This is a genomic window from Arenibacter palladensis (assembly GCF_900129275.1).
Lineage (GTDB): Bacteria > Bacteroidota > Bacteroidia > Flavobacteriales > Flavobacteriaceae > Arenibacter > Arenibacter palladensis.
This window is the reverse complement of the sequence record NZ_FQUX01000002.1, coordinates 868,865-918,300: the sequence shown is the minus strand read 5'-3', so window position 1 is coordinate 918,300 and position 49,436 is coordinate 868,865. Positions and strand designations below refer to the sequence as shown.

The following is a 49,436-nucleotide window of genomic DNA, read 5'->3' as shown; positions in this document are numbered from 1 at the left end:
GTATTGTTCTTCCGTATATCAAGAGGAGCTCCGGCGCAGCCATATCACCCCATCGATGACCGATGGATATGACTGCTACCAGAATGCACTGGCCGAGCGGATCAATGGGATATTGAAAGGGGAATTCTTAATATATAAATGTAACAACGGTAAAGATTTAAAGCAACTCATTGTAGATTCCATCAATACATACAACAACAGAAGACCACATTTGAGCCTTAATTATAAAACACCTAATTTTATACATAACAAAAAACCTGTGAAGTTAAATTCACAGGTCTAATATATATTCTTTAAAAACCGTCAACCTATTTTAGGACGACTCAGTTTGGTAATTCTATCCTTCAAAGTCCATATCTTCTCCGCCGCCATTTCTGCCTTCCCTATTCCTATCATTTCTGTTTTGAGGTTGGTTAAACCTGTATTGAAAAGACAAGGTAATTTGTCTTTGCCTAAATTGAAATTCGCTGTAAGTAGCTACATTTTCTGTTCTGGTGTCCGTTATACGTTTTCTAGAATTAAATATGTCGCTTACATTTAACGTCAGGGAGCCCTTATCTTTTAAAACATCCTTGCTTAACCCTAGATCCGAACTCAACATACCCTTGTTGGTGTTTTGCGCATCTTCGGAAGGACCCATATAAAAGAAATTGGTCTGAAAATCGATTTTTCCCGGTAAAGGTATTTTAGCACTAAAGCGTGTAAACCAAGAGAAGTTGTTGGCATCAAAATTTTGAACAATTACTTCATTCTGACTGTTGGTGTAGGTATAGTCCCCCTGTAAATCCCTGTGGAAAGCATTTAGGTTCCATGTCAGCCTCCAATTCCTTTTTGGGGTATAGGTAGTAGTAAACTCCATACCTAAACGGTCTTCAGTAGCTAAATTTATTGGGCTCCGCACCTGTACAGGAACTACAATGGGATTCTGTGGGTCGTCCGGATTTTCGATGGTTACAAAGTCGCCCGTTTCCCTGGAGACAAATTGAAATACTCCGGTAGATCTGTTAAAGTATCCAGAGGTAGTAAAAGTAAACTTATCCCACCTTTTCAAATATCCCAAATCATATGAATCGGTAAAAGTAGGGTCCAAATCCGCATTTCCTTGAAATAGATTGGTGTTACTGGATCTGGAAGGGAACGGGTTGATAAACCTAGAACGGGGTCTTCTAAGTCTTTTACTGTAGCTCAAGGTAACTTGTTCCTTTTCGGAGAACTCATAACCCAAGAAGATAGATGGAAACCAATTTACATAATCCTTATTGGTGAGTTCGTTGGAATTCACCAGCTCTATCCCAATATCGGAAGCCTCCATCCTTAACCCACCTAGAATACTGAATTTGTTAAATTTGGATCCCAATTGCGCATAGGCCGCATTGACGTATTCCTTGTAATTTAATTCATTGCTGAAGTTGGAATCACTATTGAAATCCCCATTGGGTTGCTGGATACCAAAATCAAAATCGGTATTGTTATTGTTGAAGGTACCGCGATACCCAAGTTCAAATTGGGACTGGTTATCCTTTCCAAATGGAAGTACATAATCCATTTGCACCAATTGGGATACCTGTGTTTGGTCATCTATGGTCCTTTCGGTATCCAAAGCAATATTATCCCCTAATATAACTTCTTCGATGATCGAATTTTCATTGTCAATTCCCTTTGAGTACTGGTAGTCGAACGTAAGTATATGTCCTTCCCTTTCAAATTTCTTCTGGTAATTCAAAGAGTATTGAACCTCCTCCTCAAATTCATCCTCTGTGGTAAAACGGTTTCTTTGGATGGTTGGGGTTCTATTGGCATCAAAATTGGAAAAATCCACATTAACAGTGTTGTCACCATTGGATTTGCTAAATACAAAAGAATTGGTAATGCTGCTACTCTCATCCAAAAAAAGTTCAAAACCAACATTGGTATTGAAGCTTTTGTCTTTTCTTTGATAATCCCTTATTTCATTCTGATAACTTAAGGTATTGCCATTACTGTCAAAGTTCTCTTGGTCGAACAACGCATTTCCTGGGCCGCTACGATAACGGTAGGTAGTGTTGGTGAAGATATTGAAGTTATCGCGTCTTAAATTTAGACTTAAGGAACCTCCATAAGTTTCTGGATGCCCTGTATAAACATTGACAGATCCATTTACTCCAGCCGTCTTGCTCTGCTTTAATATAATATTCAGAATACCTGCGGTACCTTCGGCATCATACCTGGCGGAAGGATTGGTAATTACCTCTACCTTTTCTATGGCATCCGCGGGCAACTGTTGCAAGGCCTCCGGACTCAGGCCGGACAAGGCCGATGGTTTGCCGTTGATAAGGATTCTAACACTTTCGTTTCCCCTAAGACTAATATTGCCTTCTACATCCACGGAAACCGACGGTACGTTGCTTAGTACATCGGTTACCGAACCACCTTTTACAGTTAGATCCGAACCAACGTTATATACTTTTTTATCCAGCCGCAATTCCACTGTGGTACGCTCACCGACCACTTCTACTTCTGCCAATTGGGCAACGTCCAAGGAAAGGCGAATTACACCGAGATCAGTTGAAGATCTTAAACTTTGATTATTTAATTTATAAGATTTATAGGAGATGTACTCTACACTTACATTATAGTTTCCCGGGGCTGTTTCAACTTCAAATTTTCCAGAGGCATCAGTGATGCCACCCGTTACTTTTTCGGGATTTCTAACACTTTGGAGTACCAAAGTGGCATATTCCAAGGGTTGATCTGTTTCTTGGTCCAAAACGGTCCCAGTTATTTTTATTGGTTCTTGTGGGCCTTGGGCTCCTTGAGCATAACCTACTAGAGAGAGTAGAAATAATGTAACTGGGATTAGTTTGTTCATGTGCTATGTTTTGGATTTGTTTTTCTTCTTTTTCTTCTTTTTTTCCTTAACCTTTTTAAAACCGTTTTTCTGCAGTTCTACAAAGGCCTCATATTTATCCGCAGGTAACCCTGCCATAAGTTCTTCGTCTTGCTTTTGAGTGATTTTCTCATAACTCTCCCTCATTTTATCTGGAGGTAAGTCCAGTATCTGCAACTCAATTCTTTCTTGGAGGTACTTTTTTAAGGTGGTACTTAAAACAGCTTCTTCAAACGGATTTAAACCTAATTTCTCTGTTATTCCGGGCATTTCCTGATCCACAATTTGATCTGCCGTTAATTTTTCCGGCTCCTTGGGAGTTTCCTGTACTTGCGGAATACTGTTTCTTTGTCTGCCGTACCCTCCATATCCTCCGTATCCATATCCGTACCCATTTCCGTACCCATATTGGGCACTTAAAAAGGGAAAGGATAATAAGATAAATACAACACTAAAAAATAATTTCTTGTCAGTTTTCATAACTTCACTGGTTAATGGGATTCCAAAATTAATAGATGGTTTAACCGTTAATGGTTAAATGTTTGTTAAATTGAGTAATTCAAGAACTGTGCCGTTCCATGGCTCTTAGTTTTGATTTTCTGTGAAGTAATTAATGTAATGATAAATGCTTCCTTTACCAAGCATTTTAACATGGAGACTAATTTAACAGGTCCTTTATTTTTTCAGGAGGTCGTCCAACCACCCCTTTCTTGTCCTTGATGACGATGGGCCGTTCTATAAGTTTGGGAAACGCTACCATGGCCGCTATAACTTCATCGTCCGTCATGGATTTTCCCTTGAATTTTTCTTTCCAAATGGCTTCATTGATTCGCACCAATTCCATAGGTGATATGCCCAAAATTTTTATAATAGCTGCAAGTTCATTTTTGCTAGGCACATTTTCAAGATATTTAATGATCTCAAAGTCGTTTCCAGAATTCTCTAGAATGGCCAATCCTTCCCTGGACTTTCCACATCTGGGGTTGTGATATATTTTAATCATATTTATTTAGTTTTAAGTTTTGGGGCCAAAAGTAGATGGGTAATTATTGGTCATGATGAAAACCTTTAGACCGTATACCCGAAACTTTCTGCCCTAAGTACTTATTAATTCAACAGCTTCTGTTAGAAATTCAATGATCAACTTTCTTCCTTTTGCCCCATCATCATAAGATAGGCCTTTAAGAACTGATCTATATTGCCATCCATGACCGCTTCTACATTGCCCGTTTCCTCACCGGTACGCACATCTTTTACCAGTTTATAGGGGTGCATTACATAATTCCTGATCTGTGAGCCCCATTCAATTTTCATTTTGGAGGACTCAATTTCCTGTCTGGCTTCCATTTTCTTGCGCAATTCTATTTCGTACAATTGCGATTTCAACATTTTTAAGGCGGTGGCCCTATTGTCATGCTGCGATCTTGAATCTGAACAGGAAATCTGAATTCCAGAGGGTTTATGGGTCAGTTGCACCTTGGTTTCTACTTTATTGACATTCTGTCCCCCGGCTCCACTGGATCTGGCAGTGGTAATCTCAACATCGGCTGGATTAATATCAATTTCTATACTGTCGTCTACCAAAGGGTATACGTAAACGGATGCAAAGGAGGTATGGCGCTTGGCATTACTGTCAAAAGGGGAAATACGTACCAACCTGTGTACTCCGTTCTCTCCTTTTAGCCATCCAAAGCTATAATCGCCCTCAATTTCCAAGGTTACGGTTTTTATACCTGCAACATCCCCTTCCTGATAATTGAGCTCTTTTACCTTGTATCCATTTTTTTCGCTCCACATCATGTACATCCTCATGAGCATGGATGCCCAATCACAGCTTTCGGTACCTCCGGCACCTGCCGTTATTTGGAGTATGGCCGTAAGTTCATCCCCCTCAGCAGAGAGCATGTTTTTGAATTCTAATTTCTCCAGGGCCTCTATGGTCTTATCGTAATGGCCTTCAACATCGGCTTCGGACATTTCACCCTCTTTCTGAAATTCCAAAAAAATCTCAAGGTCTGCCACTAAACTTTTAGCGGCATTAAAGTCATCTACCCATTGCTTTTTGGACTGGATTAACTTCATCTGCTCCTGTGCTTCCTGTGGATGGTTCCAAAAGTCTGGGGCCAAGGTTTTCTCTTCCTCGTTCTCTATTTCTATAAGCTTGGCATCTATGTCAAAGATACCTCCTTAACGCACCAAGGCGATCAATGAGACTCTTATAATGGTCCGTGGTTATCATATCCTAATTATTTTCATCCAAAAATAGGATTCTTTTTTTTGATTTTGGACCAAATGGGGAATGTTATTTACTGTTGTGCCTGTACCTCCACGGAATGGGAGGTTTTGTTAGCTCCATGGGAATATACTACCCCTTTTAAAGGGGAGCAATCATTAAAGTCCTTTCCGTGTGCCACTTTAATGTGGTTGTCATCGACCAATAAATTGTTGGTAGGGTCAAAGCCTACCCAGCCAACCTGAGGCACGTAGGTCTCGGCCCAAGCGTGCATCTGCGAGTCTCCAAAGTACCCATTTCCCTGATGCAAATATCCGGAAACATAGCGGGCGGGAATCTTATTGGCCCTTGCCAAGGCACAGAATAAATGCGCAAAATCCTGACATACACCTTCCGGATTTTCAAGTATTTCTTTCAAGAGTGTATTCACGTGGGTTACACCGGTGTTGAATTTAATGAACTGGTAGACCCAGGTATTTAATTTTTGAAGATTATCGAATATACTTAAGGCAGGATCAAAAACAAAAAGATTTATTGAAGCTTGTGGCAAGGTTGTAAACTTTGTCTGACCTAAAAAAGGCTCAAAATCTACCTTGAAATACAAACTTTGAACAAGCTCATAATTGCTTGCGATATCAAAGATTGGAACTTGTCCAAAAGGATTGAAGCTTTTTTTCTTTAGTTTAAAAGTGGCACTAAAATTTAATTTTTGAAATTTTTCCAAGGTATTGATCCGTACGGTCCGAAAACCATAACCATTTTCCGAAAACTCATTTTTGGCACCCAATGAATTCTTAATGTCTACACGCATCAATTCTTGAGTGTCATTATTTTCGGGTACAATTAGAAATTGCCAGGAGGCATTTTCTACCGGATTTTCGTACTCGTTTTCGGCCTTATAGGTAATTGAATATTCAAAAGACATTTCATGTGGTTCTTGATGCAAATGTAGGTCAATGGTTTAAAATCAATAGTTAAAAAACTCATTTTCCATTTTAAGGCTGATCTGCACCAGATTATCTAGAATTTTTTCAATAAATTCTTGAATGTCCTCTTCAATTTCCTCGGCATATTTAAATTCATACTCCCCTTTAACTTTGCTTATCAAAAAGGCGGTGGAATTTTTGTTGGGAGTTTTGGACTCATCCAATACCCTAATATGTTTATGGACCTGGTTGATACTGTTGATGACCGATCTTGGACAATCCGGGTTCAATATTAAAAATTCCAGGGTAGAGATGCTCGTAGGGGTCTTTTTGTAATACCTGCGCATCATATCATAAGATTCCACACATTTGAGCAAAGTGATCCATTCAAAGCTATGGCCTATTTTGTCGCCATAACTGCCTTTGGCCCTTACGGCATCATTGTATTTGGCGTTGATGATCCGAATTACCTGTGTAGCCCTTTCCAAATTTATGCCAAGCATGATAATGGCGTACACTTCATCGTGCAAAAGGGTGCCCCGGATCTTGCCTCTTAAAATGGCGGTCATTTCAGTGACATTTACGGTAAAATCGTATAAACCCTTTTTGGTAAAATCCTCAACTGAATAATTGATTACAAAATGATAGAATTTATTTATGGATTCGTATAGTTCCGTAGAAATAAGGTCCCTGGCACTATTGGCATTCTCTCGCGCACTTTTTACATTGTTGATCACCGAATAGGGTAGGTCCGGGTTTAGGCCAATATTGTAAAGAATATCCTCTTCCTTAAGAATTACGGAATCGTCCACTATAGGTTCCCCTACAAAGAACATCATGGAACGCAGTACAAATTGTCTGGATTGGGAAAGTTCGTTAGGCGCATCCAGAGACGAGAAATAATTTACGTTCAGGTATCTGGCAACATGCTCGGCGCGTTCAATATAACGCCCCATCCAAAAAAGGTTATTGGCAACTCTTGCTAACATAAGATTGTTTTATTTTTTTAATACCCAGGTGTCTTTGGAGCCCCCTCCTTGTGAGGAATTTACTATGAGGTTTCCTCTTTTTAACGCTACCCTTGAGAGTCCTCCCTTAAGGACAAATTCCTTTTCATGACCCAAAAGTGTAAAGGTTCTTAGGTCTACGTGTCTTTGTTCAAAGGATTCACTGTCGTCTATATAGGTAGGATGCACGGACAAGGACATAATGGGTTGTGCAATATATTTCCTTGGGTTTTGTTTTATCTCTTCCTGGACTACCTTAATTTCATCCTTAGTGAGTCGGTTGCCAATGGAAATGCCATAGCCACCTGCTTCGTCCACGGGTTTTATCACTAGTTCATGTATGTGTTCCAATACATATTTAAGCTCATCGGGCCTACTACAGTGATAGGTGTGGACATTGTTTAGTATAGGGGTCTCGTCCAAATAGTATTTAATGATCTGTGGCATATAAGTATATATGGCCTTATCATCCGCTACACCGGTTCCAGGTGCATTTGCTAAGCAAACGTTGCCCTTTCTATAGGCCGCGAACAGGCCGGGTACACCTAGTGCCGACTCGGGTTTGAACTCTAATGGGTCCATGAATAGGTCATCAACACGGCGATAAATGACATCAACTTTTATTGGGCCGCGGATGGTCTTCATATATACAAAGTCGTTCTCAACGAATAGATCACGGCCTTCCACCAATTCCACACCCATGGCTTTGGCAAGATAGGAATGCTCATAAAAGGCAGAGTTGTACATTCCAGGGGTAAGGACCACGCAATTTGGAACATCCACCCCTTTTGGTTTTACACTTTCCAGAATCTCTAAGAGGTTTTCGGCGTAATTGGTTACCGAATGGGTTTTGTAGTGGTTAAAAACACCGAAAAGGGCCCTCTTTAAGGCAGTGCGATTGCAAATAACATAGCTTACACCAGAGGGACATCTAATATTATCTTCAAGTACATAATAATTGCCGTCTGAGTGTTTGATGATATCTGTGCCTGAAATATGATTGTAAATGCCTCCCGGTGGATCTACCCCTATCATTTGATGTAAATAGTTGGCAGAGGAAGTTATGAGGTCTAATGGGACGATCCCGTCCTTGATAATCTTTTTGTCGTGATAAATGTCCCATAGAAACAGGTTCAAGGCCTTACTTCGCTGAATGGCCCCTTTTTCAATGATTTCCCATTCATCTTCGTCTATAATTCTAGGAAAAAGATCAAAGGGAAATATCTTTTCCTGGGTCACTTTATTGTCATAGACCTGAAAAGTTATCCCTTGGTTGAAAAATGAGGCTTTTGCCTTATTGTTCAACTGTACATATTCCTGAATGGAATGATTCCCGTACAAATCCAATAATTTTTGATATACATTTTTAGCGACTCCATTGGAATCAAAAACTTCATCAAAAAGTTGGGCATTGTTGTGGTACGATGAAAATATAGTTTTTACGTCCGAGTTCATACGCCTATTTTCTTTGAAGATAACGTATTTATGAAACTTTTGAAATAATAAATTTAATTTGCCAAGAGAATTATCTATAGTTGAAAAATTAAAGGGAAATATTATTGAAAATTATTTATTCTCAGTGAAAATTTTCCTTCTTGGGAATGTTATTATCCTTTTGTATAAATTTGGCAACTCGGTTAAAAAAACCGTTTAATATTTAAAATAATTCTTATTCTATATGCAGATAAACCTTATTAGCGATACCGTCACAAAACCTACTTCTGGAATGTTGGATGCAATGATGCGGGCTAAAGTTGGCGATGATGTTTTTAAAAATGATCCTACTGTAAACAAGTTGGAAGAAATGATGGCAGAGTTGTTCGGAATGGAAGCGGCCTTATTTTTTCCAAGTGGCACCATGGCAAATCAAACCGCCATTAAATTACATACCCAACTAGGGGAACAATTAATTTGTGATAAATACGCCCATGTTTATAATTATGAAGGGGGAGGGGTGAGTTTCAATAGTGGTGTCTCCTGTAGGTTGGTGGACGGTCATAGGGGAATGATGACTGCAGCTCAAGTAAAGGAAGTAATAAACCCACCAGATTTTTATCATAGCCCATTAACTTCTTTGGTTTGTATAGAAAATACAACCAATAAGGGAGGCGGGGCATGTTGGGATCTTGAAGAATTGAAGTCCATACGAAAGGTTTGTGACGAGCATCATCTGAAATATCATTTGGATGGAGCGCGACTTTGGAATGCACTGATTGCCAAAAATCAATCGGCCATGGATTATGGGGCATTGTTCCATACCATAAGTGTGTGTTTAAGCAAGGGGTTGGGATGTCCTGTGGGTTCTGTTTTGTTGGGAAATAAGGAGCATATTGATAAAGCCCTAAGAGTAAGAAAGGTGCTCGGAGGTGGGATGCGACAGGCAGGTTACCTTGCTGCAGCCGGAATTTACGCCTTGGAAAACAATAGGGAAAGATTGGTGGAAGACCATAGGAAGGCCAAGGAAATAAGTGTTTTGCTAAACGGATTGCCCTATATTAGAAAGGTAGAGCCCACGGAAACCAATATTGTGATTTTCGAAATTGATGAAAGTCATATGTCCCCTGATGATTTTTTGGACAAACTGAACAAAAGGGATATTCACATCATTGGGATGGGCCAGAATAAATTGCGTATCGTTACCCATTTGGATTATACCGATGAAATGCACGAGGCTTTTATGGGGATTCTTGCAAAATTATAGATCAATGGTATCGGGCAATAAGGAAATGCTTGTTTTAAGATTTTTTATGCCATTTTCCATTCCAGCTTCGGAACTATAAAGCATGGATTTGCCCAAAATTTTACCTTCATTATTCTTAAGGGTGAAAAGAAATTTACCATTATAGTCTGTCTTGCGTTCAAAAACCGAAGATTGCCCAATCAAGGCCTTAAGATTGGCAATGGTCTTGTCAATCTCTTCCTTGGAATTAAAGGGGATACTGTTCAGAAGGGTCTGTCCACTTTCCGACTGCAGACTAAAGGTGTATGATGTGTCCGATTCCTTTTTTATTTTTAGCATAGCCTACGGCAACTTTTTTTAAAGTTACACAAAAAAAAGTGAATCTTTAATTTTATCAATCTTATCTCGGCAATTTTTATTTTCCTTATAAATAGACCTCTATTTGGCTTGGAAACCTTTGTTGTAGACCTTTCTTTGGGGTAGTTGGCACTTAGCTGGCCAAGGAGTGGTATGTAATCAAAAGCTTATATTTTGGTTACCTAAAATAGGATGATTGCCACGGGATGGGAAAGTCATTTAAAAAGGCGCCCAAATAGCCTTTATATTTAGCCTTTGGACGCCCTTCCTATATATTTTAGAAATTATTTTGCATCTTCAGGTAGCCCGTAGGTATCTACCACGTAATCCAGGTCCTTATCGCCCCTACCACTTAAATTGACTAAAATGGAGGAACGTGGATTTTGTTGTGCCAATTTTATGGCATATGCCACAGCATGGGCACTTTCCAATGCAGGGATAATACCTTCCAGGCGACTCAATTCATAAAAGGCGTCTACGGTTTCCTGATCCGAAACAACGTCATAGGTTACTTTTTTAAGATCCTTTAGCATACTGTGTTCAGGGCCAACTCCCGGGTAATCCAAACCACTGGCAACGGAATGTACCGCGCCTGGTTCCCCTTTATCGTCCTTAAGCATATAACATTTAAATCCATGGATGATTCCTGGACTGCCAAAGGTCATTGTAGCGGCGTGCTCACCGTATTCCATGGAGCGCCCACCAGGTTCCACACCGTATAAGGTACATTCCGGTTCCTCCAGAAATGAGGAGAATATCCCCATGGCATTGCTTCCACCGCCAACACAGGCTACTACCTTATCCGGCAATTCCCCTGTCATTTCAAAAAACTGCTCTTTGGCCTCTATACCTACTACCCGCTGAAAATCCCGTACCATCATGGGAAAGGGATGTGGGCCAACCACAGAACCTATACAATATATGGTGGTTATAGGGTCCTTTAAATACGCTTCAAAGGCAGAATCCACAGCTTCTTTTAAGGTTTTTAAGCCATGGGTAACAGGTACTACCTTTGCACCAAGAATTTTCATCCGAACTACATTGGGATGTTCTTTGGCAATATCCACTTCGCCCATATGTATCTCACATTCCAATCCAAAATAGGCGGCTGCAGTTGCCAGGGCAACCCCGTGTTGTCCGGCCCCAGTCTCGGCAATTAGTTTCTTTTTGCCCAAATGTTTTGCCAAAAGCGCCTCACCCATACAATGGTTGAGTTTATGGGCGCCTGTATGGTTTAGGTCTTCACGTTTCAGATATATTCTTCCTCCATATTTTTCGGACAGCCTGTTACAATAATAAACGGGCGTTGGTCTGCCTTGATAGTGTTTGCGAATACTTCGGAGTTCAGAAATAAAGTTATGCGATTTGCTTATGGCATAATAAGCGTCAGTAATTTTTTTCATTTCCTCTTCCAGAACGGGTGGGATAAAGGATCCACCATATTCTTTAAAAAAACCATTTTCGTCTGGATAGGTCTTAAAATAATTGTCCGTTAACATATAGGAGAATTTTGTATTTGTTAATAAAGGTTTTTGGCTAAAAAAAAGCGCTTACAATTATAATAAATTTTAGGCCAATACGACCTTATATGACATTGGGAATATGGATTTTTATGGGCAAGAATATATTATTTGGCATTGGGCAATGAGAAACAATGCCCTATTCAAAATCTGAGTTGGCTTATTGAAAAAAGGAAACTTCTGGGGATTGGAATTACATTTTACTGTTCTTCCTAAGAAAGTCCAGATACTTTTCCACATCCACTTTGGAACCATAGCCGGACAGTGAGGCCAATTCCTTTTCTTCGGTGCTGACCAAGCTTATTAGTGGAAAAATGCCCTTTTTATTCCATTGGGATAACAGAGCCTTGTTTTGTTTCATTTCTTCGGCGCTAAGAAGTTCTTTCTTTCTCGGGAGATCTACGTATAGGAGGACATAGTCTTTGGCCACTTCCTTAAATTGATTGGTATCGAACAGATCTTTTTTTAAGGCCTTACAGGGCGAGCACCAATCACTGCCCGTGAAATACATAAGGATGTTGGAATTGGTTTTTTTTGCAACTTCTTGGGCATTCGCGTAATCGGTCAGCCAATCGGTTTCTTTGATATCGGCACTATTATTTTGTGCATGTACAAGAAATGGAAACAGTAGTAGCAAGAAAATTTTTTTCATGTTTATAAGTTATGATTAAAAAAGGCTCTGATAAACTTACTGAAATTTATTTCAAAAACGAATCCATACCGGGAATGTTTGGCATTCCTTCCTTGGCAACTGCTGCCAATTCGGTCTCATTTATGGTTGTGGCCTTTTCTATAGCCTTGTTCAGGGTAAGGATCAAATAATCCTCCAGTTGATCCTTGTCCTCCAATAGACTATCGTCTATAGTGATGGATTTAATTGTTCTATTGGCCGTAATCCTAACCTTGAGCAAACTATCCGGAGATTGCTCCTCAAGTATTACGGTATTCATCCTTTCTTTGGTGGCCTTTACTTTTTCTTGGGTTTCCTTTAGTTTTCCCAACATGCCCATCATATCTCCAAACATAATTATAGATTTAAAAAGTTCGTTGATCAAAATTACTAAAATGATCGGGATATATTGGAATTAAAGATGACAGTTGTTCATATGGGCACCTTGAGGGTGGCATAATATAATAATGGATAAACAACACATTTAAAGAGGTCGATTGCATTTAAATATTATTTTTGCGCTTTCTTATTTACCTATAATATACCACACTCATGCAGCGGGAATTAAAAGCACCAAGTGCAAAAAAGATTGAGAAGCGATTAATAAAGCACAATGACGTAAGGATAGATGATTACTATTGGCTGAACGAAAGGGAGAATCCGGAAGTCATTGCTTTTTTGGAACAGGAAAATGCATATTACGAGGCAATGACGTCCCATACCCAGGAGCTTAAGGACAGCCTGTTCCTGGAGATGAAGTCTAGGATAAAGGAAGACGATTCTTCGGTTCCCTACAAGTTTAATGGTTATTGGTATGCTACCAGATATGAGGTTGGTAAGGAGTATCCCATTTTTACCAGAAGGTTTGAAAAAGAGGATGCCGAGGAGGAAATAATGTTCAACTGCAACCTTATGGCGGAGGGGTTCGATTATTTTAACCTTGGAGGCTTGTCCGTAAGTCCTAATAACGAACTTGCGGCCTTTGGGGTGGATACTGTTTCCCGCAGGCAATATACCCTACAAATAAAAAATTTGCGTACCCAGGAGATTTATGGGGATAAAATAGAGAATACCACGGGCAGCGCGGTATGGGCCAATGACAATAAAACCTTGTTCTATACCAAGAAAGATCCTGTTACCCTTAGGTCCAATAATATTTACAGACATGTATTGGGAACGCCCGCCGAGGAAGATGAACTGGTTTTTCATGAGGAGGATGAAACCTTTACCACCTTTGTTTACAAAACCAAATCCAAAGAATTTATAGTCATTGGTTCTTCCAGTACGCTGACCACTGAATTTCAAATTTTAAGGGCAGACGACCCTAATGGACAGTTTCATGTGTTTTCTAAGAGAATTAGGGGTATGGAGTACTCCTTGACCCATTATGAAGACAACTTTTATATCCTTACCAATATGGAAGGGGCAACCAATTTTAAATTGATGACTACCCCTGAAGATAAAACCGAATCTGAAAATTGGGTAGACTTTATTCAACACAGGGAAGATGTATTGTTGGAAGATATTGAAATGTTCAATGAATATTATGTTTTGTCCGAGCGGGAGAATGGTTTAAATAAGTTGAAGATTGTGAGATGGGATACCGGGGAAAGCTATTATTTGCCATTTGACAATGAAACCTATACGGCCTATGTGGGTACCAATCCAGATTTTGATACCGAAATTTTAAGATATGGATACAACTCCATGACAACACCCAGTTCCATCATAGATTTCAATATGAGGACCAGGGAGAAGGAAATAAAAAAGGAACAAGAGGTATTGGGAGGGAAGTTCAATAAGGAAAACTATATTTCTCAAAGAATATGGGCACCTGCCAGGGATGGTAAAAAAGTTCCCATCTCATTGGTCTATCACAAAAATACCAAGTTGGACGGCTCCAGTCCGTTATTGCAATATGCCTATGGTTCCTATGGGCATACTATAGACCCCTATTTTTCCACCGTACGCTTAAGTCTTTTGGACAGAGGTTTTGTTTATGCCATAGCACATGTTAGGGGCGGGGAATATCTAGGCCGTAAATGGTACGAGGAGGGAAGATTGCTGAATAAGATGCATACGTTTACCGATTTTATTGATTGTTCCAAATTTCTGATTGAAAAAAAATATACCAGTCCGGAACATCTCTATGCGTCTGGCGGTTCTGCAGGTGGACTTTTAATGGGGGCCATTGTAAATCTGTGCCCGGAAATATATCACGGGGTAATTGCAGCTGTTCCTTTTGTAGATGTGCTTACGACCATGCTGGACGATACCATTCCATTAACGACAGGGGAATATGATGAATGGGGCAACCCAAACGAAAAGGAATACTATGACTATATGAAATCCTATTCGCCCTATGACAATGTAACGAGACAACTGCAGCCAAATATGCTCGTTATTACAGGGTTTCACGATTCCCAGGTGCAATATTTTGAACCTGCCAAGTGGGTAGCGAAACTTAGGGCGCATAAAATGGACAAAAATTTATTGTTGTTCAATATTAATATGGATGCAGGTCATGGCGGTGCTTCGGGCCGATTTGAATCCCTAAAGGAGGTGGCAAAAGAATATGCATTTTTGTTAGATTTGGAGCATAAAATTCGATAATCAAAAAAAAAGACTAATTTTGTCCTATCAGTATTGACATAAATTAAATAGATGTCGATAAGTTCTAAACCTAGAAACTGTTTATGGAACATAAGATAAACGCTTATAACAACCTCCTAGAACTTGTAGGAAACACCCCATTAATCAAACTAAATAAAATAGCTGCCAACTTAGAAGGTAATTTTTACGCTAAGGTGGAAGGTTTTAATCCAGGACATTCTTCAAAAGATCGTATTGCCCTTTATATAATTGAAGAGGCGGAGCGTAGGGGAATATTAAAGAAGGGGAGTACCATTATAGAAACCACTTCGGGGAATACGGGTTTTAGCATTGCCATGATCAGTATCATTAAAGGTTACGAATGCATCTTGGCGGTAAGTTCAAAATCTTCCAAGGATAAAATAGACATGCTGAGGTCTATGGGGGCAAAAGTATATGTATGCCCTGCACACGTTAGCGCAGATGATCCAAGGTCTTATTACGAAGTAGCCAAAAGATTGCACGAGGAAACCGAGGGATCCATATATATCAATCAATATTTTAATGATTTAAATTCTGAGGCCCATTATAAAAGTACGGGACCAGAAATTTGGAATCAGACTAACGGGCATATAACACATTTAATTGCCTGTAGTGGTACAGGAGGTACCATTTCCGGTACCGCAAAATATCTAAAGGAGCAAAATCCCAATATCCGCGTAATAGGTGTGGATGCCTATGGTTCCGTTCTTAAGAAATACCATGAGACCGGTGAATTGGACACCAAGGAAATATATCCATACCGTATTGAAGGTTTAGGTAAAAACTTGATTCCTACAGCCACCAACTTTAAGGTAATTGACGAATTTATCAAGGTTACCGATGAAGAAAGTGCCCATACGGCCAGGGAGATTTCCAGGACCGAAGGACTCTTTGTTGGATATACCAGTGGTGCGGTAATGCAGGCCGTAAGGCAATTGGAGGAAATGGGCGAGTTTAATGAAAATAGCAATGTAGTGGTTATTTTTCCAGACCATGGTTCTAGGTATATGAGTAAGATATACAGTGACCAGTGGATGGCCGACCAAGGATTCTTTGATAGTAAGAATGTTGAAGAACCACAAAAAATAGAATTTGTAAAGTAAGTGTTATGCAAAATTTATAATATAAAAAGCAACGGTTCATAAGTCGTTGCTTTTTATGTATTAAATAAGTTGCATATGCATATTAAAAATATATACTTTTGCAGTAATAATCAATGTAGGCTAGATGAGAGATTTATTTGACAGAATTATCGAGAATAAAGGTCCTTTAGGAAAATGGGCTTCCCAAGCGGAAGGATATTTTGTATTTCCAAAATTAGAAGGTCCTATATCCAATAGGATGAAGTTTCAAGGAAAGGAAGTAATTACTTGGAGCATAAATGATTACTTGGGGCTGGCCAATTTACCGGAAGTGAAGAAGGTAGATGGCGAGGCAGCATTGGAGTACGGTGCCGCATTTCCTATGGGAGCAAGGATGATGAGTGGGCATACCGAATTCCACGAGCAATTGGAGCAGGAATTGGCTGCCTTTGTTAAGAAAGAATCTGCCTATTTGTTGAACTTTGGATACCAGGGAATGGTTTCTGCCATTGATGCGTTGGTTTCCAAGGATGATATTATAGTTTACGATGTGGATTCTCATGCCTGTATTATTGATGGTGTGCGTTTGCACATGGGTAAGCGTTTTACCTTTAAGCACAATGACATAGAAAGTCTTGAGAAAAACCTTGATAGGGCCGTTAAAATGGCCGAGCAGACCGGAGGAGGCATTTTGGTGATATCCGAAGGTGTTTTTGGTATGCGAGGAGAACAGGGCAAGCTTAAGGAAATTGTTGCGCTTAAGAAAAAATACAAATTTAGATTGTTCGTTGATGATGCACACGGTTTTGGAACCTTGGGTAAAACTGGGGCTGGAGCAGGCGAGGAGCAGGGAGTTCAAGATGATATCGATGTTTATTTTGCAACTTTTGCCAAATCTATGGCAGGAATCGGAGCCTTTTTGGCAGCGGATAAAGAGATTATAGAATACCTTAAATACAACCTTAGATCGCAAATGTTTGCTAAATCATTGCCAATGATTTATGTAAAAGGAGCGCTGAAGAGGTTGGATATGCTTAGAACCCAGCCAGAATTAAAGGCAAAACTTTGGGAGAATGTAAATGCCTTGCAGAACGGACTTAAAGAAAGAGGTTTTGATATAGGTACTACCACTAGCTGTGTAACACCGGTCTATCTTAACGGTAGTATTCCCGAGGCCATGGCATTGGTAAAGGATCTACGGGAGAATTTTGGAATTTTCTGTTCCATTGTGGTGTATCCTGTAATCCCCAAAGGTTTGATTCTTTTGAGAATGATTCCTACGGCTACACATACCTTACAGGATGTATCCGAAACTTTGGAGGCCTTCTCCGTAATACGGGAGCGATTACAGAACGGAACTTACAAAAGGTTGTCTGCGGCAGTGGCGGCAGCAATGGGAGAATAATTCTTTTTCAACTTATAAAAACAAAGGCCAACTTATTATTAAGTTGGCCTTTGTTTATTTTGGATGGCATAGAAACTTTGTTCCTTAGGACCGCTTAAAGTTCCTTTTTGTAGGTTCTTCTTCTCTTATATATTTTTGGGTCGAAATGTTTCCACAACTGGCGAATGGCCACATTTTCCTCCAATTCCGGAGTCCTAACACATTTTTCTATACCCTTGGCCTTAAAAGTCTTGTAATATTCATTGAACATAACGGCGGTAACGCCTTTATTTTGATATTCGGGAAGTACCCCTATCAAATAAAATATAACCTCTTTGCTGTTCTTTTTGGCGCTGAGCAAATGAAACAGGCCGAAAGGAAGCAATTTCCCATTCGCTTTTTGCAATGCCTTGGAAAACGAAGGCATCACAATGCCGAACGCTATCAATTTATCATCCTTATCCAATATAAATTTGATATACTCGGGATTGATAAAACTGATATATTTTTTCTTGAAGTAATTCTTTTGGATATCTGTAATGCGTACAAAGGAAGAAAGTGAGGAATAGGTCTCGTTAAAAAGGTCGAACATCTGATCTACCCAAGGCATTACATCCTTGGTTTTAGTAAAGTTTAATTCCTTTACGCCATATCTTTTTCGGACCAGTTCGTTTGCCTTTTGAAAGAATTTGGGCTCCGCATTGCTAAATGGGAATTTATTTTCCATGTACTCCTTTTCCTTTACAAACCCAAAGCGTTCAAAATGATTTACATAGTAAGGATGGTTGTACCAAGTAATCATGGTGCCTATCTCATCAAACCCTTCGGTCAGTACGCCTACCTTGTCCAGATTGGAAAAACCTACAGGCCCTTCCATATAGGACAACTTATGTTCCTTTCCTATTTCTGCCACCTTGTTGAACAGCGCTTCGGAAACTTCATAGTCATCCACAAAATCGAACCAACCAAAACGCATCTTTCTTACCTGCTGCTGGTCCACTTCCAATCTATTGATAATGGCTACGACCCTACCTACAATTTTATTGTCCCTGTATGCCAAATAAAACCAGGCATCGGCATCCTTAAAAACAGGATTTTTACTTTTGTCAAAAGACTCTAGTTCATCATTTATAATAGGAGGGACCCAATAGGGGGAACCCTTGTAAAGTGAAAATGGAAATTTTACGAAATCTTTAAGTTCCGATTTTGTTTTTGCTTCTTTTAGAGTAACCATACCATTGTTCTTGTATGGCTCAATATTAGCAATATTAATCTATAGGAAAAAGGACAAAAGTTATTTTGTTAGAAATCAATTTCAGAATCGTCCCTATTCCTTTCTTTTTTCTTTAGTTTCCGAAGTTGTTTTTTGGTAGGTCCCAAATCGATATCCTCTGCGCCAGAACCTTTGTTTTTCCCTTTTTTCTTTTTCTTCATGGCGTTCTTGTTGATAGGCCCACCATTTTCTCCAGCCTTTTGATCTTCAATGGCCTTTACCTTGTCCCTGTGCATGTCTATCCTATAGGAGAATCCCATTGTGGCAAAGATCCTACTTGGCGTATTCTTAAAACTTGCGCCCAAATTCATGTCCACCTGCATATTCTCACCTAACAAATGGGCCACACCTCCCCTTAGGAGTACATCTGCGTACCGGTCACTTTTAATTCCTTGGTTTTCTACAAAAACACTCCATTTTGGATCTCTAAAGGCGTGCGATAAGGATACTGTATAGTTCCATTCCGGGAAATCTGTTCCCAATCTATCATAGGCAATATTGGAAATAAGTACGAATCTGGGGGTAAGCCTACTTTGTGTTGCAAGCATTACCCTGGGCGAAACCGTGGGATCACCTCGGTAAAAAGGATTGTCTCCCAATACAAAATTGGCACCAGCGTAGACCGATACGGCCGGAATTAGATTTTTTAGCTTAAAACCATAATTGGCCTTCCAGCTGTAAAGATTGGGTTTATTATTTTCGGGATTCTTGAAGGGATCGTAAATTAAAAATTTTAGACCTATTCTATTTCTGGAAAAATCGGTGTTCTCAATTTCTACCCCTGTGTTGGTATATGTTTTATTTTGATGGTCAAAAGTACCTTCATAATTCAATTCCAAGGTTTCGAAAAGTAGTCCGTAACGCAAAGACAGATCGGCTCCAAGAATATTAGATTCCGTGGCCAACCTTGTATGGTCCTGTTGTTCATAACCTACGCCAAATTCGGCCTGCAAAACATTGGTGCCAATGGCATAAGCACTTACGGATAGGCCAGGTCTGTTGGAGTTGATAACATCTGTGTATTGTGAAAATGAGACCAATGGAATGGTGAAAATTCCAAATATTAGTATTTTCATAAGGCGTTTCTTGGAAACATTATACTCCATAGGTACTATTTTATTATTATTTTAAGACTTTTGCACTATTAATACAACGTTAGAATTGTACTTTTGATATAAAATTTGTCAACTTATTATGGGTTTTTTAAAAACGATACTAATTGTACTCTTAGTATACTATTTGCTTAAAATTCTGGCCAAATGGTTTGCTCCTAAATTGTTTAGGTATGCGGCAAAGAAGACCGAGGAACATTTTAAGGAAAGGTTTGAAGGTTTTGCAGCTCAGCAACCTCAAGATGAGGAACAAATTGGCGACGTTATAATTGATAAAAAAACGACCAAGAAAAAGAACAGCTCAAAAAATGTTGGAGAATACATAGATTTTGAGGAAATTGAATAACCTTTTACCATAACCAAACATGAGAAACGGTCTAAGAGCCTTTTTTATCCATTTTTTTGTAACCGTATTTTTTATAATTGTAGCGCTGGCCTATTTCCATCCCGTACTTCAGGGGAAGGTAATAGAGCAATCCGATATTGTCCAATTTACCGGAATGGCCAAGGAACAGAACGATTTTCGAAAGAAAACAGGGGAGGAGCCGTACTGGACCAATAGTGCCTTTGGTGGAATGCCCACCTATCAATTGGGAGCCTATTACCCCCATGATTACGTAAAAAAGTTGGATCGGATTATCCGGTTTTTACCTAGGCCCGCAGATTACCTTTTTATATACCTTATCGGTTTTTATATTTTGTTATGTTGTCTCAAGGTAGATTACAAATTGGCGGTGTTGGGAGCATTGGCCTTTGGTTTCTCTACGTATATGATCATTATATTGGGGGTAGGGCACAATGCAAAGGCTCATGCCATTGGCTATATGCCCATGCTTTTGGGGGGCATAATTTTGGTATTCAGGAAGAAATACCTTTGGGGGTTCCTCCTAACGGCCATATCTATGGCCTTGGAAGTGGGTGCCAACCATTACCAGATGACCTACTATTTTATGTTGTTGGTACTTATTCTCGGGGCAGTATATCTCGTGGACGCCATAAAGAAAAAGAAATTGAAACATTTTGGTGTTTCGGTCGGTATACTAGTTTTGGCGGTGTTGTTGGGAATCGCTGCAAATGCCACTAGTCTATTGGCTACTAAGGAATATGCGGATTGGAGTACGAGGGGTAAATCGGACCTCACCATAACCGCTAATGGAGAGCCCAAAGAAAGCGGTTCAGGTCTGGACCGCGAGTATATTACGCAATTTAGTTACGGCATTGTAGAATCCTTGAATTTGTTTGTCCCGAGGCTTTTCGGGGGTTCTGGGGGTGAGGATCTGGGAGCCGATTCCAAAACCTATACTTTTTTAACGGAGAACGGAATATCCAGGACCAAGGCATTGGATTTTACCAGTTCATTGCCACTTTATTGGGGAGACCAGCCTATTGTTGCTGCTCCTGCCTATATTGGGGCCGTAGTGTTCTTTCTCTTTGTCTTGGGGCTATTTTTGGTCAAGGGCAAAGTAAAATGGTGGCTTCTGGGAGGTACTATAATGGCACTACTTCTGTCATGGGGCAAAAATTTTGGTCTCCTGACAGATGTAATGATCGACTATTTTCCGCTTTATAATAAATTTAGGGCGGTGTCATCCATTCAGGTCATTCTAGAACTCTGTGTTCCTGTTTTGGCCATCCTCGCTTTGGTACAACTTTTTGATCCCAAAGAGAATACTTCCAAAAAACTAAAGGACTTAAAATTAACGCTATTCATTACTTTGGGGATTGGAGTACTTCTTTTTCTGGTCAAGGGAATGTTTAGTTTTACCGGACAGAGTGATGAAACCTACCGGCAGTATTATGGCGATGACATTGTCTCCTTAATTGTCGCCGATAGGAAGGCCGTTTACAATTCGGACATTTTTAGGTCACTGATCTATGTTGCCTTGGCTGCCCTTGTTGTTTGGTTCTATTTAAAGAATAAATTAAAGCAGAATTTGGTGATTGTGCTGTTGGGAGTGCTGGTAGTCTTCGATTTGGTAGGGGTTGCTAAGCGCTACGTAAATGAGGACGATTTTGTTGCGCAACGAAGAATGCTGGAACCTTTTCAGGAAACTGAAATGGACAGGCAGATTGCCAAGGACACCTCCGTTTTTCGGGTGTACGACCCTTCTGAGATCGGTGGGGGAGGCCGTACCGCCTATTTTCACCAATCTATATGGGGCTACCACGCTGCTAAACCGGCAGGAATCCAGGAGCTGTTCGATTTTCATATTTCCAAGAACAACGTTCGGGTTTTAAGTATGCTCAATGTAAAATATGTGGTACAGCAAGACGAAGAGGGTAGAAATTATCCAGCCCTGAATCCCGATGCCAATGGTAACGCCTGGTTTATTAATGAATTGGTACCGGTCTATAATGCCAATGATGAAATTATGGCCTTGAAGACTCTGGATGTAAAGGGTAAAGCAGTTTTTGACAAATCAAAATTTGCAGATATAAAGGAGCTCAATTATAAGACAGACTCTACGGCAAGTATAAAGCTTACGCAATATAAACCCAATCATTTAACCTATAGTTCCAATAATGCCCATCCTGGAATTGCCGTATTTTCCGAAATGTACTATCCACATGGTTGGAATGCCTATATAGATGGTAACTTAAAGGAACATTTTAAGGTGAATTATGTTTTAAGGGCTTTGGAGGTACCGGCAGGAAATCATAAAATTGAGTTTAAGTTTGAGCCAAGCCTTATCAAGGTTGGAGGCAATATAACTATGGCAAGTTCCATAATCTTGCTCTTGGTATTCCTTTTTGGAATTGGCCATGCCTTTTGGAGCTCTAGGAAAAAACCAACGGCTTAATGCAGAAGGTACTCATCATTACGTATTATTGGCCTCCGGCAGGTGGACCTGGAGTACAGCGATGGTTGAAATTTGTAAAGTACCTTAGGGATTATGAAATAGAACCAATTGTATATATTCCGGAAAATCCCAATTATCCTATCATAGACGAGTCCTTATTGGATGAAGTTCCGGCAGGAATAAAAATATATAAAAAGCCCATATATGAGCCCTATGGCTTTGCCCGATTATTTTCTAAAAAGAAGACCAAAAAGATAAGTTCTGGAATAATCAATTCCAAAAATCAATCTGTTATAGAAAGGGTGATGTTATGGATTCGTGGCAATTTGTTTATTCCAGATGCCAGAAAATTTTGGATAAAGCCTTCCGTTAGTTTTTTGGTGGATGTCATTAAAAAGGAAAACATAGGAACCGTAATAACTACGGGACCCCCGCATAGTCTTCATCTTATTGGTCTTGAACTAAAAAAACGCACCAAAATTAGGTGGATAACGGACTTTAGGGATCCATGGACTTCGATCGGCTATCATAAGAAATTGAAGCTGAGCAAGGCTTCCCAAACAAAGCACAAACATCTGGAGAAATTAGTGCTTAATGAAGCCGATAAAATTATAGTTACCAGTAAGACTACAAAACAGGAGTTTTCCCAAATAACCCAAAAACCAATTATGGTTATTACCAATGGGTATGATACAACCCTGGGCAATTCTGTGGCTTTGGACGTTGATTTTACCATTTCACATATTGGATCCCTGTTAACGGGAAGAAATCCTATTAATCTTTGGAAAGCTTTATCGGAATTAATTCAGGAATACCCTGATTTTAAAAAACGCTTCAAATTGCAATTGGCTGGCGTTATTAGTTCGGACGTTTTGGAAAGTATCTATTTTTATGGTCTTCAATCCTATACCAAATTATTGGGCTATATTTCGCACGATGAGGCAATCCAGTATCAACGAAAGTCGCAATTACTGTTGTTGATAGAAATAGATTCTGAAGAGACCCAGGGTATTATTCCGGGAAAGGTATTTGAGTATATGGCCTCAAAAAGACCTATCTTGGGCGTTGGCCCATCCAATTGGGAGGTAGGGGATCTTATTGCCGAATCCAATACTGGTAAGACCTATACCTATCCACAGTTGGGTGAGTTGAAAAGTACGCTGCTGCAATGGTTTCAAGAATATAAAAAAGATGAATTGGTTTTGCCTTTGGCAGAGGTTGAACAATATCACAGAAGGGAATTAACGGCAAAGTTGTCCAAGTTTTTAGCATGGGAATAGTCTTAAAACAATCTTTGAACAATACTTTGATTACTTATGGTGGCTTTGCCATAGGGGCTTTAAACCTGCTTTTTCTGTATACGCGGTTTTTATCGGACGAATATTTTGGCCTCGTCAATGTAATACTGTCCGCATCGTCCGTTTTAATGCCGATATTGGCATTTGGGATTCCAAATACCATGATCAAATATTATTCAGGTTTCCAGGATCTTAATGGGAAGGATGGTTTTTTGACCCTAATGGTCTTCTTGCCGCTCCTACTTATTGTACCTATTGGGGCCATTTCCTATCTGGCCAATGAGACCATTGGTGATTTCCTGTCCAAGGAGAACCCTATAGTGAAAGGGTATGTATGGCATATTTTTATTATTGGTGTGGCCATGGCCTATTTTGAGGTGTTTTACGCTTGGGCAAAGGTTCAGATGAAGTCGGTCTTTGGAAACTTTATGAAGGAGGTATTCAGCAGATTAGTGATTACATTTTTGCTTTTGTTGGTTTATTGGGACCTAATTTCGGTATTGACATTTCTCAATGCCATGGTAGGGATGTACATCCTTAGGACACTTATAATGCAGGCCTATGCCTTAAAATCGCTTCGATTAAAGTTGGATTTTAGTTTTCCTGCAAACACCCGGGAAATTATTAATTATAGTACCCTAATTATTTTGGGTGGATCAGCGGCAATAGTTTTGTTGGAGGTAGACAAGGTAATGATCAATCAATTTATAGAAATCAAAAATGTAGCCTATTACAGTGTTGCCGGATATATAGCAACCGTCATAGCCGTTCCGTCCAGGTCAATGCACAACATTACCTACCCCTTAACTGCGGAAATACTTCATAAAAAGGATGTCAAGGCTCTAAAAACATTATATCAAAAGAGCTCTCTAACATTGTTTATAGTATCTGGGCTCATATTTATTTTGATTATTTTAAATCTGAACGACCTATACAATTTGTTGCCCGAATCCTATCGTGGCGGATATGTAATTGTTTTCATCATTGGGTTTGCCAGAGTGTATGATGCCCTTTTGGGCAATAACAATGCTATAATGTACAATTCGGATTTTTATAGGGCATTGCTACTTATGGGTGTTGCCCTGGCCATTCTAACCATTTTATTGAACCTATGGCTGATTCCAAAATATGGCTTGGATGGTGCGGCCATTGCCAGTTTTATGGCTTTTTTTATTTACAATTCTATAAAATTGGGGTTCGTTAAACTGAAATTTGGTATTCAACCCATAACAAAAGAGACCTTTAAGGTTGTATTTCTTCTATTGGCATTATCGGCCATTTTTTACTTTGTTTCTTTTCCTTTCCACCCTGTGTTTAACATCGGCCTAAAAAGTATCCTGATTATGCTTTGTTATATTTTTGTTTTATATCGCTTCAAAATATCAGCAGATGTATCTGGGGCCATCTCATTTTATTTGGGAAAGTTGGGATTTAAAAAATAGAACAATGTAAATTGCCCCTGATCAGATTAAATGGGTTTTGGAAGCTAACTGCTTTTAGATTTTGTAGAATGAGTTTGATTACAGTAATCTTTACAGAAAGTAAAACCCCGCAGGAACGAATTCACTACGGGGCTAAACAACTAACCAACCTAAAAACTATTTTTAATTACTTCTAGAACTTCTTCCTCTTGTGGAAGTCGTTGAAATTTTTCTTGCACTACTGCCGTTGGATGACCTTGCCACCGACCTTTTCACAGTGCTTTTCGACTGTACATTTGGTCGTTTTACAGTACTATTCCTTACAGTTGAACCGCTATTGCTTCTACTTGAAGAACTTCTGCTTATCGAAGTATTTCTTGGGCTTCTGTTCACTTCCTTTTTTACCGTTGTCCTAGTATTTCCGGAAGGTCTGGATACAACTGCTTTACTCCTTGTTACAGAACTTCCATTGCCATTACTACTCCTTGTAGTTGTTGTTCTACTTACGGTTCTTTGAACGTCGCCCTTATTATTTGGGCGGATCGAAGAACTTCTGGAAACTGATTTGTCATTTCTAGAACTTGGAGAACTGCTTCTTACTGTATTACTTCTCTTTACCGTGCCTTTTCCATTGCTTCGTTGAGTGGTGGATCTTGAAATAGTATTGTTCCTGCCACTAACATTGTTGGTTCTGGATGTTGTACTTCTTGAAACAGAATTGTTATTTCTATAACCATCGTTTCTACTTGCTACGGACCTGTTGGATCGTAGGTTATTGTTATTTCTGTAGCCATTATCCCTAACGGCAACTCTTTTGTCGTTTCTATAAATGGTACTTCTCTTATGATGATGGCCTTTATTGTATTTGTAATGGTGGCCTATTCTAGCATATGCTTTTCTGTAGTTGTGATGATATGGCCTGTAATAGGTATATCTTACCGGTTCGTAATATCTTCTATAAGGACTACCGAATACTAGACTAAAGCCTATGGCAGGTCTTACAAAATAGCTGTGGAAAGGGCTGTAAATATAATGTCTGTTGTAGATATTGATAAATCCCCTGTGGTGACTGTAAATTCCACGATTGTTGTAATACACATAAAGTCCGCCAACCCGTGAAACCCTACCACTGTTGTAATTGATATCTACATCCCCAATTTGGGTAACCCTACCGTAGTAATCATAGTATATGGGGACATTCTCAATTTGTATAACCGCACCGTAATCGTCGTATTGTACATAAGGGTTATAGTCGTAACCCGAATTAAAGGTAATATTGGTATGGCCAAAATTAACATTGGCATTTACACCACTTCCATTATCTATGTAGAAATCGAACTCCCCATCAGGATAAACTGAAAATGTGATGCCATTTTCTACGAAAATAAATGAGTTATTATTTCTATAAGTATTGCTTGTGGCAACCTTATCTTCCACTGAAGCTGCCTTGGAACCTGAAGTACCTAATATAAGCGCTGTAAAAAGGAGTATTAAATTTCTCATGATATAAGGTTTTAATTTTGAATGCAACTATTTACATTCAATTTGTATATACCAAACAGCATGCCAAAAATTTTAATTTTAATTCAATGTATTGATTATCAGTAATTTATATTTTTTTTGTTATAGAGCTTTGTGCAAGAATTAGGTTTTGGGAAAAAGAAACTGTTGACTAAAAAGCATCAGCCTATAGCCAAAAGCCATTGGCCATTAGTGACCGGTCAAAAGCTGAAAACCATGGGCTACATCTAATTGGGCAGTTTTTCCTTAAGGTATTTTGCTGTGTAGGAAGTTTTGTTCTTTACAACAATTTCTGGCGTTCCCTGGACCAATAGTTGTCCACCCTTATTTCCGCCGTCAGGCCCAAGGTCTATAATATAATCGGCACATTTTATCAAGTCTATATTATGCTCTATTACAATTATGGAATGTCCTTTGTCTATTAATGCATCAAATGATTTGAGCAATTTTTTAATATCGTGGAAATGGAGACCCGTAGTAGGTTCGTCAAAAATAAACAGCGCCTTGTCCTTGGTGTTCCCCTTCACTAAAAATGAGGCCAGTTTAATACGTTGGGCTTCACCCCCCGAAAGGGTAGAGGAGGATTGCCCCAAAGTTACATACCCTAGACCAACATCTTGAAGTGGCTTCAGTTTGGTTACAATTTTGGATTGGTTGTTTTTGTTAAAGAAAGCAACGGCATCATCAATGGTCATATTAAGGACATGATCTATATTGGCATCTTCAAATTTTACTTCCAATACCTCCTTTTTAAACCTTTTTCCGTTGCAGGTTTCGCATTCCAAGTGCACATCGGCCATGAATTGCATTTCCACGGTAATCTCACCTTCGCCTTTGCATTTTTCGCATCTACCACCGTCAACATTAAAAGAAAAATGTTTGGCCTGATACCCTCTTAACTTACTTAATTTTTGGTTGGCAAAAAGATTACGGATATCGTCATAAGCTTTAATGTAGGTTACGGGGTTGGATCTGGAAGAACGACCAATTGGGTTTTGGTCAACGTATTCCACGTGCTTTAAGGATTGAAATTTGCCCTCCATGGAACTGTACTGCCCAGCTTTCTCTCCGTAGCCCCCAAGCTCCTTTAGGATTATAGGGTATAATAGCTTTTTTACCAAAGTACTTTTTCCACTGCCCGATACACCTGTAATTACTGTTAATACGTTTAAGGGAAAGGTGACATCAATATTTTTAAGGTTGTTTTCCCTAGCTCCCTTAATCTCTATAAAATTTTTGAAAGGCCTTCTTGATTTTGGTACGGCAATTTCTTTCTTACCATTAAGATAAGCGGCCGTAAGGGAGTCGGACTTAAGAATTTCATCCAAGGTTCCATGTGCCACTACTTCCCCGCCATGCGTGCCCGCTTCCGGGCCAATATCGATCACTTCGTCCGCCGCTTTCATAATGTCCTCATCGTGTTCCACCACGATTACGGTATTGCCCAAATCGCGCAACGATTTTAGAACGGTAATTAGGTTTTCGGTATCCTTGGGGTGAAGTCCTATACTGGGTTCGTCCAAAATATACATGGAGCCTACCAGACTACTTCCTAATGAGGTTGCCAAATTTATTCGTTGACTTTCCCCACCGGACAAGGAATTGGATTTTCTGTTCAAAGTTAAATAGCTAAGTCCTACGTTATTTAAAAAACCTAATCTACTTTCAATTTCCTTGAGCAACCGGTTAACAATTTTCTCCTCGTTAATACTAAGTTTAATATTTTTAAAGAAACCTATAAGCTCATCTATAGGCAATTCTACAAGGTCGGAAATAGATTTTCCAGAAACTTTTACATAATCGGTTTCCTTCCTCAAACGCCTTCCCTTACAGGTACTGCATTTGGTTTTGCCACGATATCGGGACAGCATTACCCGATTCTGTATTTTATAACTTTTTTCTTCCAGGCCTTCAAAGAATTTGTGGATGCCGGTAAAATAACTGTTCCCTTCCCAAACTAGTTGCTTTTGTTCATCTGATAGCTGATACCATGGTTTATGGATTGGAAAATCGAATTTGTAGGCCACGTTCACCAATTCATCCCTGTACCAGCCCATACTTTCACCTCGCCATGGAAAAATTGCGTTTTCATAAACCGAAAGGGAGGTATTGGGAATAACCAAGTCTTCATCTATTCCTATAACATCCCCATAACCCTCACATTTGGGACAGGCCCCATATGGATTGTTAAAACTAAACAAATGGACATTGGGCTCTAGGAATTGAAGACCGTCCAATTCAAACTTATTGCTAAAATGGGTATTGTGACCTGTTGCCAAGTCCTGAACAATGCATTCCCCCTTTCCTTCAAAAAAGGCCGTATCAATGGCATTGCCCAATCTATTGAAAAAGTCTTCGTCGTTTTTATATATAATTCGGTCTACCACCAGTTCAAATTCCCGGCCTACATCCTTTAGGTCCTCATCTATCCTAGTAACCTCCCCATTGTACAATATTCTGGCAAATCCCTGCTTGGAAAACAATTGGAGCGATTTATAGGGATCCCTATCCGCACTAATTTTAATTGGGGCAAGCAATAGTAATTTGGTGCCTTCTTCAAAGGTCTTAATATATTCCACCACGTCCGAAACCGTATGCTTTTTAACCTCATTGCCCGATATAGGGGAAAAAGTTTTCCCAATACGCGCGAACATTAGCTTTAAATAGTCATAGATTTCGGTAGTGGTTCCTACGGTAGATCTAGGATTGGTAGAATTTACCTTTTGTTCAATGGCAATGGCCGGAGCTATACCTTTAATATAATCCACTTTGGGCTTGTCCAACTTTCCTAAAAACTGCCTGGCATAGGAGGAAAGACTTTCAACATATCTTCTTTGTCCTTCGGCATAAAGGGTATCGAAGGCCAAACTTGATTTTCCCGAACCGGACAGGCCTGTAATGACCACAAGTTTATTCCGTGGTATTACAACGTCGATATTCTTTAAATTATGGAGTTTTGCCCCTTTAATTATAATATTATGCTTGGGATTAACGTCTGTTATAGTGGTCATGCTCGTATTTAAGTTGGCAAAGATACGATATGTGAGTTTTATTCGCTAGTAGCCTTTGTCTTACAACTAAATTATATTCATTGAAGGAAAGTAGTTTGAATGGATATAATTTTTTTTATATTTGATGCATAATAAACCCTAAATAGCCTATACGTAACAAAATTACTTTTTTAAAATTTTGCTCAAAATGCACTTGTAACACAATACAGGTATGGCATTTTAGCCTCAAAAAAGTAATTTGTATGGAACTATTAATAGAAGATTCAGTATTAGTAAAAGACTACATGAACGGGGACGAAAGAGCCCTGGAAAAACTAATTAACCGACACAACCAGCGACTTAGCAGTTTTATTTATTCCAAAGTACAAGATCGGGAAGTTACAGAAGATATTTTTCAAGATACCTTTATGAAGGTGATAAGAACCCTAAAAAAGGGTAATTATAATGAAGAAGGAAAATTTCTACCTTGGGTAATGCGTATTTCCCACAACCTTATAATAGATTATTTTAGGAAGAATAAACGAATGCCCAGATTTGAAGGCAGCAATGATTTTAATATTTTCTCCATAATTAGTGATGATCAGTTAAATGCTGAAAGGAGAATTATAAAAGACCAGATAGATCAGGATCTGACCTTACTTATCAAAGAATTGCCAAAAGATCAGAAGGAGGTATTGGAAATGCGCCTTTATAAGGATATGAGTTTTAAGGAAATTTCTGAAAATACAGGGGTTAGTATTAACACAGCCCTGGGCAGAATGCGCTATGCACTTATCAACCTGAGAAAGATTGTGGAAAAGAACAACATTATTTTAACGAATTAATAGGCCTTATAACCGCTTTTGGTTAATTTCTTCATAACACTTGCGTTATTTGACAATAACAATATATTATTATGGGGAAATTCAACGTTACTACTAAGAACAATTGTAAATTAATGTCTACACGTAGGTCCAAAATGGATTTTTTGTTGAATTACTCTAAATCACTTTACATCCTTAAATGCGATAAGTGTAAGGATGAATTGGATGAGCATTGCTTAAATTAGAGGCTTACAACAGTTTTATAAATAGTATATACTTACCCATGTATTTAAGTAATGGTTTACTTAAATACATGGGTAAGTAGTTTAAAAGGCTATACCCTAATAGTTGTACTCCCAAGTTTTTACTGCACAATGTAATTATATACCCATTAATTTTGTTACCAGGGCATCCTTATAGTAGGCCCATTCAATAAACTGTACAGTGTTTTCTATATTCATTTATATTTAGGCTCTTCTTCCTTCCCTACAGCTGAGAATAATAAATAGTTTTACCAGGGATTCCTATAGGCCCTTTCAACTTCATTTTTGACCAATTATTATGCGTAAAATAAGAAAATTGGCATTTGACATCAATTAACGGGGGTTTTACAACATAGTTTTTTGCACACCTTACCATTTATATACTTTTATCCTGTTACTAATTAATAATGAAGATTTAAATTCTTCAATAAAGAAGAAGTAATAAAAAAAAAGTCCGAACCGAAAGGGGAGGCCCCCTAGTTTAACCAAAAACAATATTTTGTATGGAACTGCAAATAGATGACTCAGTATTAGTAAAGGATTACATTAACGGTAATGAAAAAGCTTTAGAGGTTTTGATCAACAGGCACAACCAACGTATTAGTAGCTTTATTTATTCCAAGGTATTGGACCGCGATGTTTCAGAGGACATTTTTCAGGATACCTTTATTAAAGTGATTAAAACCTTGAAAAAGGGAAATTATAGCGAGGAAGGCAAGTTTTTGCCTTGGGTTATGAGAATAGCCCACAACTTGGTAATTGATCACTTTAGAAGAAACAAAAGAATGCCAATGTTTGAGGGGAATGATGATTTCAATATCTTTTCCGTAATTGGTGATGATAAACTTAATGTAGAAAAACAACTTATCAAGGATCAAATAGATTCTGATCTTACCTTATTGATAGAGGAATTGCCGGACGACCAAAAGGAAGTTCTTTTAATGCGTATTTACAGGGACATGAGCTTTAAGGAAATCTCTGAAAACACTGGGGTTAGCATCAATACGGCCTTAGGAAGAATGAGATACGCACTTATAAACCTTAGAAAAATTATAGAAAAACATAATATCGTTTTAACGAATTAATAGGTCATAGGACGAACCGGACAATATTTCCATTTTAGCAGCGTTATCTTAACATAACAATACTATAATCCTATGGAAAAAATTTACTCTGAGAATCAGCACAAGTGTAAACTTGCCAAAGCGAGTCCTGAAACTATTAAGTTTTTGATTGGCTATTCCAAATCTTTGCAAATAGTTGAATATAGTAATATTCAATTCGAAAATAATTTAAACTAGACTAAAAAATCCCAACTCTTAGTTGGGATTTTTTGTTTTGTGGTAAGCATCTAAAACCTTTTTCCTTCCTATTGTTTTGGTTATGATGTCTTTTTCCAAATTCCACCCTCTTGCAGGGGAATATTCCCTTCCGTACCATATTATCTGTAAATGAAGATCGTTCCATAACTCTTTTGGGAATAATCTTTTCGCGTCTTTTTCGGTTTGTACTACATTTTTACCATTGGAAAATCCCCAACGGTACATAAGTCTATGTATGTGGGTATCCACCGGAAAAGCGGGTATTCCAAAGGCTTGGGAGACTACCACACTGGCTGTTTTATGGCCTACTGCCGGTAATTGTTCCAAAAGTTCCATCTCTTGCGGTACTTGTCCGTCATATTTTTCAATCAGGATTTTGGAAAGCCCATAAATTCCTTTGGATTTCATTGGTGATAGTCCAACAGGTTTAATAATTTCCCTTATTTCATCTGCCGTCATTTTTACCATATCATATGGATTGTCTGCCTTGGCAAATAGTATCGGGGTAATCTGATTGACCCTAACATCTGTACTTTGTGCGGACAATAAAACGGCAATAAGTAGCGTATAGGGGTCTTTGTGGTCTAGAGGAACGGGGATGGTGGGATATATGGTTTGTAAAGTTTCAATGGCAAAGTTTACTTTTTCCGCTTTCGTCATTTATTGCGTAATTTTATAAAAATATAAATATGGAAACACCCATTGGTTTGGGTGTGTTTTTAAATATAAATTTACTTAAAATATAACTATGAACACTTTAAAAGTAGGGGATAAGGTACCCGCATTTTCGGCCAAGGATGAAAACGGCAATATTATTAAGCTTTCCGACTATAAGGGAAAAAAATTAATCGTCTTTTTTTATCCAAAGGCAAGTACTCCCGGATGTACCGCCGAAGCCTGCAATTTACGGGATAATTATACCGAACTAAAAGCACAGGGTTATGAACTCCTGGGTGTTAGTGCCGACTCACAGAAACGTCAATTAAATTTTAAGAATAAGTATCAATTTCCTTTTCCATTGTTGGCGGATGAAGACCATACCATCCTTAATATTTTTGGGGTTTGGGGCCCTAAACAGTTTATGGGAAAAAAATATGATGGTATTCACAGAATGACTTTTGTTATTGATGGGGACGGAGTTATCGAAAAGGTAATTAATAAGGTCAAGACCAAGGATCACGCCGCACAAATTCTATAAATGCCAAGACAAGAACAAGGGGCTGTAATAATCATTTGGATTATTATAGCCCTTTGTATTGGCACTCTGATAAATTAGACTTTTTCCTGTTGTTCCTCTATGGGTTTACGGATAAAAAGTTTCTTCTTTTTTATTATTTCTGCTATTCCTTCAGGAAGTACGGATTCCCAACCTTCTTCTCCGTTGATTATTTTTTTGAGTACATCCCTGGAGAAAACATGTAATATTTCCGGATCGTAGTCAATAATGTCCATCACCTTTCCATTGTACTTGAAGAATTTGTACAATTCTTTCATTCTAGGATGGACTTTTATGGTGTTACTGGTCATTATTTGACCAGTTTCCTCGTTTCGCATTGGATATAGGTAAACCTTAAGATCTTTAAAGAATAATTTACCAAAAGCCTCTAGGATACCACCACTAAGATGACGGTAGTATTTTTCATCAAAAATATCGACCAAATTGTTTACCCCCATGGTAAGGCCAATCTTGGATTTGGTGTAATTGCTGAAATATTCAACGAGTTTAAAGTACTCCTGAAATTTCGAAATCATTACCGTATGGCCCAAGGAACATAATAGTTCTGCACGATCCATAAAATCCTGTTCATCTATCTCTCCCGAAGCACGAAGGTTGGAAAGTGTAATTTCAAAAATTACAACAGTATTTTCTTCCTCAACACTGGGTTCCCTGATAAATATTTCATAGGATTTTTTAAACATATCCATATTAACCTTGGTCACCGGTCTAAAGCTACCGCGTAGGGCCAATATATTTTTCTTGTAAAGTATGGTCGCCGGCAAAAGGTTATTGCCATCGGGTCCAAACATTACGGCATCGGTCATATCGTTCTTAACAAGCTGTAAACTCATCAATCGATTGTCGACTTCGGCAAAATTTGGTCCCGAAAAATTAACCATATCTATTTCAACGGTATCCTTGTCGATATGGTCATAAAGGTATTTTAGTAATTTTCTAGGCTTATCGTATTTGTAAAATGCACCGTAAATAAGGTTGACCCCAACAATACCTAAGGTTTCCTGTTGTAACCTCGCTTCATTTTGTTTAAAGCGAATATGTAGGATGATTTCGTTTAACTCTTTTTGTTTGGGATCCAACTGATATCGGATTCCGATCCATCCATGGCCTTTATATCTCTTGGAGAAATCAATGGTTGCAACCGTATTGGCATAGGAAAAAAACAATCTGTCGGGGTGCTTTTCCCGGCTTATCCTATTGTCCATGTTTTCCATTTCATGGGCCAACATCTTTTTTAACCTGGACTGGGTTACGTATCTACCATCTTCCTCTATACCGTAAATAGCATCACTAAAATCCTTGTCGTATGCACTCATTGCTTTTGCAATGGTACCCGAAGCACCGCCCGACCTAAAAAAGTGTGCTGAAGTTTCTTGTCCTGCACCTATCTCAGAAAATGTACCGTAAATATCTGGATTTAAATTTATCCTTAAGGTTTTTGCCTTAATGGACGGTACATTGGTAAAAGCGATTTCTTTCTTAAAAATGTTGGACATAGTGTCTTATTTACTTGTAGCAAAGTTAAAAAGATTGAGTTATCTATTAAATAAAATAGTTATAAATTTGGATTAAATAGATGTAAGATTGAAAATAACTTTTCTTGGTACTGGAACATCGCAGGGAATCCCCGTAATTGGGAGCAAACACCCTGTTTGTTTAAGTAATAATTCAAAAGATAAAAGGCTTCGGGTTTCGGTTATGGTTTCTTGGGATTCCTATAATTATGTAATTGATTGTGGCCCCGATTTTAGACAGCAAATGCTTGCCAATAATGTGGTAAAGATAGATGGAATTTTATTTACCCATGAACATTCAGACCATACTGCGGGAATAGATGATATAAGGCCATTTTTTTTCAGACAGGGGGATATTCCTATCTATGCCCATGAACGGGTTGTAACTTCTATAAAAGAAAGGTTCGATTATATATTCGCCGATGAAAATCGATATCCGGGTGCTCCGGCCGTAGAGATCAATACGATAAAAAACAATAAGCCTTTTAGGATCGGAAACTTAATGGCCATACCTGTGGAGGCGCAACACAATAGATTACAGGTTTTTGGGTTTAGAATACAGGACTTTGTTTATCTAACCGATGTAAAAAGTATGGAAAAAGTAGAAATGGAAAAAATAAAGGGGGTAAATACCTTGGTAGTCAATGCCTTGCGTATAGAACCCCACCATTCCCATTTCAATTTGGAGGAAGCGTTGGAATTCATTGATATTGTAAAGCCTAAAACGGCCTATTTGACCCATATAAGCCATTTGTTGGGTTTTCATGACGAGGTTGAGAAACAGCTTCCGGATAATGTGCACCTGGCCTATGACAATCTGGTCATAGAGGTATAAACAACCCTACAGATCATGGTTCAGGGAAATATTTCAACTAAAAAAAATAATATTAAACCAATAAAATAGAAAATTAGGGAATGAAACATAAGATTTACTTGTATTTGTTCATATTCGTATCGTTAATAGCACTTTACCAATTTGTAAGTACCAATAATATGGTGAAGGCAAAAAACACAAAAATAGAGTCCCAGGAAGAGAAGCTTTCCCAGTTGGAGGATTCCATACAGAAATTGCATATAAAGGTTTTGGACAACCAATATTTTTCTTTGGAGAATAATGATGACGCTTTGGCTTATTATGATCATTTAAATTTAAAGGATCCCAGTCTCTATATTTCGGATAAATTGCTGGAAACCAATGAGAGTAAGGGAGATAACCCCCTTATCCCATATGAGGGTATGGAAAATGATTTTAAAATAAACAAGATCAATATCTTGAACCACAAATGGATTTTGGCCGATTTCTCAGACGGGAAATACTGGGGGGAAGTATTGATCAAGTATGAACTTAAAGATGATCTGGGTGTGGATTTTTCTTTGATGGACCACTTATTGTACACCCGCAGCAATTAAATTTTATCCTGAAGCCATGTCTTGAAGGAGTAGAAATTTTGGGGGGCAACACCATGGCCAACCGGGAATTCCTCATATACATGGTCTATGTTTAGATTTTTTAAAATACCGGGAGCTTGCTGCGCCCAAGCAACAGGGATTACCTGATCCACACTTCCGTGGGAGACATATATCTTTAGGTCTTTGAAGTTGTTTTCCCTATAATTTTTCAAAATGAGGTTCTCATTGATATAGCCACTTAGGGCTATTACATTCTTGACCAACTCCGGGTATGATAGGGCCACCGCATAACTCAGGATGGTACCTTGACTGAACCCTAATAGGGTTACATTTTTTTCGTCCAAGCCATAGGTTTTGCATGCCTCCTCTATAAACACTTTAATTTTATCCCTAGAAAGGACTGCTTCTTCCTCATTGTTCCATTTGCCTTTTTCAGCTTCAAAGTTAATGGCATACCAGGCATTGCCATAGGGTTGCATAGGGTAGGGAGCCCTAACGGATATGATACATAGTTCCTTAGGCAGTTCGGAGGCAAAGGAAAACAGATCTTCCTCATTACTTCCATAGCCGTGGAACATAAAAAGTACCGGGGGCTTGCCCTCGGTTAAACTTGATGGTCTAATAAGATGTTCCAATGAAAGGGGAGCTGTTGTCATTCTAAGATATAAAAGTGAACCATTTTTGAAAATAGGGACCAAGTACGGGCACCTCTTGTTTCTTGTTGTTCAAGGCTCCAAGAAAGCCGTAGAACCAAAGTACTACATAAAAAACATAAAGGCCGTACCAAGCATATTCATTGTACCAATTGCTTAAAAAAATAGCAAAGCCTAGGAAAACGAGATGTAATCCAAATGCCTGTCGGGTATGAAACCGGGCAAACTCGTTCTTGGGATCCGAATTCATCGAAATGGCAATCAACGCCCCAACCATTGTGAGGTAGGCCACAATTGCCGTAGTCTTTCCTTCCTTAATAACATTATCCATAGGGGCAAAGTTAGTCAAGTTTAAAATTTGAACAAAAAAAGAGGTCCTTATTAGACCTCCCTGAATTTATAGATCTTTATTATTATTCCCCAATAGATCCGATAATGGGTAATTTTTCCAATTTTCCGTTGTTGGCATTTATGATACCCATAATAGCCAAAATCCATGGGGCCCACTGTAATATTCTAAGGAAACCCATGCCCATGGTAACAGCTATCACCCCTAGGACAATGGAAAGTGCTATGGCCAAGATCCACACCCTTAATGATTGTCCAATATGGAATTTGACAAATTCATTTTTTTTATCACTGTTCACTATGAAGGCAATGAGCAGGCCAATTACAGTAATGTAACTGATTATTGCCATAGTTTTTCCCTGACTTATAGTATTCTGGTCCATTGTAATGTTTTTAGTTCCTATAAATTTAGTTAATTATTTGATTGTTGGATACAATTCCATAAACCTTTCCTTTAAGTTTACTTCCCAAAAAGCAGCTATTACTGGAATTGGATAAAATATGCTGTTCTTCAAAGGTATATTCCTCATCGGGATCAAAAAGGGTAAGTGCTGCATTTTCACCTACTTTGAAACTAGGTGTTTCTATACCGTATCTTTCGCGACCTTTGGTCAAAAGGGAAATAGTGGTATCAAGGTCAAAAATCCGATTCAACATTCCAAAAGCGCTTTCCAACCCAATGGTACCATCCGAAGCATTATCAAATTCCACTCTTTTGTGTTCAATATCCATAGGTCTATGGTCTGAGGTAACATAATCTATAGTTCCATCCTTTATACCCTTTATCAGGGCCTTTCGGTCCGATTGGGTCCTAAGTGGTGGCATTAATTTATAGTGGGAGTCGAATTCTACCAAGGTCTTATCGGTGAAGCATAGGTTGTGTACTGCCACGCTGCAGCTCACATCCATTCCCTTTTTTTTGGCCTCAGCAATGAGCTTTACCGAATTGGCCGTTGAAATAGTGGGGATGTGCAGTTTTCCTCCCGTATATTCCAAAATGAACAGGTCCCTGACAATATTTAGTTCCTCTGCCAAATTAGGAATTCCCTTTAGTCCCAGTCTTGTGGAGACTTCGCCTTCATTAACGATTCCTTTTCCGGCAATCTGAAGGTCCATAGGAAAAGAATGTACCAGTCCATTGAAATTATGGGCATATTGCAGGGCAATTTTTAGAAGGTTTGAGTTCCTTAATGGTAATTTGTAATCATAGAACCCTACGGCACCGGCAGTTTTCATATCGTATAGTTCCGCCAAGCTTTCTCCTTCAGACTTAACGGTCAAAGTTCCCAAAGCATGAAGTGTTGTCGCAGCATTTTTCGAGGCATTCTTTAAAAAGACAATATCGGAGCTGCTATCGGGGAGGGGATTGGTATTGGGATTTAGGACAATGTCCGTAAAACCGCTCTTTGCTGCTGTATACAGGCCATTTACTATGGTTTCCCTTTCCTCGTAACCCGGTTCGCCAAAACTTACACTGGAATCCAACCATCCTAGGGATACATGTAGATTCTTTAATTGGATAATCTTCGTCTTTCCTTGAACATCCAAATTGGAGGCAATATCTTCAATTACCCCGTTTTTTATAAGAATATCGCGCTTTTTTAAATGAAGTTCCTTATTGTTAGGAGCTACTATCTTGGCAGATTTTAAAAGTATGTTCATTTCAGAAATTTTTGGATAAGAACTTCAATAAATATAAATGCTAATGCTAAAATAACAAACCATTTCCAAAGCTCGTTGATGCTATTGTCTTTTTCTATATTTTGGAACAGGGCAGAAATATCGTCGTTCTTACTGCTTGCATTGAGGTCGTCAAGGTCCATATAATGTAGCTGGCTTTCCTCCCTCGGAATGTTGAAACTTATGTTCTTTATGGTCTTTCCTTCGTCCGTTATATTGTATATCCCGGAAACCTCAGGGTAGTCGTTAAAAGTTAAGGTGGTTTTGGTGGTAAAGGATTGTTGAAAGGGTATAAATTCGAAATCTTTTAGGGACACTTTCAAAATTCGATCTTTTGTAAGTCTAACGGGGATATCAACAGTGGTTTTACTACCTATCATCTCATAAATTTCAGGCATTTTTAGGCTTGCCATTCCCATGTTGTATAAGGTTGGTACAATTAAGGGGGAATTCAAAATATTTGAATTTTCTTTGGATATGGATGCTGTAAATAAATAAGTACCGTCTTCCCCTACCAAAAACGGATCACCACTTTGATAAGAAAGGATTTTTGGCATGGCCGATTTTATACTGTAGAATGAATTTACGGAAGGATATTGGAAATTGGTTACTTCTTTTTCGAACACATTTTTATAGAGGGGGTGGGAAAAGGCAATCTGACTAATCTTTCGCTCTTCCTTGACCGAAGAAATTAACAAAGTATTGGAAAGTCCCATTAAAAAGGGATTGTAATTTTCCGTATTAACTTCACCACTTGGAATAACCACTAAACTGCCTCCTGCATTTTTAAAGGCTTGGAGGGCGTTTTGCAAGGCTATGGGAATGGTGTTAAGTTCGTTCAGGATAATCAAATTTTGTGATTCCAATAAGCTATAATTCAGTGACTTTAAGCTTAAATTGGAATATTGAAACACCTCCTTATTGTAAATACGGCTTAAATAATCACTATCTACATCCCCTACGGATAATACTTTGATTTTATCTTGTTTGGCCAAATTGAAGTACAGTTGATTGTCATAATTTAGACCTGAATCGGATATCACAATTTCGCCATTGATTAGTTCGTTGGCCGGAATGGTAAAAATTACCTCGCCTTTTTTATTGTTATTGAATGTAACCGAAGTTTTTGCTATCAATCTTTCTCCGTTATATAGGGAAACCGGAGTGTTATCCAATTTTGTATTGGTAGAGAGAATGCTTTTCAATTCCAAATTATCCGAGGAATAGGAATTGATAAATACTGTGTCGATGGAAATATTAACAAGGCTTTCCGGTGTCAATTTTACCAAATGCCTGTTGATGTCGGGGATGGAATCTATGGTAGGCGAATTGATAGACTTTTGAAAATCGGAAATCAAGACCAGATCTTTTCGTGTACCTTCAGCTTCGGAGAATAAGGTTTTGGCCTTTAAGTTGATTTCTTTCAGCTGTAATTGGTTGTTGGAATAGGGCAGGGCTAGCAAATCATTTTTGATGTCGCCAATACGAACTTCCTTAAATATTTTGTCATTGGTAAAAAGAGTGAAAACTTCTTCTTCGGGAATGGATTTCAGTATTCCTTGTACCATGTTTTCCAATAAGGTAGCTGTTCCCATTTTGGCCTGAGTACTTAAGGAATTATCAAGGTATATGACTATTTCGTTGCTTTTTAAAGCTGTTTTCCCTGGAATAAAGGGTTGGGCAAATGCAACAATAAGTGCAGTTAGGAGCAATAGGCGGGTAAATAAAAGAAGCCATTTTTTAAGCGAGTGGCTCTTTCTAGATTGCGCCTCTACTTTTTTTAAAATCTTTACATTGGTAAATGGGGTTTTCTTAAATCTACGGAGTTGGAAAAGATGAATAAAAATAGGAATCAGGAGAAGTAAAAGGGCCCAAAGGAGATTCGGATGTTTAAAAAGCATTCCCAAATTTAATTTTTCAAATATAAGAAAAGAATTTCGAGGCAGTCTCAAATTTATTGTTCAAGTACCAACTAAATTATGTTGGCTGGCAAAGTTGGAACATTCTTTACGGAAGTACCACAAAGGTAAGTTCAACAAAAAAAGAAAAAGTCTTGCACAGATTTTTTCCCCTGTGCTAACAAATAATCTTTTATAAATTCCTGTGCCTCTTTATTGGCCACCGTAATTATAATTTGTGCTTTTTGGAGTTTATCTATTACCATATAGTGCTCCATCTTTTTATCATAAATGTCCAATCCAATTTTATTGGAATTATTGCAAACCCAAATAAAAGGGATGTTCTTTTTCAGAAGTTTTTTGGCCAATGTTTTCCCTTTGTTACCAGCCCCCCATAGCACTAAAGGGCTTTGTTTGTCATGATCTAGCTTTAAGAAATAATGTAGTTTAATATCCAAGAAGTAATTTTGGGCGTAGTGTTCACTGGTTCTGGAGGTTCTGTGGCCATAATCGCGCCAATAGTGAAGAAGCTCATTGGTTGGAATACATGTTAGACCCTGTTCATAAAAACGGAATGCCAGGTCGTAATCTTCTGGATATCGATTTGAAGAAAATGAACCGGCCTTTTCCAAGTCATTTCTATGTACCATCCAACAGGGCGAGGGTATTACACATTCCTTATATATTTCTGAATGATTTAATCCTTTTTCCGTTAAGCGGTTCAGCCATTTTTCATAACGTTTGTAGCCATCCCCAACACCATCTTTAGAAAAGTATTTTACCTTGCCTAGGGCAATGTGGCCCTGTCCATGATTTTTCAGGGCCTTGACCATGACTTCCAATTTGTTTAGGGACATAATGTCATCAGAATCCATTCTGGTTATATAATTGCCCTGGGAATGGGAATACGCAGTTCTTAATGCATCAATTATTCCGTTGCCGTCATTTGTCAATACTTTAATCCGACTATCCTTTTGGGCATAAGAAAACATAATATCCAAGCTATCGTCTGAAGAATGGTCGTTTACGGCCAAAATTTCCCAGTCGTCATAGGTTTGGTCGATGATGGACTGTATACAGTCCGGTAGAAATTCTGCGGTGTTCTTATAGGGAAGAAGGATGCTGATACTACTTTTATTCATTTATCAAAAGTAGAAATATATTTTGCTATAAGGTCAATTAAGGCTTGGGAATTAAGTGTTTTGGATAGCGGATGACCTAGGCAGTTTTATATAAAATCTAATTGACGTTTTTACTAATTCTTTCTACATCCTTTATTGCGGCCATCATTGCCCTAAAGCAGGCCTCTTGGGTAACTGGATTGATTTCTTTGTTCTTTTGGGTATGATAGCTTTTTATGAATTCACTGGCAGAAGACCAAACTGTATGCATCATGCCCAAAAAGTGTTCCTTCATTTCCGGAGTTGCGTTTTCTTTAAATTTATACATCATATTAACCTGTTCCTTGGCAACGTCTGGCTTCTTCCAAGGGCAGGCTACAACATCCAATCCCTTAAGGGCAAATAGGGCAGGGGTTGGTAATGCCTTTTCATAATGCCAGTCGCAAATCACTACAGATTTATCAATTAGGTCTATGGCCCTCGCAGTGTTGTTCATACTGGCCTCCCACATTCCGATGCCGGAAGTGGATGCATCTATTAAACGATCGCCCCAAATCCAAAGTCGCTTGTTATTGATCTCCAAATGTCGACTTATTTTATTAACCTCATCCGCAAATATTGCAGCAGGATCTTTTCCTTGGCAGCGGGGGCATTTTTCATCCGCTATGTAAAATACCTCATCCATTCCTGCGTGAAAGGCTTTGGCCTCAAAGACGGAAATAATTTCATCTACCAGATCAAACACCACATTGTGCACCTCCGGATGTAACGGGCAATAACTTTTGCAGTAGAGTCCATCAGCATTGGGCCATTCATATTTTTCAGGTATTTTAATATGTGGCGTTTCATCAAATTCGGGATATACTTCCAGTAGTTTATTGGTTTTTTCTGCCCAACTCTGATGTCCGAATAAATTTACTTGAGGAATTAGATTTATATGGTGTTTTTTGGCAACAGCTACCAATTCCTTTATTTGTTCCTTAGACAATGGGTTATTGCCTCTTAATTCCGGTCTTGATTCATAGGCATAATTAAAATCTACCCGAAGTACTAAGGTGTTGATGCCAATAGGACCCAGTTCTTCATCAACGAATTTCACAAACTCGGTTACACCATCAGCATTGGGCGCGGCTATACAAAGTCCCTTTACCTCAAAAATATCTTGTGCATGGCCAAAATAAATGCTTGTATACAAAAATATAAAGAGTAGTTTTCTCATTGTTAGCCGGGATTTAAATTAAAAATACCTCACAGAATATTTTTTTCAAAAGGTAATAAAATCCAATCCTATTGCAAAGCCCGTTTTATTGCTTCTTCCACCAATGGTTCCATAACGGCGTAACCTTCGGGGGTAGGATGAACCTCATCATGAGCATATTTTTTTGGTAGTCCGTTTCTATCATCGGCCATGGCGGTAAAATAATCCAGATAAATATGACCATTGGTTTCCGAATATTCCTTTAAAAGGGAGTTTAATGCAGGAATTTTTTCATTGGGATTTAATCCAGGCTTCCAAGGGTAATCGAAGGCAGGAAGTATGGAGGAGATAATAACTTTGATTCCGTTGGCCCTGGCCAGTTCTGCCATAGACTTTATATTGTCCAATATCATTTTTGGAGTGGAAGGGCCTGTATTTCCGGCAATATCATTGGTTCCCGCCAAAATAACCACAACTTTAGGTTTTAGGTCAATTACATCCTGTCTAAATCGCAATAACATCTGGGGTGTAGTCTGCCCACTAATGCCTCTGTTGATATAGGGTTTCCCTTCAAAGAACTCCGGCCTTTTGTTCAGCCAGCCTATGGTAATGGAATTGCCCATAAATACTACCCGATTTTCACCGGCAAGAGGTGGGCCTATTTTTTTATTGGCTTCAGAAAAATGTTCCAGATTTGGCCAATCCTGGGAATAACTATTGTTCATGGTAAAGATGGTCAGTACGAACAGGGCAATGGATAATTTCATGGTTTTCATATTGGTAAAAGTGGTTATAAAGAACATTAATACTTAAATTAACTATTGAATTTTCATTGATTTTTTTTCATTCGCGATCAATCTTGCTTTTCTCAAATTTATTTTTTGTTTAATATCTGCCGTATAAGCGGAGTCGTCTTCGGCTTCAAAGATTCTTATATTTTGCAATTCGTCTGGTTTTATTAAATCGTGTTGCTTGCAATTTAAAATAACGGCCGCTGTCTGAACTCCTGAATAACTAGCACCTGCTACGCCGTGCGATTGAATACTTGCCCCACACATATATAGATTCTCTATTTCGCTCTTGGCCCTAAACGCAAAGGGACCTATCTGTCCAAAACTCTTTTCTGTGCCGTATACGCTTCCATTAGTAGCATTTAAATAGTGTTTGTTGGTGATGGGAGTTCCCAATTCCTTATGAACGATATGGTCCCTAATACCAGGCAGGGCACGTTCCAAGGTATTTATCATTTTATTGGTCAATATTTCCTTGAATTCCAAATATTCCTTTGAACGCTCTTTGTTCTCATTGTTAAATTTATGGAATGAATCTGGATTAATATACGTAATGACTTCAAGGGAGTGGTGTTTTCCATCGAAACTTGTCGGATCCTTTAGAGTGGTACAGCTAATGAACAAACCAGGAAACACATCACCAATGGCGATATCCACTGCATTCATCTCTTCGTAAATCCCGTCCATATCCCTGTTATCCATCATCCATATATTTCCGGAGTCCATGCCTAATTTCCGAACATCCATGGCAACGCTTAGAAAAAGCATTAGGGAACTGCAGGAATACTTTGTTTTTTTTAGTTTTTTAAGAAGTTTGGCACTCAGGTTTTGTTCTTTCACCAAGTTCAAATAGGTAATCCCTGGATCAGCATTGGAAATAATCCTGGAAGCATATATTTTTTCGCCATTTTCCAATTCCACCCCAATGGCTTTTCTCTTTTTGTCGCCTTCCAAAATAATGCTTTTTACAGCTGTGCTTGTGCGTATGGTCCCACCATTTTTTTGTAAGGCGTTGGTCATTGCCTTTACTATGGCCGCTCCACCGCCCATAGGGTAATAGCCCCCGCTAAAATAATGGTCCATAACGGCGCAGTGCAGCGGGAAACTCGCCCGTGCAGGAGCCAACCCGTGATCTCCCCATTGTATATTGAGTACTTTTTGCAGTAAGGGGTCTTTTATATGCCAGTTGATAACACGCTTTAAGCTGAACAGCGCATACTTGCCCATATGCTTGGTTCTAAATGGGATGGTAATATTGTCCCAGAATCCGCTCATCTTGGGGATCAGTTGTATTTGTCGGGAAACATTCCTGACCAACTTCAAATAATGGTGGATACGTTTTTTTTCCTTGGGAAACCTTTTTCCTAGTGAAGTGTTTAAATCATTAAAATTGCCCGGCAGGTCAATTCTTTCTTTTCCAATAAAGCAGTGCTCATATCCCTTGGGATTCATTCTAAAAAACACCAGATTATTGGCTATCCCCAAACCTTCATAAAGAGCTCTTGTAGATTCTCCTTCCCCTAACAGACCAATATAATGTACTCCAGGAGAAAAACGGTGGCCGTTTAGATAGAAGCTGTGGCACCAGCCGCCAGGGACATCGTGTTGTTCCAATACCATTACCCGCTGCCCTGCTTTGGATAGACAAATGGCGGCAGACAATCCGCCGGCGCCAGAACCGATAATAATCGTATCTATGTGTTTTTGTATTTTGTTTTTGATGTCCATTGTATGGGTGTAGCTTATGCCAAGTTGCTGGTAATGACCAATTTTATTTAGTTTGCCAATGCTCTTTTTGGAAAAACTGTTGATCTGCCAAGGTTAATTTCAAATCGCTCATCACCTTTTTCTTGGTAGGTCTTAGCTTAAAAATATAAAGAATTAAAAATAAGGAAATAACCAGGTAAAAAATATGGTTATTTAAACTATAGGCAATGGTACTCAATATTGCCGCACCCTCTAAAAATGTAAATCTTACCACGCATGCCTTTAAATATGGCCCCAATTTATCCTTTAATGATTTGCTTTGGACAATGTTGGCCAATTGTTTGTTGAAGAAAAAATTGCTTCCAAAATAACTGATCATGGAAACTATGGGGACTATGTAAACAAAAATGCTTTTATCTTTAGCGAACTCTAGGACAACCTTATCGGCTATCATAAAAACGATAATGGTAAAAAGCAATGCTCCAAAAGTAAAAAGGGCGTGAATAGTGGAAAGCGCAAAAATAAGGTTTTTGGGAGTTAGGGTTTTGGCTTTGGAATCAATCATATGGCATTTTAAAGTACAGTGGTGCTTGGCAATGCCATAACTTTTAAAAACTCGTGTTAAGCACACATTTGTTTTTAAAGGTATAAGCCTTTCCGTAGATACGCAAGGAAGATAAGCCAAAAATAATACTATATCTAGAAGGTCCCTTATATTTTGTCCGGAAGAATCAAAAAAATATGCCCGTTATAAACAATCCCGGTGGAAATTCAATTGGCATTTATTTTTGTTTATTTTTACGTAATATGGAATTAACGGGGCAATTGTAAATTACAGTATCTAAACCAACAGGACGTGACCAATATGGATTTTCAAATACTTCTAGCAGACGATGATGAAGACGATTGCATGTTTTTCAGGGAAGCTTTGGAAGAGCTTTCATTGTGTGCAACATTGAAAACGGTTAACAATGGGGTAGAGCTTATGAATTTTCTTGAAAACAATTTGCTCAATCTGCCGCAAATGCTCTTTTTGGATCTGAATATGCCCCGAAAATCGGGGGCGGAGTGTTTAGAGGAAATAAAGCAAAGTGAAAAATTTAAACATTTGCCTGTAATAATTTATTCCACCTCTTCCAATATTGATGTCATGGACCAATTATACGGCAAAGGGGCGCAATACTATATTCGCAAACCAGCGGATTTCTCTAATCTCAAATCTGTAATTAGTAGGACCATTGATCTTATCCTTCAAAAAAATGTATTACCCTCCTGTAGGGAAGAATTCGAGATACAACCTTAAAGTAAATGAAATTAAATTCGACCCATAAAGCAAATAATCTCTTGTTCCTTGAGAATAGTGGCCAAATGGGCAAGCTTATTAGGGAGATGGACTGGGATAATACAAACCTGGGACCTATCAGTAATTGGCCTGTAAGTTTACGTACTACCCTGGCCATAATTTTACACTCATCCTATCCCATGTTTCTATTTTGGGGTGATGAGCTTATCTGCTTTTATAATGATGCTTACAGACCAAGTTTAGGGAAAGAGGGAAAACATCCGGCTATAGGAAAAAGAGGCAAAGAAGTTTGGCCGGAGATATGGGATTTTATTGGCCCCTTGATCAATGATGTTGTCACTACCGCCAAACCTGTTTCATATAGTGACCAATTGGTGCCATTTTACCGAAATGGGAGGATGGAGGATGTTTATTGGACATTCTGCTACAGTGCTGCTTTTGATGATAATGGCAACGTAAACGGTGTAGTTGTTACCTGTACGGAGACTACCGAAACCGTAATTACGAAAAGAGAATTACAAGAAAGTGAGCGTAGGCTTCGCACCATGATTGCCCAGGCTCCCGTATCGATAGCTATATTTCAAGGGAAGGACCATGTTACTGAACTGGCCAACTCTCTTGCATTGCAAATGTGGGGTAGAAGGGAGGATGAGGTATTGGGACAACCTATTTTGGAAGCAATGCCAGAACTTAAGTCGCAAGGTATTAAAGAGTTGTTGGACGACGTTTACAATACTGGCAAAACTTTTTCTACTTCAGAATTTCCGGTGCAAATCATGAGGAAGGGAAATTTGAATATGGCCTATCTAAACTTCAGTTTCGAACCACTTTTGGATACTTCTGGAAATATTGAAGGGATAATGGCCTTGGGTATTGAAGTTACTGATCAAGTAATTTCCCGAAAGGGAATAGAAGAAAGTGAAAAAAAATTCAGACTACTGGCGGATTCACTTCCCCAGTTCGTCTGGACTGCAGATCCCGAAGGCAATCTGAATTACTTTAACCAATCGGTTTTTGAATTTTCTGGATTGTCGCAGGATCAATTAATCAATAAAGGATGGTTGCAGATGGTGCATCCGGACGATAGGAAAAATAACTTTAGGACTTGGGAGGATTCCATCGCAACAGGAAAGGATTTTTCATTGGAGCATCGCTTTAGAAGACATGATGGTACATACCGATGGCAGTTGAGCCATGCAAAGCCACAGCGTAATGATGACGGCATCATACAAATGTGGGTAGGAAGTAGTACGGATATACAGGAACAGAAAATTTTTCTTGACGAATTGGAAAAACAAGTAAAGGAACGAACTGCAGAGCTGTTGGAATTGAACGAGTCGCTTAAAAAAAGCGAACAGCGCTATCATCTAATGGTGGAAGAAGTGCAGGACTACGCCATACTTTACCTGAATCCAGAGGGAATTGTGGAGAACTGGAATACGGGGGCAGAAAAAATTAAGGGCTACAAGGCAGATGAGATAATAGGTAAGAATTTTTCCAATTTTTACACGAAGGAAGATAGGAAAAGCGGTCTTCCCAAAAGGTTATTGGGTTTGGCAGCCAAAAAAGGCAAAGCATTGCAGGAAGGATGGCGCGTAAGGAAGGATGGTACTTTGTTTTGGGCAAGCGTCGTAATCACTGCCGTGCATAACGAAAAAAACGAGGTCATAGGATATTCAAAAGTAACGCATGACCTTACGGTTAAAAAAGAATCGGATGATGCACTTAAGGAAAAGCAAGCTGAGCTGGAACAAAAGAACATTGAACTGCAGAAAATGAACAAGGAACTCCAATCCTTTGCGTACATATCTAGCCATGATTTACAGGAGCCGTTAAGAAAAATTCAAACCTTTGCTTCCAGAATAATCGAAAAGGACCATGATACACTATCCGAAAATGGAAAATATCTATTTAAAAGGATGCAATTGTCCGCAGAAAGAATGCAGTCGCTCATTGACGATTTGTTGGCCTATTCCCGAACTCATAATTTAGAAGGCGATTTTGAGAGAATTAATCTTAATCTTATCATTGAGCAAGTGAAACAAGACCTTAGTGAAGAACTTCTACAGAAAAATGCCATTATCGAAACAGATAAAACTTGCATGGTCAATATAATTCCATTTCAATTTAAACAGCTATTCTATAATCTTATAAGTAATTCATTAAAGTTTGCGAAACCAGAAGAACCAGTGCACATCACTATAAAAAACGAGTATGTTCTTGGTAAGTTGTTGGAAGGTGAATATTTTCAAGAGGATACTAAATATTGTCATATCACTTTTTCGGACAACGGCATAGGCTTTGAACAAAAATACAGTGAAAAGATTTTTGAACTGTTCCAGCGCCTATATGGCAAGACAGAATATCCAGGAACAGGAATAGGACTCGCAAT

43 protein-coding genes (1 of these 43 cut by a window edge) are annotated in these 49,436 nt (G+C 38.7%); 16 read left to right on the top strand and 27 right to left on the bottom strand.

The genetic code is table 11. The features are described 5' to 3' along the window. A partial coding sequence (locus tag BUA60_RS09975; protein WP_143153158.1) for an integrase core domain-containing protein occupies window positions 1–283 on the top strand: 283 nt, incomplete at its 5' end. Window positions 284–337: 54 nt separating this feature from the next. Here the strand turns inward: BUA60_RS09975 and BUA60_RS09970 are convergent. The 7 genes from BUA60_RS09970 to BUA60_RS09940 form a co-directional block, all read right to left on the bottom strand. Then, window positions 338–2,848 carry a TonB-dependent receptor gene (locus BUA60_RS09970; RefSeq protein WP_072861577.1) on the bottom strand — a complete coding sequence of 837 codons (2,511 nt, stop codon included), beginning with the start codon at window positions 2,846–2,848 and terminating at the stop codon, window positions 338–340. Between the two features lie 3 nt (window positions 2,849–2,851). After that, window positions 2,852–3,346 carry a hypothetical protein gene (locus BUA60_RS09965; protein ID WP_072861576.1) on the bottom strand — a complete coding sequence of 165 codons (495 nt, stop codon included), beginning with the start codon at window positions 3,344–3,346 and terminating at the stop codon, window positions 2,852–2,854. Between the two features lie 178 nt (window positions 3,347–3,524). Further along, window positions 3,525–3,869: an arsenate reductase (glutaredoxin) gene (arsC, locus tag BUA60_RS09960; protein WP_072861575.1), complete on the bottom strand. Its 345-nt coding sequence runs from the start codon at window positions 3,867–3,869 to the stop codon at window positions 3,525–3,527. Between the two features lie 137 nt (window positions 3,870–4,006). Next, window positions 4,007–5,105 (bottom strand): peptide chain release factor 2 gene (prfB, locus tag BUA60_RS09955; protein ID WP_143153157.1). Its coding sequence is split into 2 segments (ribosomal slippage): window positions 4,007–5,041 and window positions 5,043–5,105, totalling 1,098 coding nucleotides; the frame shifts between segments, so codons are not numbered across the junction. Window positions 5,106–5,172: 67 nt separating this feature from the next. Then, window positions 5,173–6,024: a transglutaminase-like domain-containing protein gene (locus BUA60_RS09950; RefSeq protein ID WP_072861574.1), complete on the bottom strand. Its 852-nt coding sequence runs from the start codon at window positions 6,022–6,024 to the stop codon at window positions 5,173–5,175. A gap of 42 nt (window positions 6,025–6,066) precedes the next feature. Then, complete coding sequence (locus BUA60_RS09945) at window positions 6,067–7,014, bottom strand: alpha-E domain-containing protein (RefSeq protein ID WP_072861573.1); 948 nt, start codon at window positions 7,012–7,014, stop codon at window positions 6,067–6,069. A 9-nt stretch (window positions 7,015–7,023) separates the two neighbouring features. Continuing rightward, window positions 7,024–8,487: a circularly permuted type 2 ATP-grasp protein gene (locus BUA60_RS09940; protein ID WP_072861572.1), complete on the bottom strand. Its 1,464-nt coding sequence runs from the start codon at window positions 8,485–8,487 to the stop codon at window positions 7,024–7,026. A gap of 223 nt (window positions 8,488–8,710) precedes the next feature. Between BUA60_RS09940 and BUA60_RS09935 the strand changes: the two genes are divergently transcribed. After that, window positions 8,711–9,733, top strand: coding sequence for a threonine aldolase family protein (locus BUA60_RS09935; RefSeq protein WP_072861571.1), 1,023 nt, complete (start codon window positions 8,711–8,713; stop codon window positions 9,731–9,733). On the opposite strand, the gene BUA60_RS09930 is transcribed toward BUA60_RS09935, so the two are convergent. The 4 genes from BUA60_RS09930 to BUA60_RS09915 form a co-directional block, all read right to left on the bottom strand. Beyond that, window positions 9,728–10,051 carry a YegP family protein gene (locus BUA60_RS09930; RefSeq protein WP_072861570.1) on the bottom strand — a complete coding sequence of 108 codons (324 nt, stop codon included), beginning with the start codon at window positions 10,049–10,051 and terminating at the stop codon, window positions 9,728–9,730. The genes BUA60_RS09935 and BUA60_RS09930 overlap by 6 nt on opposite strands. Before the next feature lie 302 nt (window positions 10,052–10,353). Beyond that, on the bottom strand, window positions 10,354–11,568 hold the full coding sequence (gene trpB, locus BUA60_RS09925) for a tryptophan synthase subunit beta (protein WP_072861569.1): 1,215 nt from the start codon (window positions 11,566–11,568) through the stop codon (window positions 10,354–10,356). 214 nt (window positions 11,569–11,782) lie between these two features. After that, entirely contained in the window at window positions 11,783–12,241 is a 459-nt protein-coding gene (locus tag BUA60_RS09920; protein WP_072861568.1) for a thioredoxin family protein, read from the bottom strand. Window positions 12,242–12,287: 46 nt separating this feature from the next. Next, a complete protein-coding gene (locus BUA60_RS09915) occupies window positions 12,288–12,614 on the bottom strand; it encodes a YbaB/EbfC family nucleoid-associated protein (protein ID WP_072861567.1) in 327 nt (108 codons plus the stop codon). A 197-nt stretch (window positions 12,615–12,811) separates the two neighbouring features. Between BUA60_RS09915 and BUA60_RS09910 the strand changes: the two genes are divergently transcribed. The 3 genes from BUA60_RS09910 (at window position 12,812) to BUA60_RS09900 (ending at window position 17,380) form a co-directional block, all read left to right on the top strand. Beyond that, window positions 12,812–14,872 (top strand): S9 family peptidase, encoded by a 2,061-nt coding sequence (locus BUA60_RS09910; RefSeq protein ID WP_072861566.1) that lies wholly within the window; start codon window positions 12,812–12,814, stop codon window positions 14,870–14,872. A gap of 83 nt (window positions 14,873–14,955) precedes the next feature. Continuing rightward, window positions 14,956–15,996 carry a cysteate synthase gene (locus BUA60_RS09905; protein ID WP_072861565.1) on the top strand — a complete coding sequence of 347 codons (1,041 nt, stop codon included), beginning with the start codon at window positions 14,956–14,958 and terminating at the stop codon, window positions 15,994–15,996. Between the two features lie 124 nt (window positions 15,997–16,120). After that, on the top strand, window positions 16,121–17,380 hold the full coding sequence (locus BUA60_RS09900; RefSeq protein ID WP_072861564.1) for a cysteate-C-fatty acyltransferase: 1,260 nt from the start codon (window positions 16,121–16,123) through the stop codon (window positions 17,378–17,380). Window positions 17,381–17,474: 94 nt separating this feature from the next. Here BUA60_RS09900 and BUA60_RS09895 read toward each other — a convergent pair whose 3' ends face one another. Both BUA60_RS09895 and BUA60_RS09890 read right to left on the bottom strand, forming a co-directional pair. Further along, window positions 17,475–18,593 carry a GTP cyclohydrolase gene (locus BUA60_RS09895; RefSeq protein ID WP_072861563.1) on the bottom strand — a complete coding sequence of 373 codons (1,119 nt, stop codon included), beginning with the start codon at window positions 18,591–18,593 and terminating at the stop codon, window positions 17,475–17,477. A gap of 68 nt (window positions 18,594–18,661) precedes the next feature. After that, window positions 18,662–19,708 carry a transporter gene (locus BUA60_RS09890; RefSeq protein WP_245802523.1) on the bottom strand — a complete coding sequence of 349 codons (1,047 nt, stop codon included), beginning with the start codon at window positions 19,706–19,708 and terminating at the stop codon, window positions 18,662–18,664. Window positions 19,709–19,826: 118 nt separating this feature from the next. Here BUA60_RS09890 and BUA60_RS09885 point away from each other — a divergent pair, with 118 nt between their 5' ends. The 4 genes from BUA60_RS09885 to BUA60_RS09870 are packed head-to-tail and all read left to right on the top strand — an operon-like array spanning window position 19,827 to window position 25,285. Further along, the gene (locus BUA60_RS09885; RefSeq protein WP_072861561.1) at window positions 19,827–20,090 is read left to right on the top strand and encodes a DUF4834 family protein; all 264 of its coding nucleotides are present in this window, start codon (window positions 19,827–19,829) and stop codon (window positions 20,088–20,090) included. A gap of 19 nt (window positions 20,091–20,109) precedes the next feature. Further along, window positions 20,110–22,545, top strand: a complete 2,436-nt coding sequence (locus BUA60_RS09880) for a YfhO family protein (protein ID WP_072861560.1) — start codon at window positions 20,110–20,112, stop codon at window positions 22,543–22,545. Then, window positions 22,545–23,825 (top strand): glycosyltransferase family 4 protein, encoded by a 1,281-nt coding sequence (locus tag BUA60_RS09875; RefSeq protein WP_072861559.1) that lies wholly within the window; start codon window positions 22,545–22,547, stop codon window positions 23,823–23,825. Before BUA60_RS09880 ends, BUA60_RS09875 begins: the two co-directional genes overlap by 1 nt. Beyond that, complete coding sequence (locus BUA60_RS09870) at window positions 23,816–25,285, top strand: oligosaccharide flippase family protein (protein WP_072861558.1); 1,470 nt, start codon at window positions 23,816–23,818, stop codon at window positions 25,283–25,285. The genes BUA60_RS09875 and BUA60_RS09870 overlap by 10 nt, the downstream gene beginning before the upstream one ends. Before the next feature lie 162 nt (window positions 25,286–25,447). On the opposite strand, the gene BUA60_RS09865 is transcribed toward BUA60_RS09870, so the two are convergent. Next, window positions 25,448–26,767, bottom strand: coding sequence for a hypothetical protein (locus tag BUA60_RS09865; RefSeq protein WP_072861557.1), 1,320 nt, complete (start codon window positions 26,765–26,767; stop codon window positions 25,448–25,450). Window positions 26,768–27,012: 245 nt separating this feature from the next. After that, window positions 27,013–29,796, bottom strand: a complete 2,784-nt coding sequence (uvrA, locus tag BUA60_RS09860; protein ID WP_072861556.1) for an excinuclease ABC subunit UvrA — start codon at window positions 29,794–29,796, stop codon at window positions 27,013–27,015. A 242-nt stretch (window positions 29,797–30,038) separates the two neighbouring features. Here uvrA and BUA60_RS09855 point away from each other — a divergent pair, with 242 nt between their 5' ends. Together BUA60_RS09855 and BUA60_RS09850 are read left to right on the top strand one after the other, a co-directional pair. Next, the gene (locus BUA60_RS09855; RefSeq protein WP_072861555.1) at window positions 30,039–30,620 is read left to right on the top strand and encodes an RNA polymerase sigma factor; all 582 of its coding nucleotides are present in this window, start codon (window positions 30,039–30,041) and stop codon (window positions 30,618–30,620) included. A gap of 745 nt (window positions 30,621–31,365) precedes the next feature. Continuing rightward, complete coding sequence (locus BUA60_RS09850) at window positions 31,366–31,947, top strand: RNA polymerase sigma factor (protein WP_031444405.1); 582 nt, start codon at window positions 31,366–31,368, stop codon at window positions 31,945–31,947. A 234-nt stretch (window positions 31,948–32,181) separates the two neighbouring features. Here the strand turns inward: BUA60_RS09850 and BUA60_RS09845 are convergent, their stop codons facing one another. Continuing rightward, a complete protein-coding gene (locus tag BUA60_RS09845) occupies window positions 32,182–32,844 on the bottom strand; it encodes an endonuclease III domain-containing protein (protein ID WP_072861554.1) in 663 nt (220 codons plus the stop codon). 88 nt (window positions 32,845–32,932) lie between these two features. Between BUA60_RS09845 and bcp the strand changes: the two genes are divergently transcribed. Further along, window positions 32,933–33,382: a thioredoxin-dependent thiol peroxidase gene (gene bcp, locus BUA60_RS09840; RefSeq protein WP_072861553.1), complete on the top strand. Its 450-nt coding sequence runs from the start codon at window positions 32,933–32,935 to the stop codon at window positions 33,380–33,382. Window positions 33,383–33,456: 74 nt separating this feature from the next. Here bcp and BUA60_RS09835 read toward each other — a convergent pair whose 3' ends face one another. After that, entirely contained in the window at window positions 33,457–34,917 is a 1,461-nt protein-coding gene (locus BUA60_RS09835; protein ID WP_072861552.1) for a nicotinate-nucleotide adenylyltransferase, read from the bottom strand. Between the two features lie 88 nt (window positions 34,918–35,005). Here BUA60_RS09835 and BUA60_RS09830 point away from each other — a divergent pair, with 88 nt between their 5' ends. Next, window positions 35,006–35,770 (top strand): MBL fold metallo-hydrolase, encoded by a 765-nt coding sequence (locus BUA60_RS09830; RefSeq protein WP_072861551.1) that lies wholly within the window; start codon window positions 35,006–35,008, stop codon window positions 35,768–35,770. A gap of 80 nt (window positions 35,771–35,850) precedes the next feature. Further along, on the top strand, window positions 35,851–36,345 hold the full coding sequence (locus BUA60_RS09825; protein WP_072861550.1) for a hydrolase: 495 nt from the start codon (window positions 35,851–35,853) through the stop codon (window positions 36,343–36,345). On the opposite strand, the gene BUA60_RS09820 is transcribed toward BUA60_RS09825, so the two are convergent. The 10 genes from BUA60_RS09820 to BUA60_RS09775 all read right to left on the bottom strand — a co-directional run bounded on the left by BUA60_RS09820 (window position 36,342) and on the right by BUA60_RS09775 (window position 46,306). Then, on the bottom strand, window positions 36,342–37,001 hold the full coding sequence (locus BUA60_RS09820; protein WP_072861549.1) for an alpha/beta hydrolase: 660 nt from the start codon (window positions 36,999–37,001) through the stop codon (window positions 36,342–36,344). The genes BUA60_RS09825 and BUA60_RS09820 overlap by 4 nt on opposite strands. A gap of 1 nt (window position 37,002) precedes the next feature. Then, window positions 37,003–37,329, bottom strand: coding sequence for a hypothetical protein (locus BUA60_RS09815; RefSeq protein WP_072861548.1), 327 nt, complete (start codon window positions 37,327–37,329; stop codon window positions 37,003–37,005). 82 nt (window positions 37,330–37,411) lie between these two features. Continuing rightward, entirely contained in the window at window positions 37,412–37,729 is a 318-nt protein-coding gene (locus tag BUA60_RS09810; protein ID WP_072861547.1) for a magnetosome magnetite crystal formation protein family, read from the bottom strand. 25 nt (window positions 37,730–37,754) lie between these two features. Further along, complete coding sequence (locus BUA60_RS09805; RefSeq protein ID WP_072861546.1) at window positions 37,755–39,008, bottom strand: dihydroorotase; 1,254 nt, start codon at window positions 39,006–39,008, stop codon at window positions 37,755–37,757. Further along, entirely contained in the window at window positions 39,005–40,927 is a 1,923-nt protein-coding gene (locus BUA60_RS09800) for a BatA domain-containing protein (RefSeq protein ID WP_072861545.1), read from the bottom strand. The genes BUA60_RS09805 and BUA60_RS09800 overlap by 4 nt, the downstream gene beginning before the upstream one ends. A 131-nt stretch (window positions 40,928–41,058) precedes the next feature. Further along, window positions 41,059–42,066 (bottom strand): glycosyltransferase family 2 protein, encoded by a 1,008-nt coding sequence (locus BUA60_RS09795; protein ID WP_072861544.1) that lies wholly within the window; start codon window positions 42,064–42,066, stop codon window positions 41,059–41,061. A gap of 97 nt (window positions 42,067–42,163) precedes the next feature. Continuing rightward, entirely contained in the window at window positions 42,164–43,264 is a 1,101-nt protein-coding gene (locus tag BUA60_RS09790; protein ID WP_072861543.1) for a family 20 glycosylhydrolase, read from the bottom strand. 68 nt (window positions 43,265–43,332) lie between these two features. Further along, window positions 43,333–44,046, bottom strand: a complete 714-nt coding sequence (locus BUA60_RS09785; protein WP_245802522.1) for an SGNH/GDSL hydrolase family protein — start codon at window positions 44,044–44,046, stop codon at window positions 43,333–43,335. Window positions 44,047–44,061: 15 nt separating this feature from the next. Further along, window positions 44,062–45,762 (bottom strand): phytoene desaturase family protein, encoded by a 1,701-nt coding sequence (locus tag BUA60_RS09780; protein ID WP_072861542.1) that lies wholly within the window; start codon window positions 45,760–45,762, stop codon window positions 44,062–44,064. Window positions 45,763–45,805: 43 nt separating this feature from the next. Continuing rightward, window positions 45,806–46,306, bottom strand: a complete 501-nt coding sequence (locus BUA60_RS09775) for a hypothetical protein (protein WP_072861541.1) — start codon at window positions 46,304–46,306, stop codon at window positions 45,806–45,808. Between the two features lie 300 nt (window positions 46,307–46,606). Between BUA60_RS09775 and BUA60_RS09770 the strand changes: the two genes are divergently transcribed. Next, on the top strand, window positions 46,607–47,044 hold the full coding sequence (locus tag BUA60_RS09770; RefSeq protein ID WP_072861540.1) for a response regulator: 438 nt from the start codon (window positions 46,607–46,609) through the stop codon (window positions 47,042–47,044). 5 nt (window positions 47,045–47,049) lie between these two features. After that, a protein-coding gene (locus BUA60_RS22760; protein WP_084532551.1) for a PAS domain-containing sensor histidine kinase crosses the window boundary here: on the top strand, window positions 47,050–49,436 show its 5' portion. The gene runs 100 nt beyond the window's last position; 2,387 of the gene's 2,487 nt are visible here — the first part of the coding sequence; it begins with the start codon at window positions 47,050–47,052; its stop codon lies off the right edge, out of view.

Bases quoted from the DNA above. Each gene is read 5' to 3' on its own strand.
- BUA60_RS09970 (WP_072861577.1), bottom strand. From the start codon at position 2,848: ATGAACAAACTAATCCCAGTTACATTATTTCTACTCTCTCTAGTAGGT.
- BUA60_RS09965 (WP_072861576.1), bottom strand. From the start codon at position 3,346: ATGAAAACTGACAAGAAATTATTTTTTAGTGTTGTATTTATCTTATTA.
- arsC (WP_072861575.1), bottom strand. From the start codon at position 3,869: ATGATTAAAATATATCACAACCCCAGATGTGGAAAGTCCAGGGAAGGA.
- BUA60_RS09950 (WP_072861574.1), bottom strand. From the start codon at position 6,024: ATGTCTTTTGAATATTCAATTACCTATAAGGCCGAAAACGAGTACGAA.
- BUA60_RS09945 (WP_072861573.1), bottom strand. From the start codon at position 7,014: ATGTTAGCAAGAGTTGCCAATAACCTTTTTTGGATGGGGCGTTATATT.
- BUA60_RS09940 (WP_072861572.1), bottom strand. From the start codon at position 8,487: ATGAACTCGGACGTAAAAACTATATTTTCATCGTACCACAACAATGCC.
- BUA60_RS09935 (WP_072861571.1), top strand. From the start codon at position 8,711: ATGCAGATAAACCTTATTAGCGATACCGTCACAAAACCTACTTCTGGA.
- BUA60_RS09930 (WP_072861570.1), bottom strand. From the start codon at position 10,051: ATGCTAAAAATAAAAAAGGAATCGGACACATCATACACCTTTAGTCTG.
- trpB (WP_072861569.1), bottom strand. From the start codon at position 11,568: ATGTTAACGGACAATTATTTTAAGACCTATCCAGACGAAAATGGTTTT.
- BUA60_RS09920 (WP_072861568.1), bottom strand. From the start codon at position 12,241: ATGAAAAAAATTTTCTTGCTACTACTGTTTCCATTTCTTGTACATGCA.
- BUA60_RS09915 (WP_072861567.1), bottom strand. From the start codon at position 12,614: ATGTTTGGAGATATGATGGGCATGTTGGGAAAACTAAAGGAAACCCAA.
- BUA60_RS09910 (WP_072861566.1), top strand. From the start codon at position 12,812: ATGCAGCGGGAATTAAAAGCACCAAGTGCAAAAAAGATTGAGAAGCGA.
- BUA60_RS09905 (WP_072861565.1), top strand. From the start codon at position 14,956: ATGGAACATAAGATAAACGCTTATAACAACCTCCTAGAACTTGTAGGA.
- BUA60_RS09900 (WP_072861564.1), top strand. From the start codon at position 16,121: ATGAGAGATTTATTTGACAGAATTATCGAGAATAAAGGTCCTTTAGGA.
- BUA60_RS09895 (WP_072861563.1), bottom strand. From the start codon at position 18,593: ATGGTTACTCTAAAAGAAGCAAAAACAAAATCGGAACTTAAAGATTTC.
- BUA60_RS09890 (WP_245802523.1), bottom strand. From the start codon at position 19,708: ATGAAAATACTAATATTTGGAATTTTCACCATTCCATTGGTCTCATTT.
- BUA60_RS09885 (WP_072861561.1), top strand. From the start codon at position 19,827: ATGGGTTTTTTAAAAACGATACTAATTGTACTCTTAGTATACTATTTG.
- BUA60_RS09880 (WP_072861560.1), top strand. From the start codon at position 20,110: ATGAGAAACGGTCTAAGAGCCTTTTTTATCCATTTTTTTGTAACCGTA.
- BUA60_RS09875 (WP_072861559.1), top strand. From the start codon at position 22,545: ATGCAGAAGGTACTCATCATTACGTATTATTGGCCTCCGGCAGGTGGA.
- BUA60_RS09870 (WP_072861558.1), top strand. From the start codon at position 23,816: ATGGGAATAGTCTTAAAACAATCTTTGAACAATACTTTGATTACTTAT.
- BUA60_RS09865 (WP_072861557.1), bottom strand. From the start codon at position 26,767: ATGAGAAATTTAATACTCCTTTTTACAGCGCTTATATTAGGTACTTCA.
- uvrA (WP_072861556.1), bottom strand. From the start codon at position 29,796: ATGACCACTATAACAGACGTTAATCCCAAGCATAATATTATAATTAAA.
- BUA60_RS09855 (WP_072861555.1), top strand. From the start codon at position 30,039: ATGGAACTATTAATAGAAGATTCAGTATTAGTAAAAGACTACATGAAC.
- BUA60_RS09850 (WP_031444405.1), top strand. From the start codon at position 31,366: ATGGAACTGCAAATAGATGACTCAGTATTAGTAAAGGATTACATTAAC.
- BUA60_RS09845 (WP_072861554.1), bottom strand. From the start codon at position 32,844: ATGACGAAAGCGGAAAAAGTAAACTTTGCCATTGAAACTTTACAAACC.
- bcp (WP_072861553.1), top strand. From the start codon at position 32,933: ATGAACACTTTAAAAGTAGGGGATAAGGTACCCGCATTTTCGGCCAAG.
- BUA60_RS09835 (WP_072861552.1), bottom strand. From the start codon at position 34,917: ATGTCCAACATTTTTAAGAAAGAAATCGCTTTTACCAATGTACCGTCC.
- BUA60_RS09825 (WP_072861550.1), top strand. From the start codon at position 35,851: ATGAAACATAAGATTTACTTGTATTTGTTCATATTCGTATCGTTAATA.
- BUA60_RS09820 (WP_072861549.1), bottom strand. From the start codon at position 37,001: ATGACAACAGCTCCCCTTTCATTGGAACATCTTATTAGACCATCAAGT.
- BUA60_RS09815 (WP_072861548.1), bottom strand. From the start codon at position 37,329: ATGGATAATGTTATTAAGGAAGGAAAGACTACGGCAATTGTGGCCTAC.
- BUA60_RS09810 (WP_072861547.1), bottom strand. From the start codon at position 37,729: ATGGACCAGAATACTATAAGTCAGGGAAAAACTATGGCAATAATCAGT.
- BUA60_RS09805 (WP_072861546.1), bottom strand. From the start codon at position 39,008: ATGAACATACTTTTAAAATCTGCCAAGATAGTAGCTCCTAACAATAAG.
- BUA60_RS09800 (WP_072861545.1), bottom strand. From the start codon at position 40,927: ATGCTTTTTAAACATCCGAATCTCCTTTGGGCCCTTTTACTTCTCCTG.
- BUA60_RS09795 (WP_072861544.1), bottom strand. From the start codon at position 42,066: ATGAATAAAAGTAGTATCAGCATCCTTCTTCCCTATAAGAACACCGCA.
- BUA60_RS09790 (WP_072861543.1), bottom strand. From the start codon at position 43,264: ATGAGAAAACTACTCTTTATATTTTTGTATACAAGCATTTATTTTGGC.
- BUA60_RS09785 (WP_245802522.1), bottom strand. From the start codon at position 44,046: ATGTTCTTTATAACCACTTTTACCAATATGAAAACCATGAAATTATCC.
- BUA60_RS09780 (WP_072861542.1), bottom strand. From the start codon at position 45,762: ATGGACATCAAAAACAAAATACAAAAACACATAGATACGATTATTATC.
- BUA60_RS09775 (WP_072861541.1), bottom strand. From the start codon at position 46,306: ATGATTGATTCCAAAGCCAAAACCCTAACTCCCAAAAACCTTATTTTT.
- BUA60_RS09770 (WP_072861540.1), top strand. From the start codon at position 46,607: ATGGATTTTCAAATACTTCTAGCAGACGATGATGAAGACGATTGCATG.